We start from the raw sequence: 57671 nt of genomic DNA, 5'->3' as shown, positions 1-57671 counted from the left end.
AGCTTTAAATTAAAGCGCAGGAGAGGACTTAAATGCTTTAAGCCCCTAACAGGCTCTGGCCACATACACGAATCACGTTGCCATTTAAACCAGAAGATGCCGTCGATGCAAACATGGCAATAGCTTCTGCCACGTCCACTGGATGGCCACCCTGACTCATGGAGTTCATACGGCGTCCTGCTTCACGAATCGCAAATGGAATTGCAGCAGTCATTTGCGTTTCAATGAAGCCTGGTGCCACGGCATTAATAGTTATACCATTTTTTAATGTCGGTGCTGTAAATTTTACCACCCCGATCACACCGGCTTTAGACGCTGCATAGTTGGTTTGACCCAGGTTACCTGCAATACCTGAAATAGAAGATACACAGATAATGCGGCCATTTGCATTCAGGCCATCATTGGAAAGCAGATAGTCATTCACACGTTCAATTGCAGACAAGTTGATATTAATCACCAGATCCCAAAGTTCAGGCTTCATATTGGCTAGTGTCTTGTCACGCGTAATGCCTGCATTATGCACAATAATATCCAGACCGCCCTGTTCTGTGGCAGCTGCCTTGATTTTCTCGCCTGCATCAGCTGCAGTAATGTCAAGTGCCAATGTAGAACCACCAATTTCCCCTGCAACACGATCCAGATCAGCTTGCTGCTGCGGAACGTCCAAACAAATGACATGTGCGCCATCACGTGCCAGTATGTGTGCAATGGCTTCACCGATACCACGGCTTGCACCTGTCACCACAGCAGTTTTCCCTGCCAGCGGCTTCGCCCAGTCCACATCGACCTTTTCAGCTTTGGATACCCGAATCACCTGACCTGATACATAAGCTGAGCGCGGAGAAATCGCAAAACGTACAGCTGATTCAAGATTATCTTCAGCACCGGTATCCACATAGATCAGGTTTGCCGCAATCCCTTTTTTAAACTCTTTACCGACTGATTTGACAAAACCTTCCAGTGCACGTTGAGCAATCGCCTGACTCACCGATGTTGCAGTTTCAGGGCTAGTGCCGATGACCAGCACTCGGCCAGAGCTTTGAATTTGACGGGCAATCGGATTAAAAAACTCATAAAGCGATTTTAATTGCTCGGAGTTTTCAATTCCTGAGGCATCAAAAATTACCACTTTAAATTTAGATTCTTTATCGCCTGAATTAAAAGCACTCAAATTCAAACCTGACTGTGCCGCTGCATGCTGAAGTTCAGAATTATTACCCGCATAACTGTTGGCATGAATATTGGCAAGGACTTGTGCAATTGAGCCGGTTAAAGGACTTTTAGGCGCCGCACCAAATAAAACCGCCCCTTTGACTACCGGGGTTGCAGATTCAAAACGCTCTAAAGAAGTTGGGGATGGCAGCCCCAAATTTTTAATGACAAATTTACCAATAGGAGATTTTGCGAAAGTTTGATACTGATCAGTCATGCTTATTATCTCTCATAAAAATTAGTTTTTTGATCGGTCTAAAGTTATCCTTTTAACATCAATATGATGCCAAACACATCTATTTCAATAGATCTACCAGATTTTGCCCAATAATACTTGAGATACCCAATAGATGACTTGACCTGAGCGCAGTCTGTAATGTCATTGCAGTCAATACAGCCTATGCTCATCTATGCTAATGTAAGCAGCATAAAGATGATCAATTTGCCTGGTAAAGCCTTATGAGCAAAACAACTCAAGAAAATCCAGCAGTCGAGAGTCCTGTAGAAAAAATTGTGTCAAAACCATCAACTCGTACTAAAGCGGCCAGCAAAAGTACGCACACAAATTCTGCTACAGAAAAAAATTCGACTAAAACCACGCGTACACGCCAGACGTCTACGCGTACTAAAAACTCGACTTCAACTAAAACCGCTTCCGTTTCAAAAACACAGCCTTCTGTTCAACAGGATAATAATATGAGCCAAAACACAGTTCGCCGCGTCGCTATTATTGGTGGTAACCGTATTCCATTTGCACGTTCTAATGGTGCTTACTTTACCGCGTCTAATACAGACATGTTTACTGCCGCACTGAATGGACTAGTTGAACGTTTTAATCTGCAAGGTCAACGTCTGGGTGAGGTCGTTGCAGGTGCAGTGCTGAAACATAGCCGTGATTTCAATATGACGCGTGAGTGTGTACTGAATACCGCACTTGCTCCTGAAACACCGGCGTATGATATACAGCAAGCTTGTGGTACCGGTTTACAGGCCGCTTTTCTGGTGGCAAACAAAATTGCTCTGGGTCAAATTGAAGTCGGTGTTGCCGGTGGTGTAGATACCACTTCTGATGCGCCAATTTCGTTTGGTGATGGCTTACGCAAAGCCCTACTTGAGCTGAACATTGCCAAAACAGCTAAAGACCGTTTAAAGGCTCTAACAAAAATTAATGTCAAAGACCTGATGGACGCACCTAAAAATGGTGAGCCACGTACCGGCCTATCTATGGGTGATCATCAGGCTATCACTACTCTGGAATGGGGCATTTCACGCGAAGCACAAGATGAACTGGCTGCCTCCTCACACCAGAAAATGGCAGCAGCTTATGGAGAAGGTTTCTTTGATGACCTGATCACGCCATTCCTAGGTCTGGAGCGTGACAATAACCTGCGTCCTGACTCATCTGTCGAAAAACTGGCAAAATTAAAGCCTGCTTTTGGTAAGGGTGATGCACGTACCATGACTGCAGGTAACTCGACTCCACTGACTGATGGTGCATCTTGTGTACTTTTAGCCTCTGAGGAATGGGCGAAAGCCAATGGTCATGAAGTCCTGGCTTACTTAACTTTCCAAGAAACAGCAGCAGTTGATTTTGTGGAGAAAAAAGAAGGCTTACTGATGGCACCTGCCTACGCAGTTCCACGTATGCTGGAACGTGCAGGCTTGAAACTTCAAGATTTCGACTATTATGAAATTCATGAAGCATTTGCATCACAAGTTCTGTCTACCCTAAAAGCTTGGGAAGATCCTACCTTCTGTAAAGAGCGCTTAGGTCTGGATGCGCCATTAGGTGCAATTGACCGTGCAAAACTGAATGTAAAAGGCTCTTCACTTGCTGCAGGCCATCCATTTGCTGCAACTGGTGGCCGTATTATTGCCACTGCTGCAAAACTGCTGAACCAAAAAGGTTCAGGTCGTGTCTTGGTGTCAATCTGTGCTGCCGGTGGTCAGGGTGTAACTGCGATTATTGAAAAATAATTCAGTACTGGCCTAATAAAAAACCGCTCAAAAGAGCGGTTTTTTTATTACAGATGAGTCAACTTAAAAACGATAACCTACCCCTAGATAGGTAATAATGGGATCTATATCAATCTTTGTGGTTGCGTGAATCAATTGCTCATCGCTGGTTTGATTAATCACGCTAATCTTGGTTTTGTTATTCAGTTTCGCATAAGAAACGGAAGCTGCTGTAAACCAGTTAGGGCTAAAGTCATAAGTAAAACCGGCGGTTACGATCGGTGCAATAGCATCGTCCGCATCAACATCCACACGCATCTCTCCAGAAGATACTTTGCCATCGAGTGCTGCACCCGCTTTATCATCCTTAATATTTTGAATCATATGACCCGCCGCCACCAGATCTGACTTAACGCCTTTATCTAATTCAATATCATTAAAATAAGCATACATCAAACCTGCTCCCACATAGGGTCTGAACTTATTCACCCCTGATTTTCCAAATTGGTACTGTACCTGTAATGCCGGGGTCCAAGCTCTTGCAGTAGCAGCTTTACTATATTTATCTAAGTCCGTAATCGGAACCGCATAATCCAAAGGCAATCCTTCTGGAAATAACAAGCCGGCTAAGCCTCCAGGTTGTGCATTACCTGTTAATGGAGCCGTAATCATGCCCTTTCCTTTAATATCAACTTTAGGGGGAATCCCTCCAATTACCTGTAAAGAAACATGATCATTAATATGATAGTTGACCATTAAACCCAAAGTGTCGACATCATCTGCTTCCAGCCCTGTTCCTTCTGCCGACCAGCTCTCCAACCCGTTTAAGGTCGCGTTACCGGCAATTGACTCTTTAATATTGCCCTGGCCATCCGTCATCATTCCATTAATCAAGCTATTTTCAAGTAAAGTCCCAAGATACTCTTGTAGATTTGCCGTATTAGCGCCATCTTGAATTGTTGCATTCGGATCAATGGCTTTTAAAAAGCCTTCTTCTGTAATTGTGCCTACTTTAGCAACCGTTCCATTTGCCACTGCAGTATTAATATTAAAAGGGTTAGCTTTTCCTTGTGGCATCACATGTAGCCAACCTGCAGAGACAGAAAAACGTTTAAAGTTTTGCTCAGCACTCGTTACTTGTGTCATCCCTAATAAAATTACAGGTGTAATTAATTTAATCAATTTCATCAACTAACTCCTTGTGTTGTTTGTTTTTTTCATCCTTAAGAAAAAATTATTATCGCTTTCATATTAAAACTTATGTAATAAGTATTGTTTTTTATACTTGTTTTATGTTTTAAAATTTTACTTTTTGTAAAAAAACCTTTTTAGACAGCAAAAAAGGCCTGTATTTATCATTACAGGCCTTTTTGAGCTTTCGCATTGAAGTTTAACGATATTCTGGCTGATAACCTAAACGGGCTTCTATCTGATCAAAGCACCATTGGAAAATAAAAGTATAGACCAAAATACACATCGTCATACTGAAATCCAGTAGAATCGCCTGCCAGAGTGACATATTCATGGCATACGCCACCATCGGAATAGTCACCAGCAGCAGACCTCCTTCAAAACCAATCGCATGTAAGATCCGTACACCGACTGTTCTTTTTAATTTTCTTTTGGCTTCAAATTTTTCAAAAAAATGATTGAAAATCATATTCCAAATCACAGAAGTCACCGCCATGGCTACACCCAAAGTACCTGTGACTTCCAGCGGAACTTCAAAAATAAAACTTAATGCTATCGCAATGATCACCAACAGGATGATTTCATAACTGAGCGCATGAACAATCCTTCTTTTGGAAATCAACATGTTTTCAATACTCTTCCAATTTACAATAGCAGGTATTCTATTTTCATAATATTGATTAATCGAGTTAGAATCTTTCAATATTATTGAAAGGTTGAAATCAATGAATATCAATCAAGAACAATTGATCATTTTTAAAACCGTCATTGAAACAGGGTCGTTTTCTGCTGCTGCAAGAAAACTGGGTAAAGTACCCTCGGCAGTGAGCATGTCTATTGCCAATTTAGAGATTGATCTCAATTTAACACTTTTTCTACGCAAAGGTCGCGAGCCTTTACCTACCGCCCAAGCACTTACACTCTATGAAAAAACCGAACAGCTGCTGATTGAAATAAATCAATGGAAACAGCAGGCGCACGCATTAAGCACAGGTTTGGAGTCAGCCTTAAATATTGTAGTAGTGTCCGAACTTCTCCATACCCGGTGGACCGATTATATTGCTTTACTTGAAGCTGAGTTTCCAAGCTTACAAATTAATGTATTCTCAGCCCCCCAAGAAGATGCCTTGAAAATGTTGATGAATCAAACTGCTCAACTCGCGCTGATGTTTGAACGTGAACAGCTCGAAAACCGTGAACAATTTGTGGAATTAAAACGAGAAACTTTAGTTCCGGTCGCCAACAAAGCCTTTGATTTAGCCCAATATCCACAGGTCAGTTTTGAACAAATCCTGCAAAGCCGCCAGATTGTTGTCGCCAGTCGGGATAAGAGCATTAAGCCGGAATTATTATATTCAAAACAATACTGGCGTACCGACAATCATCACTCGGCTTGCGCATTGATCATGCAAAATTTTGGCTGGGGTGTGCTGCCTTTAGAAATGCTCAATGAAAACCCAATCCTTAAAAAACATTTAAAAGTACTGGATCTGCTCGATTTCACGCCAAAATTTGAATATTTTGTAGATTTAGTCTGGAGCCGAGAAAATCAACTTGGCGCTGCTGCTCGTTTTTTGATTAATCACATCAGAAATCAGCGGAAAACATCAGTTTCATGACGTGTTCCGCTGTATTTTCACTTGGGTTAAAACGACTTTGTGATATAACTAATTGTACAAGTAATAACTTCAAGAATTAGATATCAATGACTCAATCTGCGTTAAACCAATTAAAAAACTTAACCACTATTGTTGCTGACAGCAGTGATTTAACTGCTATTGAAAAATTTCGTCCATTAGATGCAACAACAAATCCTTCCCTTATTACTGCTGCAGCCAATCAGGCGGAGAATAAAAGCTTAATCGAAGCTGCTTTTCAGCAGGCACAGCAGGAAGGCTATTCAGAAGATGCATTGATTGAACGAAGTATTGACATTTTAACGGTCAAGTTTGGTGTAGAAATTTTAAAGCTCATTGAAGGGCGTGTCTCGACTGAAGTCGATGCTGCCCTGTCTTATGATACTGAAGCGACCATTGCAAAAGCCAAAGAATTGCTCGAACTGTATGCGCAATATGGTATTTCTTCGGATCGCCTGCTGATTAAGATTGCTTCGACCTGGGAAGGAATCCAGGCCGCCAAGGTACTGGAACGAGAAGGTATTCACACCAACCTGACCTTGCTATTCGGCCAGCATCAGGCCCATGCCTGTGCAGATGCTAAAGTCACTCTCATTTCTCCTTTCGTGGGGCGTATTCTGGACTGGTACAAAAAGGCTGAAGCGGTGGATGCCTATCCGATTGAAAAAGATCCGGGCGTATTATCGGTTAAAAATATTTATACATTTTATAAAGCCCATAGAATTCAAACTGAAATCATGGGAGCCAGTTTCCGCAGTATTGATCAGGTGTTGGGACTCAGTGGCTGCGATTTACTGACAGTTGCACCTAATTTGCTGGCTGAGCTGGAAAATGACTTCCGTGAAGTACAGCCACAGCTTTCAGCCGCCGCAATTACTGTACAGGCTGATCTTCAGCCGATCAGCTATGCCGAATTCCAGGAGCAGCTAGAACAAGATCAAATGGCCAGTGAATTGCTGCAAGGCGGAATTCAGGGCTTTATTAAAGCACGTGAACAACTGGCTGCCTTATTACGTGAAACCTTTCTAAGCCCGACTGAAATCTAAGGAATTTTATAAATCTCTTTAAGTCGATGGGGTTATAATACTGCATCGGCTTTTTCTTTTGCGAGCTCTTCGTGTTTGGTATCACAGATCTGACAACCTATATTATCGGAACAATTTTAATTGTGATACTTCCCGGCCCGAACTCCCTGTATGTCATGTCAATTGCTTCCCGTTTTGGTATTAAAACCGGTTATATGGGAGCACTCGGTGTCTATACCGGCGATACAATCCTGATTCTGTGTACAGCCTTGGGAGCTGCCTCACTTTTACATGCCTTTCCCCTTTTGTTTATCGGCTTAAAGGTTGTTGGCGCACTGTATTTAAGCTATTTAGGTATAAAACTGATTATTTCGGCTTATAAGACCTTTTTTCCACGAAAATCGGTTCAACTCCATTCAATAGATTCAACAGCCTATAAAAGCCCGGAGGCAATTCGGCCTTTTAGAACAGCTTTGACCATCAGTATTTTAAACCCCAAAGCGATTTTGTTTTATCTGTCATTTTTTGTGCAATTCGTAGATCCGGCCTATTCTTATCCTGCACTCACCTTTATCTTGCTGGCCCTCATTTTGCAAATTATCAGCATGAGCTATTTGTCTATCCTGATTTTTTCCGGGATTAAACTGGCTACTTATTTCAATGAAAACTATAAATTGACGGCTACTGCAGTCGCGCTGGTAGGATTATTATTCTGCGGCTTTGGTTTTAAACTGGCAACTTCAACCCTCTAAAATTGTCTATATGCAATCATTTTCAAGTTTGAAATGAGATAAAAAACTCCCTCATAGATTGTGTTTATAGATGAAAAGCGTATGATTTAGGCGCATTAAAAAATTGTATTATGGACGATGTCAAAACTATTACAAGATTTCTCCCTGCCGGCCGTCATGGCGGGTTTTATGACCTGCATGATTGGCATCAGTGTCTCTGCAGTACTGGTGATTGAAGCCGCTCAAAGTCTGGGAGCAAGTCCGGCACAAATCAGCTCCTGGTTATGGGCACTTGGGATTGGGATAGGCCTTTCAGGATTTTTACTGTCCTGGAAGTATAAATACCCCATTTCAACAGCCTGGTCGACGGCAGGACTGGCCCTGATTATTGCCTCTAATGGACATTATAGTCTGGCCGAAGCGATAGGCGCCTTTTTGGTCTGCGGGCTATTGGTGGCGTGTCTCGGATTTTTTGGAGTTTTTGAGCGAATTTTCCAGTTTATTCCACAAAGCTTGACGTCTGCCATGCTAGCGGGTGTCTTGCTTAAATTCGGAATTTCAGTTTTTGGCAGCCTGCAACAATCCTGGACATTTGTACTGAGTGTACTGGCCATTTATCTTATCTCTAAAAAGCTCAGCACACGCTATAGTATTGTTATCACAGTATTTGCAGCGATCTTTCTATGTCCTTTTTTTATTGAATTTCACCCGCCCGATTTAAGCTGGGCTATCGCCCAACCGGTCTGGACCACGCCTGAGTTTAGCCTGTCTGCTATTTTGGGCTTGGCTTTACCTTTGCTGGTTATTAATCTGGCATCCCAATACCTGCCTGGCCTGGCCGTGATTAAAAGCTATGGTTATCCGCCTAAAGTGAATCCGATTCTCGGCTGGACCGGTATGACCCAGGCAATTCTGGCACCTTTTGGCTGCTTTAGTATCAATCTGGCCGCTATTAGTGCTGCCGTTAGTTTGGATGTCCAAGCACATCCAGATCCACAAAAACGCTATATTGCCGGTATGAGCGGCGGGCTTTGTTATATGCTGATGGGTCTTTTTGCAGCCACCCTGAGTAATTTGTTGATGGCTTTTCCCAGTATTCTGATCACTGTATTAGCCGGCATTGCCCTGTTTGGTACAATCGGTCATAACATTGCGCTGGCTTTTCAGGACAGTCATGAGCGTGAGGCTGCCCTAATGACTTTTTTATTCAGTGCCTCAAATATCCAGTTTTTAGGTATTGGTTCAGCATTCTGGGGACTGTTACTGGGTATCCTGGTGTATCTGTTATTCAAATCCAAACCGAAAACAGCCTGAATATTGGCTTAAGCACATTCGGCTTAAGCCAATATTCAGGTAAATTTCCTGAATCAAAAAGAGGCTAAAATCAAATAAAAATGAATCAAAACTCACAAGGAATGCTGATGTAAAAACTCAATGGTCTTGAAAAAAGTCTGCTGGCTTTCTTTCTTGGCCATAAAAAACTGATATTCATGAATCAGCCAAGCCTTGGATTCTGGATAAAAGACGGGCATCACAGGAATATTTTTGGCTTCGAGTGCGCGTACAAAGGGAATGGACTGGGTATCGGTCAAAAAGTCCTTATTTTCCCCACTAATAAAAACAGGTGGATACGTAGTCGAAAGCTGATGAATGGGGGAAATCTGTTGAAGAAATTGTGTATTCTGTTTTTGATCCCCAATATAGGCTTGTAACAGATTATCTACACCCCACTCCATGATTTTGAGTTCAGGTGCCTGATGAATAAAGCTTTCCAGATCATAAATCCCGCAATGCAGAATCAGTCCTCTAAGCTGCTCCGGCTGAATACTCGGACGAAAACCAGACTGCCGTGCAAATTCAGGATTAGTTAACAGTGCAGCATAATGGCTCGCCAAATTGGCACCCGCAGAATCTCCAGCCAGATAGAGCTGCCTTGCATCAATCTGATAGCGCTCTGCATGTGTTTTAATAAATTCGAGCGCCTGATTAATCTGATGTAATTGCGCAGGATAAACCACTTGGGGTGCAAACTGATACTGTACAGCGACCACATTATACCCTTGCGCTGCTAGCAGTTTGAAATAACCACGCGCATGCTCTTTAGAGCCAGAAATCCAGCCGCCTCCATGTATCCAGATAACGGTTGGTCGAGGGCCAAGCTCCTGAACATTTTGTGGTTGATACAAATCCAGATTTAAATTCTGCTCAGTCGCATAGACAATATTGGAGTGTACCCGCACCGTTTCAGGCGCATAACGGTCCATCAACTTTTGCTGCATGCCGGTAGTTAAATTAAAGGCGCTTGCAATAATCCGGTTATTTTGTACCGTGCTTTGACAGCCTGCCAGGCTCAATCCTTCAAGCAATGCCAGACAGATTCCTGAATACCTCAAAATAGCCCCCATAATATTTCAATCCTGACCAACAGCAGTCCCAGCAGAAGCATATAAAAATTAAATGATGAAGGCGATAGGCCTGGGCCATAAAAACTAAAATCCGAGTATTTTCCTCAATTTTATTCGCTTAAATTTCATACTGCTTATGTGAAATATATTTGTAATTAAATGAGTTTTTATGCCCTTTCAGCTTTTTGCAATTGCACCTGTTACAGCACTGTGTTATCAATAAATCAAAGCCTAAAAAACACATGACATCCGGAGAAAAACGATGGCCTATCAAAATATTTTAGTTCCAGTAGATGGCTCAGAAATTTCTTTTTCTGCTGTTCAGCATGCTGCAAAAATTGCCAAAGCTTTTGGCAGCCGACTTTACTTGATCAGCCTGATTGCAGAAGATCCTTTTACTGAGGCAGATTTTTATTATAGCTCTACAATTATGAAAGAATATTTTGCCCAGGCGCATGCCAATGCTAAAAACTCTTTAAAACAGGCGGCTGCTCTTGCAGAAGCAGAAGGTGTTGAGGCCGATACGCGCATTGTGACGGGCCTGGTGAATGCTGAACATATTGTAAATACAGCCCAAGAAGTTCAAGCTGATTTAATTGTCATGGGTTCACATGGCCGTAAAGGATTCCAGAAAATGATTCTGGGCAGTTTCGCACAGGATGTACTCGGCGCAACACAAGTACCTGTCATGGTTGTAAAAAAATAATCTGAACAATCTTCTGGTTTTTTGCGCACCTGAACAATGCGCAAAAAACTTTAAAGACTGCCCTTAAAAACTAAGTTTCTATTCCTTCAAATAAAATTTGGATCTGTCCCTCTTGTACTGCCCATAACCGTTATAACAATGATGAGGAAACACCATGCAAAATTACGATAATCTTCTGGTCGCACTCGATGAATCCTCGATTTCCTATGCCGCGGCAGAGCATGCCTTGGAAATGGCAAAGGTTTTTCATAGCAAAGTTACCTTATTAAGTGTTATTGCTGTCGATCCATTTAAAGGTGTCGATTTTTATAAAGTCGCGCCGGCAGTAACTGATTATTTTCTACAGGCAGAGCAACATGCCTTAGATCGTCTAACTGAACTAAAGGAAAGTTTTATTCGTGACGGCGTTCCAGTGATTACTAAAATTATTCATGGCATGGCGCCCTCGGAAGGTATCTTGCAGGCTTCTTTAGATTCACCGACTGACCTGATTATTATGGGTTCGCATGGTCGCAAAGGTTTGCAGAAGCTGATGCTCGGCAGTGTCGCACAAAATGTGCTAGCACAATCTGAAATTCCGGTCCTGATTGTAAAGCAGTAAATTTCTCCTATTAAAATAAAAAGCCTGTACTCGACAGGCTTTTCTTTTAACGCATTTTTTGGTTCAATTCATTCAGAAATTTTTCTGCATCCTGTTGACTGGCAAACACCTTTTTATGTTCAGCCGCCTGATGAACAGAATAAGGCGTATATTGGATAGAAATTTCAAATAGATTATTGACCGGTTTTTTACTAACCTGCAGCGCAATAATATGTTGAGTGTTTAGATAAAAACCATCTTCGATTTTCACTAACATCTTGAATCCCCCCTCATCATTTAATTGAAAGACATTTTCATAATTTCGATGCTTAGCAGAACAAGCAAGCGACGCTCTGCTGCAAACCATCTGTACACCTGTATGTGATAAATTAGGCAAAATCTGCTTTCAAATACGCCTTCCCTCCTTTTAGCAGAAATGACAAAGCCGGATCATCTGATCCGGCTTTTTTAATCATACTTTTTACACGTTCAGCATACTATTCAACGTTTCTGAAACGTTTTTAGATTTCACCACCGGCTTTAAAGCTTCGAGTTGGGCTTTGACTTCGCTACGCTGTGGTTCAATCAGCGTATACCAGCGAGATAATGCCTGCAGTAAACGTGAACCCACAATCGGGTTTTTCTCATCCAGATATTTCGCCAGACCAATATAATGCTCTACACCAAAACTCCAGCTATTGACCGGGTTGGCATTCAAGCCACCACTCACCGCACGGATACGGTTTGGTGTCTTCAGGTCATAATCCGGATGTGCAGTTAGCGCCTGAATCTCTTCTGCTGTTACTTGCGGATGAGCTGCTTGCAGCATAAACCATTGGTCGAGTGCCAGCGCCTCATTTTTAAAGCGGGTATAGAAGTCATCGAGCAGTGCTTTTGCTTGCGGTGCATCATTCCAGACCAGTACACGCAATGCCCCTAAGCGCTCAGACATATTGCGGGTATTTTGATATTGCTGCTCTGCCAGTTCAAACGCTGATTCATCTCCCTGACGTGCCATCATCATCAGTAGAATATTTTTCAGCGCACGTGTACCCATCGCCTGTGAGAAATCAGCTTGCAGATCAGGGTCAAGGCTCAGATAGATATCTTTGGCTGTCGCACCAAACGCACGTGCCAAAGTATGCAATAAGGCATCACGCTGTTCCTGAATCGTGGCCGGGCTATAATCCTGATCAATACGGCTGCCTAAATAGCCTTCAGATGGCACATCAAACAGGCGTGATGCCAGTAATGGATCTTTCTGGATAACCTCAGGCAGTGTCTTCAGCATGGTTTCGATATAAGTATCTGAAGGATGATTGTCCAGTAAAATACGTTCTAACAGGGTTTGTGCCGCCTGCCACTGGTTAAAACCATTGGTTTCATATTGCAGCAAGAACGCCAGCTCCTCATCTGAATAGTTAAATTCCAGATCCACCGGTGCAGAGAAATTACGCAGTAAAGACACCACGGGTTTACTGCTTACACCGTTAAATTCGATCGTTGCCTCATTCTGATCAAACAGGTATACCCCGTCTTTGACCGAATTTTCAAACAAGGCTTCAGAATTCAGGACCAGTTGTTCGCCGCTTGCTGCATCAAACAGGGCCAGAGCCACTGGAATTGGCACGGCTTTCAGATTCGGATATTTCGGATGCACTTTCAGGCTTTGTTTTAAGCTCAGGCGATAGGTTTGCGATGCCGCATCATAGTGTCCTTCTACGACCAGTTTTGGTGTACCTGGCTGGTTATACCAAGTCAGGAAGTTAGAAAGATCAACACCAGAACCTGCCGTTAAAGCCGCAATCCAATCCTCTACGGTAACGGCCTGACCATCATGACGGCGGAAATACTCATCTGTGCCCTGACGGAATTTTTCCTTACCCAGCAGGGTTGCCATCATGCGGTTAATTTCCGCGCCTTTTTCATACACAGTTGCGGTATAGAAGTTATTGATTTCGACAAAATGATCCGGGCGCGGCGGATGTGATAAAGGGCCTGAATCTTCCGGGAACTGATGGGCTTTAAGAACGGCCACATCATCAATCCGCTGCACAGCAGCAGACTGCAAATCTTCCGAGAAAGACTGGTCACGAAACACCGTTAAACCTTCTTTTAAACACAGCTGGAACCAGTCACGACAGGTAATCCGGTTGCCGGTCCAGTTATGGAAATATTCATGGGCAATGACAGATTGTACCCGCATGATCGCGGCATCAGTCGTATATTCCTCATCGGCCAGTACACATGAGGTATTAAAGATATTCAGACCTTTGTTTTCCATAGCGCCCATATTAAAGGCACTGGTCGCCACAATCATATAATTATCGAGGTCATATGGCAGGCCATAATGCTCTTCATCCCAACGCATAGAATGTTTAAGCGCTTCCATGGCAATCTTGCATTTTGGAATATCTTTTTCTTCAGCATAAATTTCCAGCGCCACATTTCGGCCTTCCGAAGTGACATAGGAGTCTTTCATGACGGCCAGATCACCAATCACGCAGGCAAATAAATAGCTCGGCTTCTTGGTGGGGTCTTCCCAAATGGCATAATGCCGGCCCTCGCCGGCTTCACCGGTTTCCAGCAGGTTACCATTCGCCAATAGCACAGGATATTTTTTATCTGCTTCGACACGCGTCGTAAATACTGACAATACATCCGGACGGTCAGGATAGAAACTGATCTTGCGAAAACCTTCTGGTTCATTTTGGGTAACAAACAGATCCGAACTGGCCTGATACAGACCTTCCAGCATGGTATTGGTTTCAGGATGAATTTTCACAACTGTTTCAATCACGGCCTGATCAGGCGCCTGAGTAATTACCAGTTGTTCACTGTCGAGCTGATAATCCTTTTCAGTCAACTGCTGACCATTTAACCTGATCGATTGTAGCTCCAGGTCACGGCCCAGCAAAACCAGAGGACCCTCAGTCCGACGTTGCATAACCAGTTTGCTACTCACCAGAGTATGATCCTCATAAACCTGAATATTCAGATCAATCGAATCAACCACGAAAACAGGTTTTTGATAGTCTTTTAAATAAATGGTTTGATCAGCTTCGATCACCGGATTCGCCGCAATATTCATATCCTGTCCTAATCTTTTATCGTTCTGACATATTCGATGTCAAAAGCATCTGTCAAATGATAAACACTGTGGGTGCTTTTCTTTTCCTAACTCTAATATGGGCGCTTAGGGCAGCACTTTCAATGCATTTTGTATAATCAGAGAGCAATTGTATCCCACGAAAAAGTCTCCCTGCCAAATGAGGAGAAGATTTGATATTTTTATAAGCCGATGCTTTGAAAATCAAGATAAGTGAATGCTGAGCTGAAATCTGAATCAGGGTGACATTGAAGCTCATCAAAGCTTAGCGCTTTATCTTTTCCCATTGAGCTCTTTTGTCCCAGCGCTTCCTGTTGTGTTCAGACTGCACTGATCGGCCCTGTCATCCTCTTGCCAGCTGTGTATAATCATCTTTCCTTTTTGAGTTTATATATGCCTTATGGTCTTTAATGTTCTGCAAAAACAGCTTGATGAAAGTACACAATGCCCGCTTTGCAGGGCGTCCATGTATTGGATTGAAGCGGAACAATATGATCAGGATATTAACTTTCATGAATGCAGTCATTGCCAGCATCAGCTTTATCCTGAGCAAAAGCACAACTGTTATTGTGAGCATTGTCTAGCACAGCGTAAACGGCTGCTCAAAGAAACCCGACTACAGGAAAATCATCAGCATCACAAGAAACAGGATCAACGTGAATATGAACTGACTCAGCTCAGTTTCCTGCATAAGCTGTTCTTGCTGGCTATTTTGGATGATCAGGTTCAGGAACATATTCATCATCACGAGTATATTGACTGGCAACAGATCAAATATCACATGATTAGCCCTAACTATTTGTTCCAGCAAGGGCTGATCAAAAATCTGCTGAGAGACCAGATTTTAATTCCTAAAGATATTGCTTCGGAAAACCAGCACTATTATATCAATGTCCGTCTGGACGGTTATTCTGAACCCAGCCTGTTTAGTATTGCCCAGCAACTGCGCGCCTGGTTTTATGAAAACCTGAGCAAAGGCGTACCTTTTAAAAGTTCAGATGAAGTCAAAGATGCCCTGTATACTTTACTGTATCAGGAAATTATTCAGTTTGCCCAGTTCTATTGTCGGACTTGGGGTATCCAGATTGCAGGAAACAAAAGCTTTCAAGCCTTCTGTTATCGCTTGCTGGATGTACTGGCCGTTGGGCAGATTTATTATCTGGTTCAGAATGCGCTGGAATATCTCTATAAGCAAAAAGCCCTACAACCACGTAATGAAAATTTCATCAATACCAATCTGTTAAAGAAAACCTTGCAGCAATACCGCGAACGCGCTCTCAATGAGAAATGGGAAACCTTTACCTTGCCACGTCCCACTCAGCTTCCTTTAAGCAAGATGAGCGGCATCCTGTTTTATCGTCTGCTGGGTTATGATGAAAATATCTTTTTTCAGCCGATCTGGCGCTCATGGCATAAAATCGAACCGCGGCTAAAATTTTACTCGCAAAAACGCTGTATGCACTGTGGCTCACAAGAACTGTCTGTTGACTATGATGCCAGTGACTATGTCAGCTTGTTCTGCCGTAATTGCAAGCATCAGGATCACTATTTTACGCGCTGACCGGCTTCCTCCACAGTTTTCTATTTTTAGAATTGATCATTATGAATACGTCTTCATCCCACTTAGAGCACATGCTTCTTGAGCAGATCTGTGAAGCCTGGCATCAACTTCAGCAAGAGCAGCCTCTGGTTCATATTATGACCAATGCGGTGGCCAGCAATTATGTGGCTAACGTCCTGCTCGCAGCAAATGCTTCACCGGCCATGATTGACAATCCCTATGAGGCTGAAAGTTTTATCAACATTGCAGCTGCACTTAGTCTGAATCTGGGGACACCGACCACCGAACAGGTCGAGGCCATGCAAATCGCTGCGCGTACAGCCCATAGCTTAGGCAAACCCTGGGTACTGGACCCGGTCGGTTATGGATCAGTATTACACTGGCGTTCAGCAGTCGTGGATCAGCTTATCAACGATCAGCCGACGATTCTACGCGGCAATGCTTCAGAAATTGGCAGCATGGCTGGCAAGAAGACTGAATCCAAAGGCGTAGGCAGCACCGTAGATAGTGCCGAGGTTTATTTACAAGCCGAATGTCTGCTTGAACAAACCCCATGTATCGCGATTTCAGGTGAGTCAGATTACATCATTTCCAGAGACTATCCGGTGCTTCAGGTACTTGGTGGCTCATACTTGCAACCCCGCGTGACGGCGACAGGATGTGCGCTGGGTGCCTTGATTGCCGCATATAGCGCCGTGGCGGCGCCGGTGATTGCTGCCTTGGCTGCCCATGTACATTTTTCGATTGCAGGTCAACGGGCTTTTCAAACATCCCGGCAGCTCGGGCACTTCAATGTCGCTTTTCTGGATGAAATTCATCAGCTTAATATCGATAGCATCAGCCAGCAGGCCAATTTTAAAATTTTGCACCCTTAAACCAGATTAGCCAAGAGGTTACCTGCTCTCAGGCAAGTTCATGCTGTATAGCAAGTCACTTCCTATCAAGCAATCCCTAAAACTTAATGGCCAATTCAGGCCAAATAGTTCTAAGTGGATTCTGTAAAATACTGAAATAAGGATTATCTATCTTTTAAACCCATACTCCAGTTTATCTTTCCTGATAGGACAGTCTTCTTTAAATACCTGGATATAAAAAAACCAGCTGTCATGACGACAACTGGCTGGTTTGACTTATTGATAATAGTAGCTATTTAGCAGCCTATCCAACCGGGTAATGAATACTCACCGTCTTAATCCGGTTATTTTCAACGTCAGTCACCTTGAACTGAATACCCTGATAGTTCAATTCCGTCCCTACTTCAACCGCAGTATGGGTCTTGTCCAGAATCAGACCTGCAACACTGATATAGCCTGAATCCTCCTCAATCAGATCCATCAGGCCCAGCTCAAGTTCAAGCTGATAAAGATCCAGCATGCCTGAAGCTTTCCAGTGATTCTCATCAATTTTGACCAGATCCAGCTGCTCATCAGCATCCGGAAATTCACCAGCAATTGCCTCAAAGACATCCAGCGGTGAAATCAACCCCTGTACATGTCCAAATTCATCACTGACCAGTACCAGAGAGCCTTTCGAGGCACGTAAGGTATTGATTGCATCAATCACTTTCATGCGTTCAAAAATATAGATCGGACGATGACGCTTGATTAAGGCTTTGAACTCCTCCGGCTCATCCAGAACATCTAACAGCTCTTTGGCGCGTACTACGCTCAGGACTTTATCCAGCCCACCACGGCATACAGGAAAGAGACTATGTGGCACCGACAGAATTTTTTCCCGGATTTCTTCAGGACTGTCATCCAGGTTGACCCAGGAAATCTGGTTGCGCGGTGTCATAATTGAGGCCACAGAACGCTCGGCAAGTGTTAAAACACCTCCAATCATATAGCGTTCTTCATCTGCAAAGGCTTCTTGTGCCTCATTTTTTTCAGTTCCCGCAGTCTCAATACGCCCGCCCATCAACTTGAGAATAGAGTCTGCAGTACGGTGACGTAAGGGAATTTTAGCTTCATGTTTAGCAACATTACGCTGGCTAAACTGATTGAATGCTTCAATAGCAATTGCCACGCCAATACCAGAATAGATATAACCTTTCGGAATATGGAAACCAAAACCTTCGGCAATCAAGCTGATTCCAATTAATAGCAGGAAGCTGAGACACAGAATAACCACAGTCGGATGCTGGTTCACGAAAGTAGTTAATGGCTTAGATGCAAATAGCATGACGCCCATCGCAATCACCATCGCGGCCATCATGATGTAGATGTTATCAACCATGCCGATGGCAGTAATCACCGAGTCCAGAGAGAATACAGCATCAAGAATCACAATCTGAACCACAACAGCACTAAAACTTGCGTAGGCTACATTTGTTGTAACTTTAAGCTCAGGCTTTCCTTCAACTTTTTCATGCAGTTCCCCCACAGCTTTATAGACCAGGAATAAACCACCGAAAAGTAAAATCAGATCACGTCCAGAAAATGTTAAATCAGATATTTGAATTAATGGCCGGGTCAGGGTGACCAGCCATGAAATTGCAAATAACAGCCCCAAACGCATAAACAAGGCCAGAGACAGGCCTATCACACGTGCCTTGTCTCGCTGCTCAGGAGGTAATTTTTCCGCCAGAATCGCAACAAAGACCAGGTTATCAATACCTAAAACTATTTCAAGAATAACAAGTGTTATTAAACCTACCCAAATTCCGGGATCTAATAAAAACTCCATTAGACACCCACCCCATTTGAGTCATTCAGAGAACAAGATGGAAGATGAGCACACGGCGAAGGATCCATTCAATTTTAACCTTTTTAACTTAGATTCCCACATTATGCATAAAATCAGAATTCTATGACCAATTAATTTACACAAAATTTACACGAGATTTACCAGAAATTTTCTCCTCCAGCCCCCTTTAAGCTGTTTTTTAACCGACAAATTTATTTTCTAAATAACTTATTACAAATTCTTTTAAAAGCTTTTATCTATTGAATAAAGTACCAAACTGATCGGGTGTGTTCGATAAAAGATCTTGTTAAGAACGGATTTTTCTATGCCCGTAAAAAATTATTGACTCATCAGTTCAATCTATTCAGCAAAGAAAAAAATCCGACAAAGTCATACTTCCATTCCTATTTACATGAATAACATTATTTTTTTTAAAGAATAGAGGCTTTATATACAGGCTAGAATGCTGATTTAATATATTTTTCTTATATCAAAAAGCTTGAAATTTGCACATATTATTGATTAAGATAACGTCTAATTTTTTGGGGGCTAATCAGTGAAAAATCTGATGTCGTTTGGTCTGTGATTACACTTTTAATTGATTAACCATCAGAACCGCCCTGAATTCTTGGGATTAAAGCAATTTATAAATAGTTTGGTTTTTATATTAAGAAGCTCTTAAAAAATGCCAAACAATTAACATTTTCTAAATAAAGGTTGAAACACATATAAACTTTTTCATAAAATGTTAATGCTTTAAAACAATAAATAAAAGGAACACTTTATGACTAAAAAATATGCAAAATTTCTACCTTGTGCCGACGACTTTAACCTGGAAAATTTTCCTTATTACTGGGTGACTCAAGTGCATGCGCAATATGTATTAAATGTAGACCACGCGCTGAAAAAATATGGGGTAGATAACTCGCGTCGCCGTATTCTTCTGGCTCTAAAGTCCAAACCCCATGCCAGCGTGTCCGATCTCTCTGAAATGGTGGTATCGAAAATGTCGACCACCACCAAGATCGTTTATCGACTCAAAGATGAAGGTTTAGTAGAAACTTATTCTTGTGAAGATGATGCGCGTATCACACGTGTCGTACTCACAGAAAAAGGGATGCAAATGACTCACAAGATTAACGACCTGACCAATGTGGTACTTGAACAGTCTTTTGATGGGCTTACTCCACTGCAAATTGAAAAGACCATAGAAAGCTTACGTCATATTTTTAAAAATTTGGCTCGTTAAAGTGTTGTTCTTTCTTGTCTAGTGGGCGAAATCAATAACTATAATAATGCACGATCCGTCATGAGTTGCTAGAATTTCAAGAATCAAAAAAGTTCAGTTGCAAACTGTCTTTCTTGATTCTTTCTTTTGGCACATGTGAGCATTCAAATTCTTCGACTGGAAAGCCTTCTACAAAGCTGCGTATATCAGCATGCTTCAAGCTTAACCACTCCTCCAAACGCTCATGTGGAATCACAATCACGGAGCGTTTAATATTGCCCGGCTCATGAAAGTCTTTCATCATGGGATGGTCGATTGCATCCATGGTAAGCATGGTGGCAGAGCGCACCACTTCATTCTGTATGCGTGCAATTTCATACAGCGCTGCAATAAAGGTCGCTTTGCCATCTTTACGCCTTACTCCCCAACGCTGCGGTTTATGATCAAAGTATTTTGACTCATAAAACTCTGATACTGGAATCACCCCAAATTTGCACTTTGCTGTTGCCTCGGCAAAAGTCGGTTTTTGTAATAAGGTTTCATTTCTTGCATTGTAGGTTTTCAGCCCAATTGTTTTATCTTCTGCCCATTTGGGAATTAAACCAAAATTTACTGAACGCCATTCTAAAGCCTGGCCAGAATTAAATAATAAAGGCACAGCATAATTTGGATACACTTCCTCAACATATTCAAAAGGAATTTCCGGCAATCCCAAATCATGTAATTGTTCTACAGTTAACGGCTTAAAATTGGCGCACATGGCTCACTGAACGTAATTTCTCTCTTGCTAATTATAAGCCATGTTCTGCCTAAACACCTGTAGTGATTTTATACAGCTTCGTATCATGCATTAGGTAGTGTAACCCACTGGGTACGGGTAAATTCCTCAAAAATCCAGCGTCCATTAAACCGCCCCAAGCCAGAGTTTTTCTCACCACCGAAAGGAGCATTTGGCTGGTCAGCCACCGTTATTCCATTGATATGGCTCATACCAATATCCAACTGTGCCACAAAGTCCAGACCGCGTTCCATATTCGAGGTACATACCGCACTAGACAGGCCAAAACGGGTATCATTCGCCAGTTCTAAAGCATGAGCTTCATTACGGGCTTTCAGGATCGGTAAAATAGGTCCAAAACTTTCCTCTTGTGCCAGTTCCGTTTCAGGTGCGACTTGAGTAAAAACATGTGGATAAACCAGATTCCCCTCAATTCCCCCTTCATAAACCAGCTGGGCGCCCTGTTCTTTGCCTCTTTGAATCAAGTGCTGATGTTTCTTGACTTGACTCTGGTTAATAATCGGCCCGATCAGAGTTTCAGGCAGATTAGGATCCCCGACAGGAATAGTTTTGATCCGCTCAAGCAGTTTTTCTACATATACATCATGAAGCGAAGCATCTACAATGACACGATTGGTGCTCATGCAGATTTGCCCTTGATGAATAAAGCGTCCCATTACGGTTAACTCAACCGCCAGATCCACGTCAGCATCGTCCAGAATCACCAAAGGAGCATTTCCGCCCAATTCAAGCGCTATCCGTTTTATTCTGCTACTGGCTAAAGCCTTGGCGCCTACATTTTGTCCGACTTCGGTAGAGCCAGTAAAAGAAATCATTTTAGGCACCGAATGCTCAACAAAATAATCACCAATTTCGCTGCCTGCACCCGCAATAATATTCAGTACTCCTGCAGGAACACCCGCTTCTTCAAATAATTTTCCGAGTAATGTTCCACCTGTCACTGGCGTATCACTTGCCGGTTTGAGCACCACAGTATTACCACAGGCAATTGCTGTTGCGACAGAACGCATAGATAAATGAAATGGAAAATTCCAGGGACTAATTACCCCAATGACCCCCAAAGGCTTGCGCAATACCCAGCTTTTACGTTGCGGATCCTGGCTTTGCAACTCTTCAGTCTGCAACTGATCTGGAAAACTTTGGCTTTCTTTAATAATGCCCAAAGCCGCTTCGACTTCAAGACCCGCTTTTAGACGGGTACTCCCGGATTCAACAATCAGCCAGTCAATGATTTCTTCACGGCGTAACTGAATAATTTGGTGCAATTTATGCAAAACATCCTGACGCAATTGCACTGATTTCAGCGCAGCTTCCTGAAAAGCCTTAATTGCAGCAGCATAGGCAGCCTCCACATCTGCCGTACTGGCTGCCTGTAAATTAAAAATAAGATCCTGAGTATAAGGATTAAGGTTTTGAATAATTTTTTGTGAGCGGCCTGGCTGCCATTTTCCTGCAATAAACTGCTGATCCAGAGCTGTATAATGTACCATTCTGTTACCTATTGTTTTTGATCTCTCTACTTACTTTATCAGAACAGTTTGGCTTTGCCAGTTCATTTCCTTTTGGCTAGGTTAGCGTTCTCCCATTCCGCTCAGGCATAAAAAAAGCCCCCGAAGAGGCTTTTTTAAATTAACAGGAATTAATCACCTGTATAACCTTTAAGTTTCAAACGTGCTGCGTGTAATAGCGGCTCTGTATAACCTGAAGGCTGTTCGCCTCCTTTAAAGATCAAGTCAGAAGCTGCCTGGAACGCAATATTGTTTGCAAAGTCGGCTGACATTGGCGTATACAATGGATCATTGGCATTTTGCTCATCCACAATTTTTGCCATGCGCTGCATCACATCTTCAACCTGCTCACGCGTTACGATACCGTGACGTAACCAGTTCGCTACGTGCTGGGAAGAAATACGTAAAGTTGCACGGTCTTCCATCAAGCCCACATTATTAATGTCTGGCACTTTAGAACAGCCCACACCCAGATCAACCCAACGAACCACATAACCCAAGATACCCTGACAGTTATTTTCCAGTTCTTTTAGCTTCTCTTCTTCAGACCAGTTAGTGTCAGTCGCAAGAGGTGGGGTTAACAAGTCATCGAGTGGCAATGCTTCAGTTGACAGTAATTCCTGCTGGCGGTCTGCCACATTGATTTGATGATAGTGAATTGCGTGAATTACTGCACCAGTAGGAGACGGAACCCATGCACAGCTTGCACCTGCTTCTGGATGCTCACTCTTGGTTTTGTACATGTCTAGCAGCATGTCCGGTTTTGGCCACATGCCTTTACCAATTTGTGCTTTACCACGTAAACCGGTTTGCAGACCCACCATCACGTTACGATTTTCGTACGCTGGGAACCAGATTTGACCTTTCACTTCACCCTTACGAACGAATGGACCCGCTTCCATAAAGGTATGAATTTCATCACCGGTACGGTCCATGAAACCTGTATTAATGAAGATCGTGCGATCTTTAGCTTGCGCAATACAGTTTTTCAGGTTGACAGATGTACGACGCTCTTCATCCATAATACCGATTTTCAGGGTTTTTGCAGGAAGACCGAGTGCCTGTTCAGCGCGCTCAAACAGCTCAACCGCAAATGCAACCTCTTCAGGACCATGCATTTTTGGCTTCACAATGTACATAGAACCTTTACGTGAGTTCTTGATCGTGTTTTCACCTTTGATGTCTGCAAAAGACAGCAATGGCGTAATTAACGCATCCATGATGCCTTCGTAAATTTCAGCGCCATCGACCAGGATCGCCGGGTTAGTCATTAGATGACCTACGTTACGAAGTAACATTAATGAACGGCCATGAAGCTTGGTCTCGCCGCCTTCCAGGTTTTTGAATGTACGGTCAGCATTCAGTTTACGAGTAATGGTCTTGCCATTTTTCTCGATAGACTCTTCCAGCGTACCTTTCATCAGGCCTAACCAGTTACGGTAGCCTTCAACTTTCTCTTCTGCATCTACGGCCGCGATAGAATCTTCTAAATCCTGAATAGTCGTTACCGCAGCTTCAAGAACGATGTCTTTTACGCCGGCTGCATCTGCCTGACCAATCTGGCTATCTGCATCAATCTGGATAATTGCGTGCAGGCCATTATTTTTTAATACGATTTCAGATGGTGACGCTGCTTCGCCATTAAAGCCAACAAATTGTGCTGCATTTGCAAGAGTGGTCGTTGAACCATCTTTTAAACTAACAACCAGCTTGTCGCCCTCAACCGCATATTGCGTAGCCTCTGCATGTGAGCCTTGCGCCAGCGGGAAAGTTTCATTCAGGAAGTTTTTCGCGAATGTAATAACCTTCTCACCACGTTTAGGGTTATAGCCTTTACCTTTTTCAGCTCCATCTTCTTCAGAGATGACGTCGAAGCCATAGAGTGCATCATATAATGAACCCCAGCGCGCATTGGCTGCGTTCAGGCAGTAACGTGCATTACGTACTGGAACCACCAGCTGCGGGCCTGCCAGTACTGCAATCTCTTCGTCTACGTTCTCAGTGCTGATGCGGAAATCTTCTACTTCTGGTAGCAAGTAGCCAATTTCAGTCAAGAAAGCTTTGTAAGCTTGTAATTCAAATGTGTTATTGCGATGCCATTCATCAATTTTAGCCTGAATCTCATCACGCTTAGCCAAAAGTGCTTTGTTTTTAGGGCTAAGATCAACAACGACTTGTTCAAAGTTTTTCCAGTAGGTTTCACTGTCCAAACCAGAACCTGGTAGTGCTTCATTTTCGATAAAATCGTAAAGTTCTTTAGCAATCGCTAACTTGCCTTTTTGAATACGTGCAGTCATTGTCTTTCCTGATATTGCTACTTTTTATACAAGAGATTCTAGTATACCGATTAAAATCTAGCTGAATAGTATTATCACATTGCTAAATACCGAGCATTTTTCCAATATGAATACCCTCATCATATTCATATAAGATCGTATTTAATTCGTGGATCTATCATTCTGCTAAATACCCTAATGACAGTGTATAAAGTTTTTGAAATGGAGACATTAGACTTAAGTTCAGATTTTTGAATAAAAGTTGTCCGTTCTTTTTATACAAGGTCATATTTAGATCAAGATTAAGCCATGTTTAATCGCGGTTGTCGACTCTTTCAGATTTTATGCTGATAAAAAAAGTGCCGGTTGAAGACCAGCACTTTTGACTTTTATTCAGGCTCACTTGAGGCAATTTTTTCAATCTGGCGATGCTCTGAGCACAGATATTCATCCGACTGCATCTCTAGCAGACGTGAACGGGTCCGTTCAATTTCAAAGGCCAGCTTCTCACCTTGGTAAATATCAATGATATTATCCTCCGAGGTGAGCAGCAATTTGACTCCACGGTCATAAAATTCATCGACCAGATAAATAAAACGGCGGGTTCCGTCGTTCAGGAAATCGGTTAAATGCGGCACATTACTGACCAGCACAGTATTATAAATATTGGAGATTTCAATAAAGTCAGCAGGACTGCGCGGTTTTAGACACAACTCTGAAAATTCACACCATAATACGTCTTCAGTATGTGCCACTGTTTCTACGATACGATTATTGATAATAATCGGTTCCTGAGATTGAACCTGGGTCTGGGTCAAGGCCTTAAAGCGTTGAGCCATCCAGTTTTTATTTTCATGCGTTAATGGATATTTAAACAGCTGTGCCTGCTTTAGCACACGCAGACGGTAATCCACGCCTGCATCGACATTTAGAATCACACAATTTTTCTTGACCAATTCAATCGTAGGCAAAAAGCGATCACGGTGAATACCGTTTTTATATAGACCATCCGGTGCAATATTGGAAGTTGCCACCAAGGTAATCCCACGCTCAAAGAGTTTCTGAAACAAATCGCTCAGAATCATGGCATCCGTAACGTTGGATACAAAAAACTCATCAAAACAGATAATGACCGCTTCTTTATAAATTTGATCGGCCACGGAATCTAATGGATTACGCTGGCCCGATAATTTGTTTAATTCACGATGTACATATTGCATGAAATGATGAAAGTGCATGCGGGTTTTGCGGCGAAATGGAATCGACTCATAAAACTGATCCATCAACCAGGTTTTTCCACGTCCGACACCGCCCCACATATATACCCCTTTGGGCGCAGTTTGGCGACGAAAACGGCGGAAGGCTTTTTTAGACGCCTTAAAACGCTGTATCAATTCCAGCCAGACACGGTTCAATTCATGTACTGCCATGGCCTGTGCATCATCCGGCATAAACTGCCCTGAAGATAAAGCCTGCGCATAACGTTCTGCAGGAGAAATCGGATTAAAAGCGGTACTGTGCTGAGAATTAAAATCGGACATAAAATTTCGTACTATTTAGGATCAATTTAATTATAGCGAAGTTCAATGATCACGCTATAACACTTTGGCATAAACAAACTTAGGCTATTTTACATATTGTCGCGGACTTTGCCCAAACCAACGCTTAAACGCATGATTAAAAGCCGCCGGCTCAGAATAGCCCAAGAGCTCTGCAATCATTTCAATGGAATACTGTTTATACTCAATCAACCGCAAAGCTTTGTATTTAATAATCTCTTCTCGAATCTGCTTATAACTGGTCCCCACTTGCTGTAACTGATGGCGCAAGGTGCGCTCCGGAATACTCAGGGCTTGTGCAGTTTCTGCCATTGTCGGCATCATCCCGTTTTGCAACTCCAGATAATCTTGTACCCGCTGTACCACAGTCGGTGTATTTTCATCTTCATGCAAACGCTGCACTTCGGCCAGACATTTAGCTTCATAGAGTGCAAAAGTCACTGCATCCTCTGAAGGAATCCTGATATCCAATACCGCTTCATCAAACCAGAATGCAGCACTTGTACTCGAATACTGAAGCTGCGGACCATAATAGTCACGGTACATTTTCTGGATATCAGGATCTTCCGGCTGGGCAAATGGCAGCTCGACCTTTAGATCAGGCCTGGCCAATCCCATCATTCTGTAAATATCCTGAATAAACTTATAAGTTCCTGAAATTTCACATTGGGCACGAAGTTGACCCAGGGGGGTCAGTAAATCTTCAGGCTGATAACACAACGCCACCGCATGCGCTGAACGCTTCAGGCTTAAATGTCCTGTCAGATGTGTCAAACCCTGATATTCAATGCCTTTTTTAAGCACCGTAGCGATATTATCACTGGTCACCAGCAACATCAGCAAAGGTCCATAGCCAGCAAGTGCATAATGTTGTCCAATTTCCAGGCCTGCCTCTGCTGCAACAGATTCACCAATCACCCTGAACACATCTTTTTCAAGCTCAGGATGAATCACAGCTGCAGGATCAAGAGCATCTGCATGTATACCAATACCCTGCAAACGCTCATCCACATCTACGCCTGCCTTGCGCATTCCCTGAATTATATACAGTAAACCCAGAATTGATCTTTTCATAAGTTTTTCAAATTCAGAACGTCTTTTATTTTTTACTATATTAAGGCACAGTTGCAAATTGCCGAATATATCAATATTAATGTCATCGGCATCATGTTATCGCGCTAGAAACTCTATTATGCTGGGTTAAAAAATGTATATCAGGAATATAAAAATATGCGAGATGCATCATCTACACAGAATATTCAAAAAACCACAATAGCAATTATAGGGGCTGGATTTGGTGGCCTTGGCATGGCCATACGCCTGCTCCAGTCAGGAATCAGAGACTTTATCATTCTTGAAAAAGCAGATGATGTCGGTGGAACATGGCGTGAAAACCAGTATCCCGGTGCAGCATGTGATGTACAGTCGCATCTGTATTCCCTGTCCTTTGCCCCGAAGACCGATTGGAGCAAACGTTATGCCGAAGCTCCTGAAATTTTTGCCTATATTCAGGATCTGGCTCAAAACTATAACCTGAAAAACTACTGTCAGCTTAACAGTGAGGTAAAATCGGCAAGCTATCAGGAAAATGACTGCGAATGGCATCTAGAACTAAACAATAATCGTAAAGTGATTGCTCAGTTCATGGTCTTGGCTTCGGGTCCCTTGCATGTACCTCAAATTCCTCATATCAAAGGCATTGAAAAATTTAAGGGTAAAGTATTCCACTCCTCCCACTGGGATCACGAATACAATCTGACTGACAAAAATGTTGCCTCAATTGGCACCGGTGGCAGTGCTATTCAGTACATTCCAAAAATTGCAGTTGAAGTCAAAAACCTGTATGTATTCCAGCGTACCGCAGCCTGGGTAATTCCACGTGATGAGCGGGTCTATCCTGCTCTGGATAAAAAACTGTTCAGCCGCTTTGACTGGTTCCGAAAAATTCACCGTGCGCGGCTTTACTGGTCGAATGAATCGCGGGTTGTACCTATTGTTCAACCACAGATCATGAAATATGGACAGAAACTGGCTGAAGCGTTTATCCGTTATCAGGTCAAGAATAAGGCCACTGCAAAAAAGCTGACCCCTGACTATATTATGGGATGTAAGCGCATCTTGATTTCCAACACCTACTTCCCGACCTTCAACCGTCCAAATGTTGAACTGATTACTGAAGGCATTCAGGAGGTTAGGGAAAATAGTATTATTACCCAAGATGGGAAAGAACGTCCTATCGACTGCCTGATTTATGGAACCGGCTTTATTACTGATCCCAGAATCTATCTAAACTCCTTTGCATGTTATGGTCAAAATGGTCTTGAACTGAAAGATGTCTGGAAAACGGGAGCGGAAAGTTATTACGGCATCTGCACCAAAGGTTTCCCGAACCTGTTCCAATTGCTGGGTCCCAATACCATACTTGCGCACAACTCGGTTATTTTTATGATCGAATCCCAGATAAATTATATTCTACAGCTGATTCAGCTGGTAAAACGGACACAATGCGAAGCCATCGTAGTAAAAGACGATACTCAGGAACAGTTTAACCACGATATTCAGGAACAGCTAAAAGGTACAGTATGGCAATCGGGCTGCGTCAGCTGGTATCAGCAGGATGGTGGTAAAAACTTTGCCCTCTGGCCAACCTATACCTGGAAATACTGGTTACAGACCCGCAAACCAAATCCGGCAGCTTACAGATTGCTGAATAAATCTTCAGGAAACCGTGCAGCTTAAACATGATTTGGTCATAATAGGCAGGTATTCCATTACCTGCCTATTTGTATGCAATCTTTGTGGCTTATTTTTCAGTTACTGTTTTGTCTGTTTTTCGGCTTTGTTCTGGCAAAAAGAATTCCGGAGTGGCTGGAAAAATTCGCTTTTAAAATATTGCCTTATTTTACCTATATTCTATTGATTGCGATTGCAATTGAGTTTTCTCAGACGCTGCACAGCATTACCAGCCCATCGCTAATTCTCTCTAGTTCCCTCAGTATTGCGCTTGCAACTTCTTTAGGCGCTTTTATCTGCTGCTATGCGCTCTATAAAGCTATAGGTGTTACGCCCTTGCAGGGAAAGGTGTCTGCTGAATTATTGCTAAGCTCCCTGATCAATATCAGCTATGCCTTCATTGCACTTGGTTTGGGTTATGCAATTGCTGAATTTTCCAGCCACCATGATTACAGCTTGCATATCAGTACCTGGCATTTATTACTGGTCTATATGCTGCTAATCGGGCTTGACTTAGCCTATTCTCCCCTGGATAAATCCTGGCTGAACTGGCGCATCATGCTGGTTCCTGTGGGCTGTATTGTAGGCTCATTATTGGGGGTGGTCTTATATTCGTTCTGGAACTCGCACATCGCCTTAAAAGACCTGATCATGCTCTCACAAGGATATGGTTTCTATTCAATGTCCGGTGTGGTCGTAACCGAACTCAAAAATGCAGAGCTTGGCAGTATCGCACTGATGAATGACCTGTTCCGGGAGATTTTTGCCATTCTGTTTATGTACATGATCGGATGGCGCTATCCACGTTCTGCAATTTCATCTGCCGGCGCAACCGCGATGGATGTCACTTTACCCATGGTGAAACAGGCATGTGGCAATGACTTTATTCCTCATGCGATGGTTAGCGGTTTTGTGTTATCGGTATTGGCACCGATTTTAGTCAGTGTATTGGCGGCAATCTAAACCGGGTTTTAAACTCTGACTCATCACCATTTGCGAAAATCTCGCCTTGTTTTAAAGAAAGACTAGAAAATTGCAAACCTAATCATTATTTCTTAGCGTCTATTTTCTTTATCCATAAAAAAAGCCTTCCAGTTGAAAGGCTTTTTTATGCTGCAAGACTTACAAAGTCAGCAAAATATCTTTTAACATCTGACGAGGATTTTCCGATTTCGTAATCGGACGGCCAATCACTAAATGCGTAGCACCATCTAGCATCGCCTGCTTTGGTGTCAAAATACGCTTTTGGTCATCGGCACTTGAGCCTTCTGGACGAATACCCGGGGTGACCAACGCAAACTCTGCACCTAAATTTTCACGCAGCATTTTTGCTTCTTGAGCTGAACATACCACCCCATCCAGACCGCTCTCTTTAGTCAATTTCGCAAGACGCTTAACCTGCTCAAAAGGCTCAATATCAAGCCCCAAATCCGCCAGATCTTCACGCCCCATTGAGGTTAATACTGTTACTGCAATCAGCTGGGTATTATAATTCCCGGCTTTTAAACGCTCGACACAGGTTTCCATCATTTTACGTCCACCCGAAGCGTGAACATTCACCATCCATACACCCATATCCGCAGCAGCACATACCGCTTGTGCAGTTGTGTTTGGAATATCGTGAAATTTTAAATCTAAAAATACTTCAAAACCTTCACCATGTAAGGCTTTAACAATAGAGGAGCCCTCATGGGTAAATAGTTCTTTACCGACTTTTACACGGCATAATTGAGGGTCTAATTGTCCGGCAATGGTCATTGCGTCATAATGACTTTTCGCATCTAAGGCAACAATAATACTCATGAGGAGACCCTTCAAACTGACAAAATTAAGGCATTATACGGATTAAGCCAAAAACGACCAAGAATATTTTTAAAATCAATTTAAAATTCAAACCAAGCTTTTTATTTTTATAGTCTTTAATAGTGTAAAGCCTAATAAAAAACGCCTTTGAGCTGAGCTTAAAGGCGCTGAAATTAATATATTTGCATATTCAGTCAAGACCTCTGACTGCATACACTAATTTAAAGGGGTGTAGATGGTCGATCATTAGGGTTAATATCTAATACTGTTTTTTCATGGCGGCTCTGGGCAGCAGCCTCAGCAGCCATCATTTTCGCAGTATTTAACTGTTCTTTACGCAGATGATCAATATCTTTATGGAGTCGTTTAATTTCCCAACTGGTTTGAAATACACGGAATACTTGCACGCCCAATAATAAGCCAACAACGATCCCTAAAGATAAAGTAAGTAACAGTAATAGCCCCAGACGCATGGCTGGAACCTGAGTGAAAAGCAGGTCTACTGATAACTCGGTGCCATTTTGTAAAACAAGAGCCAATGAATAACCAAAAAGTACCAGTAAAAGAACAACCAGAATGTAACGCATAGCTACCCCGTAAATATTATGGCTTCATTGCCGATTCGTTTACTGCGTCACGTAAGGCTTTACCAGGCTTGAAATGTGGAACAGCTTTTGCTGCCACTTCTACTGACTTACCTGTTTTTGGGTTACGACCCACACGAGGCTCACGATGATGCAGTGCGAAGCTACCAAATCCGCGGATTTCAATACGGTTGTCGGCTGATAAAGCCTCAATCATTTGATCAATCATGATTTTAACCGCTTCTTCCACCAATGGCTCAGCCAAATGTGGATTTTTCAATGCAATACGCTCTATTAAGTCAGACTTATTAAGTGCTTCAGTAGTCATCTGCGACCTCTTTAATTATCAAGCTACTTGGGATCTATTCCCAGATAATAACCTGTTTAAATACAAAACGGTAGCGCAATAATTAAATACTACGCTACCGTTTACAGTATTTGTATAGAAAGTATCAGTTAACTTACATTAACAATACATTCCATCATCTACTATTAATTGTTCATTTGCGCCTTAATCAAGTCACCAATAGTCTTAGGACCATTGTCTTGAGCTACAGCAGTAGTTTTCAGGTTAGCAACTGCTTCTTTCTCTTCAGCTTCATCTTTCGCTTTGATAGACAAGTTGATAGAGCGAGATTTACGATCTACGTTGATAATCTTAGCTTCAACTTCTTGACCAACTTCTAAGAATTTAGTCGCATCTTCAACGCGGTCGCGATTGATTTCAGATGCTTTAAGAGTTGCTTCAACTTCGTCAGCTAACTTAACAGTAGCGCCTTTAGCGTCAACTACAGTTACAGTACCTTTAACCAGCGCACCGCGTTCGTTAGCCGCCAAGAAATCGTTGAATGGATCGCTGTTCAACTGCTTGATACCAAGGCTGATACGGTTGCCTTCAGCATCTACAGACAGGATAACCGCTTCAACAGTGTCACCTTTCTTGTAGCGACGGATAGCTTCTTCGCCTTGCTCGTTCCAAGAGATGTCAGACAAGTGAACCAGGCCATCGATACCGCCTGGTAAACCGATGAAGATACCGAAGTCAGTGATTGACTTGATCGTACCTGAAACTTTTTCACCTTTATCGTGGTTCTTAGCAAACTCTTCCCATGGGTTAGCACGAGTTTGTTTGATACCAAGAGAGATACGACGACGCTCTTCATCAACTTCAAGAACCATAACATCAACTTCGTCACCGATCTGAACAACTTTAGATGGGTGGATGTTTTTGTTTGTGTGGTCCATTTCTGAAACGTGTACTAAGCCTTCAACGCCTTCAGCGATTTCGGCGAAGCAACCATAGTCAGTTAAGTTAGTTACACGAGCTTTAACGATAGAACCTTTAGGGTAACGGCTCATGATCGCTAACCATGGATCTTCGCCTAATTGTTTAAGGCCTAAAGATACGCGGTTACGCTCACGGTCGAACTTAAGTACTTTAACAGTAACTTCTTGACCTACTTCAACAACTTCTGATGGGTGCTTGATACGTTTCCAAGCCATGTCAGTGATGTGAAGAAGACCGTCAATACCGCCAAGGTCAACGAACGCACCATAGTCAGTAAGGTTCTTGATTGTACCAGTAACTGTTTGACCTTCTTCAAGCTGAGCAAGAAGTGCTTCACGGTCAGCTGAAGATTCAGCTTCCATAACCGCACGACGTGAAACAACAACGTTGTTACGTTTAGCATCAAGCTTGATAACCTTGAACTCTAACTCTTTACCTTCAAGGTGAGTCGTGTCACGGATAGGACGAGTGTCTACAAGTGAACCTGGTAAGAACGCACGTACTGGACCGATGTCAACAGTGAAACCACCTTTAACTTTACCAGAGATAACACCAGTAACGATTTCGCCGTCTTCAAAGATTTTTTCAAGTTTAGTCCAAGTTTCAGCGCGTTTAGCTTTTTCGCGTGAAAGAACTGTTTGACCCATACCGTTGTCAAGTGCTTCAACAACTACGTCAACTGTGTCGCCTACTTGAACTTCAAGTTCGCGTTGTTCATTTAAGAACTCCGCACGGTCAACAACACCTTCAGATTTAAGACCAGTGTCAACAGTTACCCAGTCAGAGTCGATGCTTACTACAACGCCCTGGATGACAGCGCCCTTTTCAACGTTGAGGTTTAATTCACTTTCTTCAAAGAGGGCTGCAAAAGATTCGGTCATGATATTTCCGATAAAGTCAGCGGTCTTGGATCAGACAAGGCCGGTTTAATTAAGCATCTACATAGTCCTTATAAAACTGATCAAGCTATGCATTTGCTGAAAAAATAGGTTATTTGGCTAAGCGCTGATTGACATAAGTGGTCATCAGCCGGAATACTTCATCGATATTCAGATCAGAACTATCGATAATGTACGCATCATCAGCAGGCTTGAGCGGAGCAACTGTACGCTCCATATCTCGTTTATCCCGCGCCTGAATATTAGCTAAAATGTCGTTTATTTTAACATCCAGCCCCATTCCCTGCAACTGCTTTAGGCGCCTTTGCGCACGTGATTCGGCCGATGCCGTCAAATAAATTTTGGCTTGTGCCTGAGGAAAAATCGCAGTCGCCATATCTCGACCATCGGCCACCAGGCCGGGCGCCTGTGCAAAAGCATGTTGACGCGCCACCAACGCTGCTCTAAGTTCAGGAATTGCGGCTACTTTTGAGGCAAACTCCCCCACCCGTTCAGTACGGATCGTTTGAGAAACATCTTCGCCCTCTAAAAGTACCTGAGTCCCGGCAATACTGCTGACAAACTGTATATCTAAATTTGTTGCAGATTGTATGCACTCTGCGAGCCGCTTATCCATTTCCTCCAGCAAGCCATGTTGATGCAATGACAGCCCTAAAAGACGATATAAGGCACCTGAATCCAATAGATGAAACTGATAATGGTCTGCCAGTTTCGCAGCCAAGGTGCCTTTACCAGATCCACTTGGACCATCAATAGTAATAATTTGAACTGTCATTACGTTTCCGTTGTTGTTTAAACAGATTTTGCAAGTTTTGCGAGTCCTAGTTTAATCCCAGTTTTTAACTGTGCAAGGATCAATTTACTGGTCAAAGGAACACGCGTCTGCAATTCGATAGTATAAGTCACCAAGGTTTTATCCGCCTCTTTTTCCTCAAACTCAATAATACCCAAATGATGCTTGATCAGAGGATTTTTAACAATTTTATATTCAATTCGCTGATTTTCTTCGAGTAAAGTAATCTGTTCCTTTAACGGTTTGACTGGACCGATTCCCATGCTCCGCACTGAACCCACTCCATCGGGACGTTCAGCATCAGCAGAATCCTTAATACGCTCGACCTGTAATGGCGCAAAGGCAATATTATAAGTTGCATGTTTGGACAGCAGATCAAAAATCTGAGCAACAGATGCGGGAAATTCTTTTTTGACTTGAATAGAGTTCATTATTTTTCCTGTGTATGACTTGTTTTAAGGTGAGAAAATTCTAGCGGATAATATTCATTTATTTTTGGGTATTGCGTAACTTTTCTTGTCGCTTGAGCTCACGCTTCTGTTCGCGGCGCTGCTTAAAAAAAATGCTCAGCTGTTCGGAGCATTGCTGCTGCATACAGCCTGCTTCAAAGGAAAAGACATGGTTATAATACCCAGTTTCAAAAAGCTTGCGGGCGCTAACCAAAGAACCAGCTTTCGGCTCGGTCGTTCCGAACACCACCCGAGATACGCGTGCATGTACCAATGCTCCTACACACATGGTGCAAGGCTCCAAGGTTACATAGAGTACAGCATCATCGGGCAGGCGATAATTTTGCAGATTATGGCAGGCTTCACGTAACGCCACGATTTCGGCATGGGCTGTAGGGTCGTTCAGGGAGATAGGCGCATTGAATCCACGTCCAATTACCTGCTGTTGACTTACAATCACTGCACCCACAGGAATTTCCCCCTGTTCGGCAGCCAATGCAGCCTGCTCATAGGCAAGCTGCATCCAGTCTTCATCTTTATAGTGTGTTTCAGACATTCAGCTTCAGATCACACCATAATGCTTGAGCAATTCATTCCAGCTTTCAATCGTCGTGACAGGAGGGTTGGCTGAAAGAATTCCTTTCAGACTTAAATCGCTTCCTTGGCTCCATTCTGGTGACAGATCTTTATCGACCAGGCGGGCACGCACCCCCTCGACAAAGTCCGCATGACGAATTTTCCAGTCGGAAATCTGGGTTTCCAGTTCAAATACTTCATTCCAGGAATGAACCTGCTTCCCCCATTGCCACAATAACCAGGTCAATGCGGCCGTAGTCGGTGAACCTTTTTGCAGATTTTCACTGGCCTGACGCAACCAGTCACTACGCGCATCACTTAAACCGATAATCGACTCATAGTCATGCTCAAAGTTCAGCCCACGGCAAACACTTTGAATGACATCGAGTGAGTTTTGTAATGGTCCTGGGCCTACCGGACGATGCATGCTGTTCAGCGTATCATCAATTGCTCGAAAATCGCCTGCCGGATAATGATCCCAGTCAATATTCACCACCCTGTTCAGAACAGTGTCACGTGCAGCATCACAGATATGCGTTGCCCAGCCAATTCCATAAGCACCTGCAGCTGTCATAATCGAGCCGGTCAAACCAGTAAACAGGCCAATCGCGCCACGATCCGCCAGGAAGCGTGTTGCACCAACATCCGGATACAGACCAATATTAATTTCTGGCATCGCCAGACGGGAGTACGGTGTTACCAAGCGGAATGGCGCGGCCATAAACAGGCCCAGGCCACCGCCCATAACATAGCCTTCACCCCATACCAATATGGGTTTTGCATAGTTATGCAATAGCAGATCCAGCGCATATTCTTGTTCAAAAAATTTATTGGCTGTCGCCACTTCATCATTGATGACCAATTGACGTAGCTTGCGCACATCTCCACCCGCACAAAATGCTTTGGGCGTAGTAGAATCCAGCCAGATTGCTTTTACATTTTCATCCGTATAAAAATCCTGAAAAACTTCAAGCAATGCCGTCACAATCGATTCATCGAGAGCATGTAAGGATTTCGGACGATTCAAGCGAACAATGCGCCACCCGTTGTGCGCTTCTTCAACAATCAAATCCGGATGATAAGATTTATTTACAGGAGAGTAAGTCATGCGTCCAGCTGCCAATCTATAGGCTCAATGCCATGTTGTTTAAGATAATTATTTGTTTTTGAAAACACTTTGCAACCAAAGAAACCACCCCGGTTTGCAGCTAAAGGCGAAGGATGAGCAGCCTTTAATACGAGATGTTTATTCTGGTCAATGCGCTGTCCTTTACGCTGTGCGTATGCGCCCCAAAGGATAAAGACAATATGTTCGCGCTGTTCATTTAAGATGTCAATCACGTGATCGGTAAACTCTTCCCACCCACGTTTTTGATGCGAAGTCGGCTGACTGGCTTCTACCGTCAGGACAGCATTGAGCAATAGCACCCCTTGCTCTGCCCAGTGGGTTAAATCGCCATGCTTAGGACTTTCCACCCCCAGATCATTGTGCAATTCATGAAAGATATTACGTAAAGAAGGCGGTACTGGCACGCCCTTCTGCACCGAAAAACTTAAGCCATGTGCCTGATTCGGACCATGATAAGGGTCCTGCCCTAAAATCACTACTTTAACCCGATCCAGCGGAGTGGTATTTAAGGCATTAAAAATCAGATGATTCGGTGGATAAATAATTTTATCTGCTTTTTTCTCTTCAATTAAAAACGCTTTTAACGCATCCATTTTGGAACCGAGCAAAAAATCACTCAAAGCGTATTTCCAGCTTTCATCTAACTGAACTTTACTCAGTTTAGCCATTTGCTGTTCATTTAAAGACATTCTTCAATCCTAAATCTATGTCAGTATGCGTCAGTCCTGCGCTTTTAGCGTTTGACCTGTAAATCCACAGTCGGGTTGTGAAAGGCGATCCCCTGTTTCAGTTTATTATACATCTGCGGCTCAGTCCATTCGGACTGTACCTGCTCTGAAAACTCAATCTGATCTAGAGTCAATAACCCCATCTGCTCATTTTCAATATCTTCCAGGAAGCTTTGTGCATAGCCAGTATCCGTTTCATGTACGATTACTGAATATACTTCGACATCCCCTTCACCATTCTGGGTGACGGTCGAGGCCAGCACTTGCTGTGCCAGAAAGAAGAAAATACGGGAAAACTGTTCCGCAGAGGGCGATACAGGCAAAGAGATCCAACGTGCACTAAACTTCTTGCAAGCCTGAATATACTCCGGATCATCCTGCTGCCAGAAACAAATGGCATGATCAAAAGAATCATAAAGGTCTTTAATTACACCTTTGAGCAAACCAAAATCATAGACCATCTGACCATGATCCAATTTCGACGCTTTTAGCAGTAACTCGACTTTATAACTATGACCATGAATCGAACGCTTGCAGCGGTCCGATGTGCAGTTACGCACAATATGAGCATTTTCAAATTTAAATAACTTACGAATTAACATATGCCCTAATATCGTCAAAAAATAGGTGAATATCTTTGGATTATAGACCAAAAGTGGATAAAGAAGGATTAATTTTGCTGTTCAGGCTGATGGGAAAAAAGGATCATGTAGATGAACAATGACTTGGGCACTTTTAACCTGTCAAATTAAAACGGCGCCATGCTGCGATATGCGATATGAACCTGCTGTTCCTGACGCACTAAATCGCTGCTGAACTGGCGCTTGCGTTCACTCAGCATCACTTCAATCCGGGCCTTGAAATAATGAGATTGTATGCCTAATAAATTACTGACCAGATTACGCTTATCTGCACTGACCTGACTAAAAGGTTCAATGGCCCAAAGCTCCGACACACTGGAAAAATGCTCCAGATTTGCCTGACGTTTTTCCAAAACTTGCTGTATGCCATGAATATCCAGCTTTTCATCTATACTGGCCAGAAGAAAAGCTGATGCGGTATTAATATTCACCGGACTATCCGATAATGGAGCAGCGGTTACATACGGGGCAATCAGCTGATATTTATTTTCCTCAAAGCCGCGTACCAATTTTAGCTGTTCCACATTATGAAATTTGGTGTTGGGAGGCAGGGCCGCATCTAGCAGGCCCTGGTAATAATTGGACTCTGCCCCCATAGGCCCCACAGGTACATCATCAGCATCCTGCCAATCAATTACCGCTTCACTGAGCTGCTCAGGCAATCCGGCACGCTTTAAAATTTGCTCAAACCATATCTTGGCATGTTCATTAACATTACCTTCCTGGGTAAGCAGACTGTTTAGGTTGAACTTGCCCGATTCATCTTGCAATACCCCCGAGACATACCCGTCTTCCACCGGGAAAGCAGGCATGGGCTGAGCCCAGGTTTCATTTAAATGGTCTACATCTGGCGCATTTTTAGCATCATCGGCCAACAACTCAGCAAAAAAAGCTTCTGCACTTTTGGCATACATTAAAGACTGATTTTGGCGCATTAAATAAGCCGTACTTTCCGCAGTGGCCGTCTGGCGCTTTGCAATAGTGGCCGCGAGAATTGTAGCCAATGCTACCATGACCAAAATGGTGATCAGTGCTATACCCTGCTGCTGTTGAATCGCGATCGTTTTCTTCATCTGTATTTCTTATTATGGTTGGCCTTGGGGAGCAAGCAGAAAATCTGTATTTAGCAGGCTGAATATCCATTCATAATTCACCCCATTGACGGTTAATTTGATTTTAATGCCTTTCGGCAGGCGCTGTTTTTGCGCCACCTGGTTGAGATCAGCTGAAGAATCTGGCCACTGAGTCAGCTCATTCGGATTGAGCACTAAAATTTCAAATTGTTCGACATGATTGAGCAAGACGCTGGATTCTGGCTGATCACGTCCGGTCTGGTTCAGATTACGGTATTTTAAACGGTAAAGCTTTTGCTCCTCTGAACGGTACTGGTATTCCACGCGCTCATCAGGCGAAATACCTTCCTGCAAAGGATCAGTTACGCCTGTTTTACTAAAATTAAAACGTCCATTTTGTAAAACCAGTGCAGGTTGAATCTGGCCATTTATATTGGCTGTCAGTGGTACCGCCTGCACCGTATCACGTAAAATCTGCTGATAAGTATCCTGTAACTGGTTTAAACGGTATTCATGCATCGCATTCTGGTCTTTGCTTTTATTAATATAATCAAAAACCTGCCAACCTAGTGCAGAAAGCACCGCAAAAATGGTAATGGCGACCAATAATTCAACTAAGGTAAATCCTTGAGGCTTCATGGTACAGGATTCTTACGGTGATTAAAAAATGTCAGGGTGCTAATACCAGATTCCACTTGCCCACTTTCAGCATTAATGAGACTAACTTGTAACTCAATCCGCTGCACATTGGGGCTAATAGTCGGCTCGCTCCGTTTATCAATCTGCCAGGTTTCGTTCTGCTGGGTGAGTTGCCTTGAAGATGTTCCACTCAGCCACTCCTGATTGATTTCCATTTGTGCCGCTTCATTCAATGCAACAAATTGGGCTTTAGTTCTAAGTACTGCATGGGCAGTAGACTGGGTATATTGCATCGCCACTTTGGTCAGGGTCATGGCCGCTGTAGCAAAGATGGCCAAAGCCACCATAACTTCTAGCAAGGTAAAACCTGAAACAGCCTGAAATCGGCTCTTCTTGGAGCGAAGCGCACCTGTTTTGCAAGTCATTTTGGAAACGGTGCTTGTGAAGTGAGCCTCCGCAAGGTCTTGTTTCGGCACTCGGTTCAATACAGCCCCATGCATGAAATCTTTAGCCGGCATTGATTTTACCCAGATGATCAATTTCTATTGGATGGCCTACTTCACGGTTTTCCAGAAAAAACTGGATACGTACCGGTTTCACTTCACCATTGCCCAGCCAGATCAGCTTGGGCGTATCTGCCTGAGTCAGGTCAGGGTTCTGAGCATTTGTATAACGCTGTTCCAGAGACTGTACCTGAAAAGACACCTGCTCCGGTAAATTACGCAGCTTAAATTCTGCATAATTCTGCCATTTTTGTTCATTGATCGCGGACTGGGTCTGTGGTCGATATTCTGTGACCGCATAACGAAACGGCGTCACATCTGTCGCAGGCTGAATAGTCAATGCCAATATACGTGACTGATCATTGGCTTCTCTTAAAATACGCTGTAGGTCCAGCAGCAGAACTTCCCTCGCCTGCATGGCTTTACGCTGCTCGACCCCGCCTGTATTTATCAAAACCAGTGAGGCCATAATTCCCATAATCACAATGACGACCATTAGTTCTACTAAGGTAAATCCACGGATGTGATAAGGAGAACTGGTCATATCCAAACCTTAGACCAATTGCCCGACTGAATGCAGGTGTTTGGGCAAAGCCAGAGCCTGATCAATATAAGCAACCCGCAAAGTATCTCGTGAACCCAGATAACGCTGATAGAAGCTAGAATTCAGAATCGCTGCCGCACCATAAGTCAGTGACCAGATTGAGGCCAGATAATCACGTACCGACATACTGCTATTGATGGAAGCCAGATAAGTTTCAGTCATACGGATAATCAGACGTAAACGTTGTTTACGCACCTGATAAAGTTCGCTAAACAGATGCTGAATTCCCACACCCGTTGTTGAAAGTCGTTCTTCAATCTGGTGAAACAGGACCGTACGTTCAGGATGATGTAAATGGTGCAGCATAAAGAAAGCCAGATGTTCAGGAAAAGCCTTGTCACTGTCCTGGATCATTTCCAGCAACATGCGCTCATTACGGATAATCAGCAGCATGTACAGTTCATCTTTACTTTGAAAGTGTTTATAGAGTGTCCCTTTGGCCAGATCAAGCTCGGCAGCAAGTGCATCCAGAGTCATGCCTGCTTCACCATTTTCCAGCAGAAGCTGCTCTGCCACTTGAAAAATTAAGGTTTCTCTTGCTCGAAACTGAGCCTGACGATCCATCTTCACCCTATAACTCTCTTGTCTCTTATCTAACTTTATTTACTTTAAATTAAGCAGGTTCTCAAAGTTTTGCTTTGTGATTTCAGCCATTTCTTCTAGCGACTTATCATATACATCGCAAAGCGCTTTGGCTACATAAGGAACGTATTTAGGCTCATTAGATTTACCGCGATACGGCATCGGAGCCAGATAAGGACTATCGGTTTCAATCAGCACTCGGTCCAGCGGAACCTGCCTAGCAACATCACGCAGATCCTGGGCATTTTTAAAAGAAATAATGCCTGAAAAGGAAACATAGTAGCCGCAGTCTAAAACTGCTTTGGCGGTTGCCCAATCTTCGGTAAAACAGTGCAAAATCCCATGCGTAGATTTTTCTGCACGAATGATGTCAACTGTATCGTGCTTGGCCGCGCGGGTATGTACCACCACCGGTTTTTTCACGATTTGTGAAGCATGAATATGACGGGCAAAACAGTCTTTCTGTTCAGAAATGAAGTCGGTACTATGATAATAATCCAGGCCAGTCTCGCCAATTGCCCAGACTTTTTCAGGCTGCGCCAGCTCCACCAGATATTCTGTGGTGGCACGCGCCATAGTAGCAGCTTCTTCACAAGGATGAACGCCGACGGTATAACCGACATCTGCATGACGCGCCGCAATCTTGGCCAGCTCGATATGATCATCCAGATCGACCGAGATACTCATGAACTTTGATACACCTGCTTCACGAGCCTGCGCAAGGGCCTGATCCAGATCACCATCATAAGGTGTTAAATCAAGCATCGTTAAATGACAATGAGTATCTACAAACACAATGAGTTTCCTACCAAAGGTAAATTAACTACATAGTGTAACTTTTACGTCCTACAGATTTAAGACCTGCAACCAGACGTTCTGCTTCATTTTTGAAAAAAACGCCTTTTTCACCTGTCAACTGGATCCCGAAGCCTTGTGGTTTGAGGCCATTTTGCTTTTGGGACACCCAGATCACCTTACCGGTTAACGGAATTTTCTGGCTTTGTTCAGGCAAAGTGGTTAATACAAAAACCTCCTCACCGAGTTTAACGGGCTGCTTGGAAGGAATAAAAAGTCCACCACCAACCACATAAGGCATGTAACTGGCAAAGAGCGTTTCCAGATCCGCTATATTGGCATGAATAATCCCGCCCATACGTGGTTGCATATCGTTTCCCCTTAATTAAAGATTCATCAGCTTGATACACAATTCATCGAGTACCAGATTACTTTGTACGTTCTGCTCGAGATATCGCTTGGCTTGCTGAAAATCTTCATAAATTTTAAAAAGTGTTTCTAATGAATATTGTTCGGCCAGCACATCGAAGTTCAAATCAATGTTTTTTACCGCCTGATTTAGCTTGACACAAATCAAATCGGACAACAAGTATTCAAACATTTGACCAAATTCACTAAAACTCAAGCGTTTATTCCACTTGGTCGCAATTGCCATCGGCATATTTTTTTGGGTGACCAGTTTGCTCCAGTCTGCCAGAAATTCCTGACGTAAAGGCAGCCAGCTACTTTGAGCCACTTCAACTGCCTGTAAAGGCATCTGATTTGACAGGCTCATCAGCAGCTGTTGCTGGCTTGAACCTGCGTCAGGCAATTGTTGCTGTACATGCGCACTAAACTGCTCAGCTGAAATCCGGTCCAAAGCAAAGTGTTGCAGGCGACTCCGGATTGTGGCCGGTAATTTCAGATAATGATCGGCGAGCAGGATAATGACAATATTTTCACCCGGCTCTTCCAGGGTTTTTAACAAAGCATTCGAAGAGGCAATATTCAGGGCTTCTGCCGGTTCAATCACAATGACCCGCCAGCCATCTACGGTCTGTTGCACAAAAGGCAAAAGATCGCGAATTTTTTCAATCCTGATTTTGGCGTTCTGTTTTTTATTGTCTTCATCCGTGCTGATGTGCACATAATTCGGATGGGTATCGGCTTTGAGCCACTGACAGCTGCCGCATTCACCACAGGCGCCGGCAGGCTGACGATTCAGGCACAATATCCAAGCCAAAAACTGCTGGCTAAAAGCCTCTTTACCGCAACCTTTTTTTCCATAAAATAATAACCCATGCCCCAGTTTGGGAAAACGGCCAGTCAACGTTTCCCAAACCTGTTGCTGCCATGGATAAATCTGTGCTTTGACATCAAAAGGCATGTATTTGACTCTTCTTAGGCGAAATGGGAAAGATCCATCTGATTCAATCGATCCAGATCTTCCTGGGTATCCACCCCTGGCGGCAAATTGGCTTCAGCCACCGCAATGGCAATACGGTGTCCATTTTCCAGTACCCGTAATTGTTCTAGAGATTCCAGTTTCTCTAGCACACCCATTTCCCAGGTCACATATTCTTGTAACAGTTTGACCCGATAGGCATATAAGCCTAAATGACGATAGGCCTGATCATGCAGCTTTGGTTCAGCCAGCTTGGCTCCCTCACGGTCATAAGGAATGGTGGCACGGCTAAAATACAGCGCTTGATTGTGTTTTGACATCACCACTTTAACAATGCTGTCACGCTTAAATTCTGCTAGCTGATAAATAGGCTCACAGAGAGTCGACATCGAGCAGGTTGGCTGATCTTCCAACAACTGCGCCACCTGCTTCACCAGTTGTGCCGGCAGTAAAGGTTCATCGCCCTGCACGTTTACAATGATGTCATCACTCGCCCAACCCTTGATTCGAGCCACTTCGCTTAAACGGTCCGTACCGGAAGGATGATCAGCTGAAGTCAGCACCACATCCACACCTTCGGCCTGGCAGACTTCTGCAATACGTTGATCATCGGTCGCCACACACAGATCGTCAAAACCCTGTACTTTTTTAGCCTGATCGACCACACGCAGAATCATGGGACGTCCATGAATATTCAGCAAAGGTTTACCAGGTAAACGTGAACTCGAAAATCGTGCAGGAATGACTATATGTTTCATCGAAAATAAACCTTAGGAAATGGAAATACCCTGTTGGAGCAATTGCTGTTGTAATACCGAATAACAGGCATCAGACAAGACCGCATTTACCGGTACCACCCAGATTTCACGCTGATAATCTGGGTATTTCTGGAGCAATGTCATCATTTTGACCGCATCTTTTTCAGTGGTAATGATGGGATGATTATCTTCAAATTGCAGATCTTCAATTGCATAATCATGATGATCTGGAAATTCATGGCACTGGAACTGCTGCAAACCAAGGCTTTCCAGTGTCTGATAAAAACGTTGTGGAAAACCAATACCGACTACGGCATAAAAATTAGTTTCAGGATCAAAGCTTTTACTACTGTCCTGATTCAATAGATAAGGCTGTGATGCAGCCAGATGCATATGTAAAGAAGAGGTCGGATTGGCGGCATGTTCAATGATGGTACCCGTCTCCAGCCGCGTCACCGGTTCACGCAGATAACCTTCTGGCAAGAGCTTCTGGTTGCCCAGACCGCGATTATTGTCCAGCACAATCCACTCAATCTGACGATTTAAAGCCCAGTGCTGTAAACCATCATCGCAGATCACCAGATCCAGCGCATGCTTTTCCAGTAAAAGCTCAATACTTTTCTGGCGATTAGGCCCTACGGCCATCGGCACACCGGTCGCCTGAACAATCAAGGCAGGTTCATCTCCCACCACCTCTGGTGCAGTATTTAAATCGACATAAGCAGGAAAAGCACCTTTCCCGCCATAACCCCGGCTAATCACCCCGACCCGCACACCTTTTTGCGTTAAATACTCTACCAAGTGAATCAGTAAGGGGGTTTTACCGCTCCCTCCTACTGTAATATTACCAATCACCATAACCGGGACAGGAGCCGTATAACTGGTCTTGATTCCTTTGCGGTAAAGCCACTGATTGCTCACAAAACCCAGACGATAGAGCCATGACAAGGGACGCAGCACCACCAGCCACTTTGCCTGTGCATTCCAAGCATCCTGAATGATCTGTGCCAAAGCCATGACTTAAGACTCCTCGAAGTTACGTTGATGCAGCTGATAATACGCTCCTTGACACGCGATCAGTTCGGCATGGCTGCCCTGCTCGACAATACGTCCCTGATCCATCACCACAATCCGGTCTGCATTTTCAATTGTGGAGAGGCGGTGAGCAATCACAATAGTCGTACGACCTTGCATGGCTTGATCAAAAGCACGCTGAATATAATATTCAGATTCATTATCCAGCGCACTCGTGGCTTCATCCAGAATCAGAATCGGTGCATCTTTCAAGATTGCCCGGGCAATCGCAATACGTTGACGCTGTCCGCCAGACAAGTTCAAGCCTTGAGCACCCAGAGGGGTATCATAGCCCTGCGGTAAAGCCATAATAAAATCATGCGCATAAGCCGCTTTAGCCGCTGCAATCACTTCTGCATCCGTGGCATTTTCCAGCTGACCATAGGCAATATTTTCACGTACAGTACGGTTAAACAGCACGACTTGCTGGTTCACCATCGCAATCTGGGTGCGTAAAGCGGTGAGCTCAAAATCAGTAATCGGTTTTTGATCCAGTAAAATCTGCCCCGAGCTCACTTCCTGATAACGGACCAACAGATTGACCAGCGAGGTTTTACCGGCACCAGAACGCCCGACCAGCGCTACGGTTTCACCTGCTTTAACTTTCAGACTGAAATCATGAATTGCATGATGACCATCCGCATAGATCAGATTGACCCTTTCAAACTGGATCTCGCCTTTTAATGAATCGGTCAGCGTTCCGCTATTCTGCTCTTCCGGCATATCTAGAAGGTCAAAGACTGAATGTGCTGCTGCCATACCGCGCTGAATTTTCTCATTTACATCGGTCAAGGCTTTGATTGGTCTGGCCAGCATGCCGGCAGCGGTAATATAAGCCACAAATTCACCCGCAGAAGTGTCGCGTAGGATCTCTGGGCGCAAGGCAATAAACATCACAATGCTGAGGGAAATAGACATGATCAGCTGTACAACCGGACTGTTCAGCTGCTGTACCGCAACCATTTTCAAACCACGGCGCAGGTTTTCCATCGAGTTATAGCGAAAACGTTCCTGCTCATAACTCTGACCACCGAAACCTTTTACAACCAGATTGGCATTGACCGTTTCCTGCACCACATGGTTGACATCGCCCATCGTGTCCTGCACCTGCTGAGAAAGCCGGCGCATGCGTTTGGCCGCCTGACGAATAATCAAGCCAATGACTGGTCCAAAAACCAGAATACATAAGGTCAAACGCCAGTTGCTATATAGGAGATAGCCCAACAAAGCAATGGTGATCAAACCTTGCTGTATGATGGTTCTGAGTGCTTCTGTTGAGGCTCCTGTGAGCTGCTCGACGTTATACATGATTTTAGCCGTAATATGGCCGCTGGTATTGTCGAGAAAATATTGTGCGGGTAAACGCAATAATTTCGCAAACACTTCCTGCCGGATATTAAACACCAGATTACGGGAAATGACCGCCGTATAATAACCACCCAGAAACAGCCCCAGACCACGGAAGAACATCAATATGACGACCAGGAAAGGGAAAAGTGAAGTAAAGCCCTGATCTCGATTTTCAATCGCCTCAATAATATGTTCCAGTAATTTGGCGACAGAAACCTCTGTTGCCGCATTAATGGTAAAACCCAGAAGAACAAGCAATGCTATTCCCCAGAAGGGCTTTAAATAACTTAGCAGGCGAAGATAGACCTTGAAATCGTGCTTCACTAATAACCTCGAGTTGGTACTTTCGTACTGATATTGACATTCACAAAGCCAAGCTGCCCTGCTACATCCATGACACGAATAACATCCTGATGACTTGCTTTTGCATCCGCTGCAATCACAAACATTAAATCACGGCGCTCATTCGAAATCTGTTTAATTGCGGTATTAAGATCAGCCGCTTCTTTACTCGCTATAGACTGACCGTTGACCGCATAGTGACCATTGGCATCTACAATCACTTCAATTTTCTGATCAAAATTTTTCGGTGGCACCCCCTGTGCATCAGGCAATGTCAGGTTCATCCGGCTCATCTGGTTAAACGTGGTAGACAGCAATAAAAACACCAGAATAAACAGCAGACAGTCAATCATCGGCGTGAGATTGATATGCACATCCTCGACCTGATTGCGTTTAAATTTCATCGCCTGCCCCTAACCTGCTTTCTTGATGTGTTCTTTGACATCCGAAGCATGGCGGTAGAACAAACTAGCATGAAACAAGGTCGCCTGCTGTTCAAGTTCTGCGACATATTCCTGTACCAGACGCTGAAAATAACGATGTGCAAACACCGCAGGAACTGCAATCAACATCCCAGCTGCTGTGGTGATCAGGGCTTTGGAAATTCCCGGCATCATCAGCACCGGATCACTGTTTGTGCCAATATCAATCATCAGAAAGGATTCAATAATTCCGATCACGGTTCCGAGCAAACCCAGCAACGGAGCTACTGCGCTTAAAGTCCCCAGAAAGTTGATATTTTTTTCTAAATAGGTGATTTCCTGAGATGCCATCGCTTCCATCTGCGCGCGGGCATACTGCTCGGACTCATCACGTGCCTCTGCACCGACACTAAAGATCCGCCCCAATGCGCTGCTTTTTAAGGTCGCACTCTGCTGCAGCTTTTCGATGGCCTCATCTGCCCCCTGTGTCGGACCTATCAGAAGTGAGCTTGGCAGTACCAGACTCTTTTTTAAGCGAATGAGCCGCTCGACCGAAATTGCGACCATAAAAATCGAACACAATACCAGCGGCAGCATAAGCCAACCGCCTGCTTTGACCAATTCCCACATCTGATTTATTCCCCAATAAAAACAAATTATAAATTATTTATTCATCACCCAAAATTGCAAGAATACCATCCAGCTCTTCCAGAGAGTGATAGCTGATCACCAATTTTCCTTTACCTTGGCGGTTATAGTCAATTTTAACGTCTGCACTGAAACGTTCAGATAAACGCTGGCTTAATTGCTGAATATCCGGTGCGATTGCCGCTTTCTGCTTTTCTGTTTTAGGCATATTGAAATCACGCACCAGCTGTTCAGTCTGACGTACCGACAAACTCTTTTCAATCACCATATCGGCAACTTTCAGCTGGTCTTTGGTTTTTAAGGTCAGGATGGCACGCGCGTGACCCATATCCAGCAAGCCCTGCTGCATAAAGTCCTTAACTTCTTCTGCCAAGGTCAACAGGCGCAACAGGTTACTGACAGTGGTACGTGCTTTACCGACCGTATCGGCAATTTCCTGATGACTCAGACCAAACTCATCATGGAAGCGCTGCAAGGCCATTGCCTGATCAATCGGATTCAGATCCTGACGCTGGATATTTTCAATCAGGGCCAGTGCAATCGCCACCTGATCATTCAGATTACGGACAATTGCCGGGATCTCTGTCAGGCCCGCCAGTTGCGCCGCACGCCAGCGACGTTCGCCCGCAATAATTTCATATGGATAACGCTCATCATCGACCGGACGAATCACGATAGGCTGCATGATGCCATGCTTTTCAATCGAGGCGGCCAGTTCCTGCAAATCCTGTTCTTTAATATGACGGCGAGGCTGGTATTCACCACGTTTGAGCAAATTTACATCAATCTGTTTCAACTGGCCATGATCGAGGCCTTGAGCTTCAAGTTGTAATTTTTCTTTTTGAATTGATCCCAGCAAGGCATCCAAACCACGACCTTTGGCGAGTCCACGTTTCTTGACGGTCATGCTTTACTTCCTTTTTTCACTCTGCTTTTCTTTAATACTTCAGCCGCCAGATTTAAATAAGCAACTGCACCCTTTGAACTTTTCTCAAAATAAATCACCGGCAAACCGTGTGCCGGAGCTTCTGCCAGACGGACATTACGCGGGATCACGGTGTCATACAGCTTTTGCCCAAAATACTGTTCGAGTTCTTCAGAAACATCACGAGTCAGGGCATTACGTGCATCATACATGGTACGCAATACACCCACGATTTGGAGTTCCGGATTCAGCGCCTGCTGGATCCGATCAATGGTCTGGGTCAGATCTGCCAACCCCTCCAGCGCATAGTACTCACACTGCATTGGAATAATCACGCCATCGACTGCAGCCAGAGCATTGACAGTAATCAGACTCAAACTTGGAGCACAGTCCACAATAATATAGTCGAATGCAGATTCGACTTCCTGCAATGCTTCGCGCAAAATGAATTCACGCCCTTTTTGCTCCGCAATCGCCAGCTCTACCCCAGCCAGGTCACGGTTGGCACCTAAAACCTTATAACCGACTTCCGCCTTGGTAATAGCGGTTTCAATCGGCACTTCACCCAGCAATACGTCCGTAATCGAATACAGCAGGTCATTCTTTTGAATGCCTGAGCCCATGGTCGCGTTTCCCTGTGAATCCATATCCACCAGTAAAACACGTTTTTTTAACACAGCTAAGGATGCCGCCAAATTTACTGCGGTTGTGGTTTTACCGACACCACCCTTTTGGTTTGCAATCGCAATAATTTGTGCCATGTTGACCCCAATCCTTTGAAAATATCAAATATGTTTTAATAAAAGTAAATGACGCTGTTCGTCTAAACGCGGAACTTTCAGCTCAATAATCTGACAGCAAAACTCATCTTTCAATGCATCCACTTCATCGGCAGGAATCAAGCCTTTCATAGAGGCAATAATACTTTGCTCATGCATATACGGCCGAGAGGCATTGACAAAGTCAGTCAATGAGGCAAATGCACGACTGGTAATCACATCAAACTGGCCCAGCTCATTGATACTGTCTTCATTTTCTACACGGGTTTGTACCGCGATGACATTTTTTAATTTTAAATCAGCAATAAACTGCTTCAGGAAACGGATTTTCTTACCGTTTGAATCGAGTAGCACACATTCACGCTCCGGCTGACAGAGCGCAATGATCATACCCGGCATACCGCCACCTGTGCCAATATCCAGCAGACGACCTGCTGGCAGATCTTTCAAGATGCTCAGACTATCAAGCAGATGCTTGACCAGCATCTCCTTAGGATCACGAATCGCGGTCAAATTGTATGCTTTATTCCAAAGCACCAAAGCATCCTGGTACTTAAGTAATAAATTTAAAGCTTCATCAGACAGCACTAAACCTAAAGCCTGGCTACCCTGCTTTAGTTCTTGAAAAAACGTGTGCATAAACAATCAACGCTCGAAAAAGTTAGGTGGAAGTATACCGATTTCTCTATATTGGGACAGTAGGGAGTGCTTAGTGAATATTCACTTAAGTAGACTTCCCTTCACGGATCGCCAAATCCAGTGCAATTAAACGTTCAGGTGTGCCCACATCCACCCAAAGACCGGATAGTTTAGAGGCAGCGACTTTTTTTTCCAGCATCGCCGCTTTTAATAAAGGTGCTAAAGGACGCTTTCCGGCCTCCAGTCCCTCGAACATTTTAGGATCAATCACCGATACACCGCTAAAGGTCAGGTTTTCACCTGTGACTGACTGCTCAAAGGTATATGCCTTTCCTTCAGCCAGCGTAAAGTCACCTTGCGGATGCTGTTCCGGATTTTGCACCAGAACCAGATGAGCCAGATTTTCAGCCAGCTCAATCTTTAATAGCGGCGCAAAATCCATCGTGGTCCAGACATCACCATTGACCAGAATAAATGGCTCATTTCCTAATAATGGTAAGGCATTGATAATACCCCCCGCCGTTTCCAAGCCTTCAGCCTCACGTGTCCAGCGAATATTGACACCAAACTGTGAACCATCACCCAGTGCACCAATCAGCACATCGGCCAGCCAGGCAGAGTTGATGACAATTTCAGTCACTCCAATCTGTTTAAGCTTTTCAATATGCCAAACAATTAAAGGCTTACCACCCACTTCCAGTAATGGCTTTGGTTTATAGAGGGTTAATGGACGCATGCGATTACCGAGGCCCGCAGCTAAAATCATGGCTTTCATTTAAGCAGCCACCTCGTATAAACCATATTTTGCTTCAAAGGCTGGCATGACTTTTTCATGCATGAATTGCATGAATGGCTGTAATTCTGCATACGGTTTGGTCTCTTGCAGCAGATACCACATCACCCGTGGCAGGTCTTTGAGATAAGCTGACTTACCATCGCGTTCAAACAAACGTACAAAAATACCCAAAATCTTGATATGACGCTGAATCGCCATCATATCGGCATCTTTTTTAAACTGCTCAAAATCACGTTCTTGCTTGGATGCTGCCGGTAACAGGTCGTAGAATATTTTAAACCACTGATAGACGCGGTCTGCATTCCACTGTACATAAGCATCACGAGTGATTGAAATCAGGTCATAGGTATCTGCACCGATCACCGCATCCTGAAAATCAATCACGCCCAGCTCAGTCTCATTCTCAATTTTCATCAGGTTACGGCTATGAAAATCACGATGTACAATCACTTGTGGCTGTGCCAGAGCCGCATTGGCCAGAATTGCAAAAGTACGTTTAATCAGGGCAGTATCAGCTTCTGTCGGCTGAATTTTTAGAGCTGGCAACATCCAGTCCGTCAGCAGCTCCATTTCTGAGATCAGCTTTTCATAAGAGTAGACAGGAAGCTGACCTTCTCCCGGAATCGATTGCAACTGGATTAACTGCTTAAAACTCTGCTCATAATAGGCATCCACCGTTTCATCATTCAGCAGATTGGACAGCAATACATCACCAAAATCTTCTAGCAGCAAAAAGCCTTGTTTCAAGTCTTTGGACACGATATGCGGAACGCGCACGCCATGTACATCAAAAAACTCATCAATCGTCACAAAAGGCACACAATCTTCTTTTTCTGGAGGTGCATCCATGAGCATAAATGTTTTATTATTCAGTTTGATTCGTGCATAACGACGGAAGCTAGCATCGCCTGCTAAAAAATGAGTTTCAAACTGATCTGAACCAAGTACAGAGGCAATCCAGGATTGTATTGATTGTTCGCGTGGTGTGTTCATTTGCAATATATTCTAATACAGGCTGAGTTTTTAAAGTGCTAAGTGTAGCTACTTATCAACTTTTTCTCTATGATGCGACAATAATTAATTGCGATAAAAGCATGATTGGTTAATGAGACAAATGAAGCATCACTTTAAAATCAACCCTCTAGCGACTGCGATCTTAACCCTTTTATGTGGCAGCTCAGCATCAAGCTATGCTGCATCAACTGTCTCATCCGATGTAAATGCAGAACAACTCAAACAGCGCATTAATGAGACCTATCCAGGTGAAGCATTTTTCTCCCAGTATTATATCGACAAGTCTGCTCCAGAAGCCCAGCAGCGCCAAGGCAAAGCGTTAAGTTCAGCTTATTGTGAGGGTGCCTGGATTACCCCGATTTCACCGGATACACCGGCGATTGATCCAGAACAGGCGACTTCGACTATTACGGCAGATTATGGACATTATAATCCGACAGGTGATTCTTATCTGGAAGGTAATGTACTTATAGACCAGCAAGGCCGCCAGATTCGTGCAGAAAGAGTTACCATTGATCAGACTCAAACCTATGCCCAGGCAGAAGGACATGTGCAGCTGGCACAGGGCGGCCTGATCTCGCAAAGTGATGATATCAATTATAATTTAAAAACCCAGCAAGGCGACCTGAACAACAGTTTTTATATTGCAGAACAGCAACATGCCCATGGCCGTGCAGAAAAGATTGCCAAGACCTCAGACAATACCCTTGAGCTGGAAAATGCCACTTATTCCACCTGTCCACCTGAGCAAAAACCGACCTGGAAAATTCAGGCAGACGAAATCAAGCTAAACCTGGAAACCGGGCGCGGGGAAACTCGCAATACCAAACTATACGTTAAAGACGTTCCTGTTTTGGCGGTGCCTTATTTCAACTTCCCGATTGATGACCGCCGCACGACAGGTATTCTCACCCCAACCTTTGGCTTTACCAATGATGGCGGCCTGGAACTTGGTGTACCCGTCTATTTGAATCTGGCGCCACAATATGATGCGACTGTGACGCCGCGGTATATCGGTGACCGTGGTGCGATGCTGGATGCGGAGTTCCGCTACTTAACTGAAAACTTTGGTGCAGGCCAGATCTGGGGGGGCTATCTGCCATCCGACGAAAGCTATGACAATGAAGACCGGAAAAACCTGCATTTCCTGCATAACTGGCAAATCAATGATCAGTTTTCTACCCATTTAGAGTATAACTATGCGTCGGACAAAGATTTTTTCTCTGATCTGGACAACAACCCGGATTCAAAAACTGACCTAAACCTGCGCCGTGCATGGGAACTGAACTATCAAAATGGTATTCCTGGACTGAAAGCGCTCTTCAAAGTTGAAGACTTCCAGACGCTTGATCCGAGTGTGTCCGATGAAGACCGCCCTTATGCCCGTTTGCCACAGCTTTTGGTGAATTATAAACGGGGCAATCCGCTTGGTTTCGAGGCTGAGTTTAATAACGATACGGCCTATTTCCAGAAAGATCTGAGAAATATTAAAGAGGCCAATCCAAATGGTACTGTTTATCAACCAAGTGGAACGCGAATCTATAATGACTTTTCAGTACGTTATAATCATCGTACGCCGTGGTCATTTGTCATTCCAGAAGTATCTGTCCGTAACATCAATACTTTTTATGATGAAGAAACTCAGAACCGCAGCTCATCCAGTGAGAACAACTCGGTGGTGGTACCAGAATTCACGCTGGATACGGGCCTGACTTTTGAAAAAGAAGGGCGTTATTTACAAACCTTAAGCCCTCGCCTGTTCTATGCTTATTCACCCTATGAAAATCAGCAAAACCAGCCGAATTTTGACTCGGTGGTGGCATCGATTAATTATGATCAACTATTCAGTCCACGCCGTTTTTATGGCCATGACCGTTTAGAAGACAATAACTTCGCATCTTTAGGGCTGAGCTATAGCCTATTTAATGAAGACGGTCTAGAGCGTTTACGTGCCAGTATCGGCCAAAGTTTCTTTTTTGAAGACCGTCGTGTAACCCTGGAACAAGACACGGATAAGTTTGATCGTGAAAGCCATACTGGCCCTGTGATTCAGCTGACCAGCCAACTCTCCAGCAATCTCCATGTCAATCTTAACTCCAGCTGGATGTCCAATGGCGATAATGCCCAGCGCGATTTGCAGGTTTATTATACGGGTGACCAGGGCAACCTGTATAACTTAGGCTATTTCTATCGCAAAGATATTCCAGAGCGCCAGGATCGTTATGATCAGGTGGTGGGCTCATTTATCCAGCCCATTGCCAACAACTGGCGTCTGGTTGGACATGCCCAGTTTGATCTGGACAATAGCGTGGCACGTGAATATTTACTTGGCGTAAACTATGAGTCATGCTGTTGGGGCATGTCGGTATATGGACGTTCATATTATAATGACCTGGACGATGTGAATGATTCGGGCGTCAAAGCCAAACGCGCAATTATGGCTGAAGTGACCTTGAAAGGCCTCGGTGGGTTAAGCAACAAACTCACTTCATTACTAGAAAATCGCATTCTAGGTTTTAACAATATCAATCAAACTTGGACAGAACGTTAATGAAGACAAAACAGTTAAAACATTTTTTTAAAGCGACCGCATTGGCACTGTGCCTTTCTTCAGCAATGACCACGTTTGCTATTGCTCAACCTAAAGATGAAGTCGTAGCTGTTGTCGACAATAGCGTTATTCTGCGTAGTGATCTGGCCCAAAGCGTAGCTGAAGTTACTCACCAGCTGCAAAAGCAGAACAAGCAGGTGCCACCCCAGCCCTATTTAGAGCAGCAGGCGCTGGAACAACTGATTTTACGTCAGGCACAACTGGAACAAGTGAAACGCTATAACATCCGTCCAGACGAAAAAGCGTTAAACGAAGCTGTATTGAAAGTTGCCCATGACTCTGGGTCATCGAGCCTCGAAGCCTTTCAGCAAAAACTGGATGCTATGGCACCAAATACCTATGCGTCTTTGCGTAACCGCATTGCGGAAGATTTGGCACTCAACCGCCTGCGCCAGCAAATTGTGACATCACGTATCCAGATTAGTGATCAGGACGTGAAAAACTTCCTGAATACACCACAAGGTCAAGCTTTGCTCGGCAGTCAGGTGCATGTCTTGCATTTACGCATTACAGGCAAGCATGCTGCACAAGTGGTCAACCAAGTAAAAAATGAGCTGAGCAAGACCAACGATATTCAGGCTATCAGCAAAAAATATACCAGCGCTGGTGTGCAGGTTGAAGCTGCTGATATGGGCATGCGCAACCTGGCAGAAGTTCCAGCCGAGCTTGCCGCACGTATTACGACGCTACAGCCTGGCCAGACCTCAGAACTGATTACGGCTGCTGACGGAGTACATGTACTCAAGCTTGTGGAACGTAAAGGTGGTGAGAAAAAGGCACTTGTTCCCCAGTACCTCACTCGGCATATTCTAATTCAGCCATCTGAAGTGGTAAGCCCTGAAAATGCCAAACAAATGATTGACAGCCTGTACAACCGCTTAAAACAGGGCGAAGACTTCACCGTGCTGGCTTCCACTTTCTCCAGTGATCCGGGTTCGGCCCGTGATGGCGGCAGCTTGGGCTGGGTAAGTCCGGGAGTGATGGTACCTGAGTTTGAAGAACGCATGAAAAATACACCTGTTGGCCAATTTAGCACACCATTCCAGTCTCAGTTTGGCTGGCATATTCTGCAAGTGACTGATACCCGTCAACAAGATATGACTCAGGAATATCAGGAACGTATGGCACGCCAGATTTTGGGTGAGCGCCAATTTGATGCCGAACTGGACAGCTGGTTACGCGAAATCCGCAACAATGCTTATGTTGAAATTAAAGATCCGCAGCTTGATCCTAAACGCAACCATAAAGATTAAGGCGAAATTAACACGCCAGCTCTAAAACCTAATGCCGGTCAGTTTCAAAATTGACTGGCATTTTTATTTCTTAATTTCTCGGGTGAAATGCAATAGAGCGTAACTTCTTAAAGCTCCAAGTTCATCTATAAATACTTCCACAAAATATTTAAAACCCACTCTTTCTTATTACTTCATTCAATCTCGATATAAAAAAACAGTAAAGAAAAATCCGGTATTTACAACATATTTATTTTAAAAAGATTTTATAAAACAAAGGCTTTCTATGAACCCTATTGCTAAATTATTTTGGACGATCTCTGCAAAAAAAATTAATAAATCTTTAGAAAAAGTTTTAATTTCTGATTAAAAATTCAGCCTTAAGCTTGACTGAAATAATGACTATGGTCATCTCATTCTATTCATACGAGTTTAGGTTCTTTAAATATTTTTATTGAAATGAATCAACTAATTATTGCGAGTGAGTCATATTTAGTGAGCTCAAAATTCTTGCTGAATATTTCACTAGAGCAGACTGAGACTATTGTTAAGTATGAGCTAGCATTGCCATTAATCGCCATTACCTTCTAACAATCCTCTACCGATCCTTACAATTCAACTATACATCTTCAATGCCGGTTGGCATAAGTTCAAAACATAAGATAATAAATATTCAGTGGAGGAAAGCATATGCAAAACCTGCTAACCGTGATCTCATGGACTTATAGCCCTTCCAGCCGCCACCTGAAAATTATTTATAGTAATGGCGATATTGAACTGTACCATCCAGTTCCAGAATTTGTGTATAACAATCTGTTAAGACGTCAGGATAAAACGGCCTTTATACAAAAATATCTTGAATATAATCTACACTTTAACCGGATCGGTATTTATTAGAAGCAAATCAGACTAGCTGAACTATAAATTACTACGGAATAACCTGCACAGACAGGAATATCTTGAGCATAAAATATAAATCCTGCTGAATCAGAGGAAAAATCAACTGCTTCAGCATGAGAAATGGGCTGATCAACCACCCATAAACCAACATTTGGCTTGAGTCATCGAGCCAAATGGCATCAACAAGAATAATAAGCCTTTCGTTCAATATCCAGTAAAATACCATTAAACATGCTTTATGCTGCTTCTTGATACAACGTGTGGAACCTTCTCCCTGCCATCTCTGAATGCTTAAAGTGCTTGCACCAGCTTAAACCGCTCTACCTCACGGTCATCCGGGCAAGTAATTGTTTCTGTAAACATCAATAGTGGCCGAACCCAAATCGAATAATCACCATATAAACACTGATAAACCACCAATTTTTCTTCAGTCTCACTATGGGTCGCGACATGCAGCACCTGATAAAGTTGCCCCTTATAATGCTGATAAATTCCACGTTGTAAGTCCATTGATCTGCTCCTTAAAACTCACGCTATATTAGCTGAAAAATAGTAGCTTGCTGGCTAAGTTTACTTGAAAAATTAATTATTCATGCCATCTATACGTCTGAAATTCTTCATGAATCCCTCTATTAATCAACAAATACGATTAAACCAACAAAAATAAACTGTTTTGCCTATTCATGCATTTCTATTATCATTTACTTATCAAATAAATTTTTACTCCCTTGGAGATGTTAGCAATGTTGGATCAAAATACTTCCGCCCAACTCAAAACCTTACTTGAACGCCTTGAAGCGCCTATTGAGC

At 43.6% G+C, this 57671-nt stretch carries 56 protein-coding genes; 15 read left to right on the top strand and 41 right to left on the bottom strand.

Going from position 1 to position 57671, the window contains the following annotated elements; all coding sequences use genetic code 11:
* Positions 1-37: 37 nt before the first annotated feature.
* Positions 38-1429: a 3-oxoacyl-ACP reductase gene (locus NI467_RS09245; protein WP_253152478.1), complete on the bottom strand. Its 1392-nt coding sequence runs from the start codon at positions 1427-1429 to the stop codon at positions 38-40.
* A gap of 242 nt (positions 1430-1671) precedes the next feature.
* Between NI467_RS09245 and NI467_RS09240 the strand changes: the two genes are divergently transcribed.
* Positions 1672-3189 (top strand): acetyl-CoA C-acetyltransferase, encoded by a 1518-nt coding sequence (locus tag NI467_RS09240; protein WP_253152476.1) that lies wholly within the window; start codon positions 1672-1674, stop codon positions 3187-3189.
* Between the two features lie 63 nt (positions 3190-3252).
* Here the strand turns inward: NI467_RS09240 and NI467_RS09235 are convergent, their stop codons facing one another.
* Complete coding sequence (locus NI467_RS09235) at positions 3253-4356, bottom strand: OmpW family outer membrane protein (protein WP_308729489.1); 1104 nt, start codon at positions 4354-4356, stop codon at positions 3253-3255.
* A 202-nt stretch (positions 4357-4558) separates the two neighbouring features.
* A complete protein-coding gene (aceI, locus tag NI467_RS09230) occupies positions 4559-4984 on the bottom strand; it encodes a chlorhexidine efflux PACE transporter AceI (RefSeq protein WP_151203268.1) in 426 nt (141 codons plus the stop codon).
* 100 nt (positions 4985-5084) lie between these two features.
* Between aceI and NI467_RS09225 the strand changes: the two genes are divergently transcribed.
* From NI467_RS09225 to NI467_RS09210, 4 genes are all read left to right on the top strand, one after another.
* Positions 5085-5978, top strand: a complete 894-nt coding sequence (locus NI467_RS09225; protein WP_151206826.1) for a LysR family transcriptional regulator — start codon at positions 5085-5087, stop codon at positions 5976-5978.
* A gap of 86 nt (positions 5979-6064) precedes the next feature.
* Positions 6065-7042: a transaldolase gene (gene tal / locus NI467_RS09220; protein WP_253152473.1), complete on the top strand. Its 978-nt coding sequence runs from the start codon at positions 6065-6067 to the stop codon at positions 7040-7042.
* 71 nt (positions 7043-7113) lie between these two features.
* Positions 7114-7773 carry a leucine efflux protein LeuE gene (gene leuE, locus NI467_RS09215; protein WP_253152471.1) on the top strand — a complete coding sequence of 220 codons (660 nt, stop codon included), beginning with the start codon at positions 7114-7116 and terminating at the stop codon, positions 7771-7773.
* Between the two features lie 117 nt (positions 7774-7890).
* Complete coding sequence (locus NI467_RS09210; RefSeq protein ID WP_253152469.1) at positions 7891-9066, top strand: benzoate/H(+) symporter BenE family transporter; 1176 nt, start codon at positions 7891-7893, stop codon at positions 9064-9066.
* A 92-nt stretch (positions 9067-9158) separates the two neighbouring features.
* Here NI467_RS09210 and NI467_RS09205 read toward each other — a convergent pair whose 3' ends face one another.
* The gene (locus NI467_RS09205; RefSeq protein ID WP_374982205.1) at positions 9159-10157 is read right to left on the bottom strand and encodes an alpha/beta hydrolase; all 999 of its coding nucleotides are present in this window, start codon (positions 10155-10157) and stop codon (positions 9159-9161) included.
* A 262-nt stretch (positions 10158-10419) separates the two neighbouring features.
* Here NI467_RS09205 and NI467_RS09200 point away from each other — a divergent pair, with 262 nt between their 5' ends.
* Together NI467_RS09200 and NI467_RS09195 are read left to right on the top strand one after the other, a co-directional pair.
* Complete coding sequence (locus NI467_RS09200; protein WP_151203262.1) at positions 10420-10863, top strand: universal stress protein; 444 nt, start codon at positions 10420-10422, stop codon at positions 10861-10863.
* 154 nt (positions 10864-11017) lie between these two features.
* Positions 11018-11464 (top strand): universal stress protein, encoded by a 447-nt coding sequence (locus NI467_RS09195; protein ID WP_151203263.1) that lies wholly within the window; start codon positions 11018-11020, stop codon positions 11462-11464.
* A 46-nt stretch (positions 11465-11510) separates the two neighbouring features.
* Here the strand turns inward: NI467_RS09195 and NI467_RS09190 are convergent, their stop codons facing one another.
* Both NI467_RS09190 and pepN read right to left on the bottom strand, forming a co-directional pair.
* Positions 11511-11720, bottom strand: a complete 210-nt coding sequence (locus NI467_RS09190) for a hypothetical protein (protein WP_253152458.1) — start codon at positions 11718-11720, stop codon at positions 11511-11513.
* Between the two features lie 204 nt (positions 11721-11924).
* Complete coding sequence (gene pepN / locus NI467_RS09185; protein ID WP_253152456.1) at positions 11925-14534, bottom strand: aminopeptidase N; 2610 nt, start codon at positions 14532-14534, stop codon at positions 11925-11927.
* Positions 14535-14952: 418 nt separating this feature from the next.
* On the opposite strand from pepN, the gene NI467_RS09180 reads away from it, so the two are divergent.
* On the top strand, positions 14953-16113 hold the full coding sequence (locus NI467_RS09180; protein ID WP_253152454.1) for a hypothetical protein: 1161 nt from the start codon (positions 14953-14955) through the stop codon (positions 16111-16113).
* Between the two features lie 41 nt (positions 16114-16154).
* Positions 16155-16988: a hydroxyethylthiazole kinase gene (thiM, locus tag NI467_RS09175; protein WP_253152452.1), complete on the top strand. Its 834-nt coding sequence runs from the start codon at positions 16155-16157 to the stop codon at positions 16986-16988.
* A 283-nt stretch (positions 16989-17271) separates the two neighbouring features.
* On the opposite strand, the gene NI467_RS09170 is transcribed toward thiM, so the two are convergent.
* Positions 17272-18798 (bottom strand): TerC family protein, encoded by a 1527-nt coding sequence (locus NI467_RS09170; RefSeq protein ID WP_151205120.1) that lies wholly within the window; start codon positions 18796-18798, stop codon positions 17272-17274.
* Between the two features lie 784 nt (positions 18799-19582).
* On the opposite strand from NI467_RS09170, the gene NI467_RS09165 reads away from it, so the two are divergent.
* Positions 19583-20047, top strand: coding sequence for a MarR family winged helix-turn-helix transcriptional regulator (locus tag NI467_RS09165; RefSeq protein ID WP_151205119.1), 465 nt, complete (start codon positions 19583-19585; stop codon positions 20045-20047).
* Between the two features lie 76 nt (positions 20048-20123).
* On the opposite strand, the gene NI467_RS09160 is transcribed toward NI467_RS09165, so the two are convergent.
* The 5 genes from NI467_RS09160 to NI467_RS09140 all read right to left on the bottom strand — a co-directional run bounded on the left by NI467_RS09160 (position 20124) and on the right by NI467_RS09140 (position 27242).
* Entirely contained in the window at positions 20124-20786 is a 663-nt protein-coding gene (locus NI467_RS09160) for an SOS response-associated peptidase family protein (RefSeq protein WP_253152450.1), read from the bottom strand.
* A gap of 83 nt (positions 20787-20869) precedes the next feature.
* Positions 20870-22315 (bottom strand): aldehyde dehydrogenase family protein, encoded by a 1446-nt coding sequence (locus tag NI467_RS09155; protein WP_253152448.1) that lies wholly within the window; start codon positions 22313-22315, stop codon positions 20870-20872.
* Positions 22316-22464: 149 nt separating this feature from the next.
* On the bottom strand, positions 22465-24630 hold the full coding sequence (locus NI467_RS09150; protein WP_253152443.1) for a malate synthase G: 2166 nt from the start codon (positions 24628-24630) through the stop codon (positions 22465-22467).
* 368 nt (positions 24631-24998) lie between these two features.
* Entirely contained in the window at positions 24999-26150 is a 1152-nt protein-coding gene (gene zapE, locus NI467_RS09145) for a cell division protein ZapE (protein ID WP_151205116.1), read from the bottom strand.
* A gap of 84 nt (positions 26151-26234) precedes the next feature.
* Entirely contained in the window at positions 26235-27242 is a 1008-nt protein-coding gene (locus NI467_RS09140; RefSeq protein ID WP_253152442.1) for an AraC family transcriptional regulator, read from the bottom strand.
* Between the two features lie 156 nt (positions 27243-27398).
* Here NI467_RS09140 and NI467_RS09135 point away from each other — a divergent pair, with 156 nt between their 5' ends.
* Positions 27399-28907 (top strand): NAD(P)/FAD-dependent oxidoreductase, encoded by a 1509-nt coding sequence (locus NI467_RS09135; protein ID WP_253152440.1) that lies wholly within the window; start codon positions 27399-27401, stop codon positions 28905-28907.
* A gap of 48 nt (positions 28908-28955) precedes the next feature.
* Positions 28956-29864, top strand: a complete 909-nt coding sequence (locus NI467_RS09130) for a lysine exporter LysO family protein (protein ID WP_151205113.1) — start codon at positions 28956-28958, stop codon at positions 29862-29864.
* A 159-nt stretch (positions 29865-30023) separates the two neighbouring features.
* Here NI467_RS09130 and pyrF read toward each other — a convergent pair whose 3' ends face one another.
* The 28 genes from pyrF to NI467_RS08990 form a co-directional block, all read right to left on the bottom strand.
* Positions 30024-30704, bottom strand: a complete 681-nt coding sequence (pyrF, locus tag NI467_RS09125; RefSeq protein ID WP_151206814.1) for an orotidine-5'-phosphate decarboxylase — start codon at positions 30702-30704, stop codon at positions 30024-30026.
* A 221-nt stretch (positions 30705-30925) separates the two neighbouring features.
* Positions 30926-31291, bottom strand: a complete 366-nt coding sequence (locus NI467_RS09120; RefSeq protein WP_151205610.1) for a lipopolysaccharide assembly protein LapA domain-containing protein — start codon at positions 31289-31291, stop codon at positions 30926-30928.
* A 16-nt stretch (positions 31292-31307) separates the two neighbouring features.
* Positions 31308-31616, bottom strand: a complete 309-nt coding sequence (locus NI467_RS09115; RefSeq protein WP_151205611.1) for an integration host factor subunit beta — start codon at positions 31614-31616, stop codon at positions 31308-31310.
* 164 nt (positions 31617-31780) lie between these two features.
* Complete coding sequence (rpsA, locus tag NI467_RS09110; RefSeq protein ID WP_253152439.1) at positions 31781-33457, bottom strand: 30S ribosomal protein S1; 1677 nt, start codon at positions 33455-33457, stop codon at positions 31781-31783.
* 109 nt (positions 33458-33566) lie between these two features.
* A complete protein-coding gene (gene cmk / locus NI467_RS09105; protein ID WP_151206811.1) occupies positions 33567-34250 on the bottom strand; it encodes a (d)CMP kinase in 684 nt (227 codons plus the stop codon).
* Between the two features lie 17 nt (positions 34251-34267).
* The gene (locus tag NI467_RS09100; protein ID WP_253152437.1) at positions 34268-34699 is read right to left on the bottom strand and encodes an SRPBCC family protein; all 432 of its coding nucleotides are present in this window, start codon (positions 34697-34699) and stop codon (positions 34268-34270) included.
* Between the two features lie 58 nt (positions 34700-34757).
* Positions 34758-35273: a tRNA adenosine(34) deaminase TadA gene (tadA, locus tag NI467_RS09095; protein ID WP_151206809.1), complete on the bottom strand. Its 516-nt coding sequence runs from the start codon at positions 35271-35273 to the stop codon at positions 34758-34760.
* Between the two features lie 6 nt (positions 35274-35279).
* Positions 35280-36401, bottom strand: coding sequence for an enoyl-CoA hydratase/isomerase family protein (locus NI467_RS09090; protein WP_151205049.1), 1122 nt, complete (start codon positions 36399-36401; stop codon positions 35280-35282).
* On the bottom strand, positions 36398-37111 hold the full coding sequence (ung, locus tag NI467_RS09085; RefSeq protein WP_253152435.1) for a uracil-DNA glycosylase: 714 nt from the start codon (positions 37109-37111) through the stop codon (positions 36398-36400). The genes NI467_RS09090 and ung overlap by 4 nt, the downstream gene beginning before the upstream one ends.
* A 44-nt stretch (positions 37112-37155) precedes the next feature.
* Positions 37156-37752 carry a 6-carboxytetrahydropterin synthase gene (locus NI467_RS09080; protein ID WP_253152425.1) on the bottom strand — a complete coding sequence of 199 codons (597 nt, stop codon included), beginning with the start codon at positions 37750-37752 and terminating at the stop codon, positions 37156-37158.
* A 146-nt stretch (positions 37753-37898) separates the two neighbouring features.
* On the bottom strand, positions 37899-38864 hold the full coding sequence (gene gspK / locus NI467_RS09075; protein WP_258170036.1) for a type II secretion system minor pseudopilin GspK: 966 nt from the start codon (positions 38862-38864) through the stop codon (positions 37899-37901).
* 12 nt (positions 38865-38876) lie between these two features.
* Positions 38877-39503, bottom strand: coding sequence for a type II secretion system minor pseudopilin GspJ (gene gspJ, locus NI467_RS09070; protein WP_151205052.1), 627 nt, complete (start codon positions 39501-39503; stop codon positions 38877-38879).
* Positions 39500-39928, bottom strand: a complete 429-nt coding sequence (gene gspI, locus NI467_RS09065; RefSeq protein WP_253152483.1) for a type II secretion system minor pseudopilin GspI — start codon at positions 39926-39928, stop codon at positions 39500-39502. Before gspI ends, gspJ begins: the two co-directional genes overlap by 4 nt.
* Positions 39929-40010: 82 nt before the next feature.
* Entirely contained in the window at positions 40011-40550 is a 540-nt protein-coding gene (locus tag NI467_RS09060; RefSeq protein WP_253152423.1) for a Tfp pilus assembly protein FimT/FimU, read from the bottom strand.
* A gap of 9 nt (positions 40551-40559) precedes the next feature.
* Positions 40560-41174: a TetR/AcrR family transcriptional regulator gene (locus NI467_RS09055; RefSeq protein ID WP_253152481.1), complete on the bottom strand. Its 615-nt coding sequence runs from the start codon at positions 41172-41174 to the stop codon at positions 40560-40562.
* Between the two features lie 39 nt (positions 41175-41213).
* Positions 41214-41987 carry a TatD family hydrolase gene (locus NI467_RS09050; protein ID WP_253152421.1) on the bottom strand — a complete coding sequence of 258 codons (774 nt, stop codon included), beginning with the start codon at positions 41985-41987 and terminating at the stop codon, positions 41214-41216.
* Positions 41988-42015: 28 nt separating this feature from the next.
* Positions 42016-42357: a PilZ domain-containing protein gene (locus NI467_RS09045; RefSeq protein WP_151205056.1), complete on the bottom strand. Its 342-nt coding sequence runs from the start codon at positions 42355-42357 to the stop codon at positions 42016-42018.
* 15 nt (positions 42358-42372) lie between these two features.
* Positions 42373-43353, bottom strand: coding sequence for a DNA polymerase III subunit delta' (locus NI467_RS09040; RefSeq protein WP_253152419.1), 981 nt, complete (start codon positions 43351-43353; stop codon positions 42373-42375).
* Between the two features lie 14 nt (positions 43354-43367).
* Positions 43368-44129 carry a 3-deoxy-manno-octulosonate cytidylyltransferase gene (gene kdsB / locus NI467_RS09035; RefSeq protein ID WP_253152417.1) on the bottom strand — a complete coding sequence of 254 codons (762 nt, stop codon included), beginning with the start codon at positions 44127-44129 and terminating at the stop codon, positions 43368-43370.
* 12 nt (positions 44130-44141) lie between these two features.
* Entirely contained in the window at positions 44142-45146 is a 1005-nt protein-coding gene (gene lpxK, locus NI467_RS09030; RefSeq protein ID WP_253152415.1) for a tetraacyldisaccharide 4'-kinase, read from the bottom strand.
* Positions 45147-45149: 3 nt separating this feature from the next.
* Positions 45150-46877, bottom strand: a complete 1728-nt coding sequence (gene msbA / locus NI467_RS09025) for a lipid A export permease/ATP-binding protein MsbA (protein ID WP_253152413.1) — start codon at positions 46875-46877, stop codon at positions 45150-45152.
* Positions 46877-47299, bottom strand: a complete 423-nt coding sequence (locus NI467_RS09020) for a biopolymer transporter ExbD (RefSeq protein WP_151205061.1) — start codon at positions 47297-47299, stop codon at positions 46877-46879. Before NI467_RS09020 ends, msbA begins: the two co-directional genes overlap by 1 nt.
* 9 nt (positions 47300-47308) lie before the next feature.
* A complete protein-coding gene (locus NI467_RS09015) occupies positions 47309-47947 on the bottom strand; it encodes a MotA/TolQ/ExbB proton channel family protein (protein WP_174659605.1) in 639 nt (212 codons plus the stop codon).
* A 37-nt stretch (positions 47948-47984) separates the two neighbouring features.
* Positions 47985-48872: a ParB/RepB/Spo0J family partition protein gene (locus NI467_RS09010; protein WP_151206802.1), complete on the bottom strand. Its 888-nt coding sequence runs from the start codon at positions 48870-48872 to the stop codon at positions 47985-47987.
* The gene (locus NI467_RS09005) at positions 48869-49651 is read right to left on the bottom strand and encodes a ParA family protein (protein WP_151204526.1); all 783 of its coding nucleotides are present in this window, start codon (positions 49649-49651) and stop codon (positions 48869-48871) included. The genes NI467_RS09010 and NI467_RS09005 overlap by 4 nt, the downstream gene beginning before the upstream one ends.
* A 24-nt stretch (positions 49652-49675) precedes the next feature.
* Positions 49676-50308, bottom strand: a complete 633-nt coding sequence (gene rsmG / locus NI467_RS09000; protein ID WP_253152411.1) for a 16S rRNA (guanine(527)-N(7))-methyltransferase RsmG — start codon at positions 50306-50308, stop codon at positions 49676-49678.
* Positions 50309-50393: 85 nt separating this feature from the next.
* Complete coding sequence (gene murU, locus NI467_RS08995; protein WP_253152409.1) at positions 50394-51083, bottom strand: N-acetylmuramate alpha-1-phosphate uridylyltransferase MurU; 690 nt, start codon at positions 51081-51083, stop codon at positions 50394-50396.
* Entirely contained in the window at positions 51084-52097 is a 1014-nt protein-coding gene (locus NI467_RS08990) for an aminoglycoside phosphotransferase family protein (protein WP_253152407.1), read from the bottom strand.
* Between the two features lie 121 nt (positions 52098-52218).
* Between NI467_RS08990 and NI467_RS08985 the strand changes: the two genes are divergently transcribed.
* The 3 genes from NI467_RS08985 (at position 52219) to NI467_RS08975 (ending at position 56858) form a co-directional block, all read left to right on the top strand.
* Positions 52219-54669: an LPS-assembly protein LptD gene (locus NI467_RS08985; RefSeq protein WP_253152405.1), complete on the top strand. Its 2451-nt coding sequence runs from the start codon at positions 52219-52221 to the stop codon at positions 54667-54669.
* The gene (locus tag NI467_RS08980) at positions 54669-55982 is read left to right on the top strand and encodes a peptidylprolyl isomerase (protein WP_253152403.1); all 1314 of its coding nucleotides are present in this window, start codon (positions 54669-54671) and stop codon (positions 55980-55982) included. Before NI467_RS08985 ends, NI467_RS08980 begins: the two co-directional genes overlap by 1 nt.
* A 669-nt stretch (positions 55983-56651) precedes the next feature.
* On the top strand, positions 56652-56858 hold the full coding sequence (locus tag NI467_RS08975) for a KTSC domain-containing protein (protein ID WP_151204532.1): 207 nt from the start codon (positions 56652-56654) through the stop codon (positions 56856-56858).
* 294 nt (positions 56859-57152) lie between these two features.
* On the opposite strand, the gene NI467_RS08970 is transcribed toward NI467_RS08975, so the two are convergent.
* Positions 57153-57371 carry a DUF1653 domain-containing protein gene (locus tag NI467_RS08970; protein WP_253152401.1) on the bottom strand — a complete coding sequence of 73 codons (219 nt, stop codon included), beginning with the start codon at positions 57369-57371 and terminating at the stop codon, positions 57153-57155.
* Between the last annotated feature and the right edge of the window lie 300 nt (positions 57372-57671).

This window comes from Acinetobacter sp. S4397-1, assembly GCF_024129285.1.
GTDB lineage: Bacteria > Pseudomonadota > Gammaproteobacteria > Pseudomonadales > Moraxellaceae > Acinetobacter > Acinetobacter lwoffii_C.
Note: the sequence above shows the minus strand (reverse complement) of the source record. Positions and strands in the feature narration are given on the sequence as shown.

What these genes read in the sequence shown, in the direction of transcription:
- rpsA (WP_253152439.1), bottom strand. Translation starts at nt 33,457, where the DNA reads ATGACCGAATCTTTTGCAGCCCTCTTTGAAGAAAGTGAATTAAACCTC.
- NI467_RS09100 (WP_253152437.1), bottom strand. Translation starts at nt 34,699, where the DNA reads ATGAACTCTATTCAAGTCAAAAAAGAATTTCCCGCATCTGTTGCTCAG.
- NI467_RS09190 (WP_253152458.1), bottom strand. Translation starts at nt 11,720, where the DNA reads ATGTTAGTGAAAATCGAAGATGGTTTTTATCTAAACACTCAACATATT.
- NI467_RS09130 (WP_151205113.1), top strand. Translation starts at nt 28,956, where the DNA reads ATGCAATCTTTGTGGCTTATTTTTCAGTTACTGTTTTGTCTGTTTTTC.
- NI467_RS09060 (WP_253152423.1), bottom strand. Translation starts at nt 40,550, where the DNA reads ATGACCAGTTCTCCTTATCACATCCGTGGATTTACCTTAGTAGAACTA.
- thiM (WP_253152452.1), top strand. Translation starts at nt 16,155, where the DNA reads ATGAATACGTCTTCATCCCACTTAGAGCACATGCTTCTTGAGCAGATC.
- tal (WP_253152473.1), top strand. Translation starts at nt 6,065, where the DNA reads ATGACTCAATCTGCGTTAAACCAATTAAAAAACTTAACCACTATTGTT.
- NI467_RS09040 (WP_253152419.1), bottom strand. Translation starts at nt 43,353, where the DNA reads ATGCCTTTTGATGTCAAAGCACAGATTTATCCATGGCAGCAACAGGTT.
- NI467_RS09235 (WP_308729489.1), bottom strand. Translation starts at nt 4,356, where the DNA reads ATGAAATTGATTAAATTAATTACACCTGTAATTTTATTAGGGATGACA.
- NI467_RS09020 (WP_151205061.1), bottom strand. Translation starts at nt 47,299, where the DNA reads ATGAAATTTAAACGCAATCAGGTCGAGGATGTGCATATCAATCTCACG.
- NI467_RS09160 (WP_253152450.1), bottom strand. Translation starts at nt 20,786, where the DNA reads ATGTGCGCCAATTTTAAGCCGTTAACTGTAGAACAATTACATGATTTG.
- NI467_RS08990 (WP_253152407.1), bottom strand. Translation starts at nt 52,097, where the DNA reads ATGAACACACCACGCGAACAATCAATACAATCCTGGATTGCCTCTGTA.
- NI467_RS09120 (WP_151205610.1), bottom strand. Translation starts at nt 31,291, where the DNA reads ATGCGTTACATTCTGGTTGTTCTTTTACTGGTACTTTTTGGTTATTCA.
- NI467_RS09225 (WP_151206826.1), top strand. Translation starts at nt 5,085, where the DNA reads ATGAATATCAATCAAGAACAATTGATCATTTTTAAAACCGTCATTGAA.
- lpxK (WP_253152415.1), bottom strand. Translation starts at nt 45,146, where the DNA reads ATGGCTTTGGCACAGATCATTCAGGATGCTTGGAATGCACAGGCAAAG.
- NI467_RS09240 (WP_253152476.1), top strand. Translation starts at nt 1,672, where the DNA reads ATGAGCAAAACAACTCAAGAAAATCCAGCAGTCGAGAGTCCTGTAGAA.
- NI467_RS08975 (WP_151204532.1), top strand. Translation starts at nt 56,652, where the DNA reads ATGCAAAACCTGCTAACCGTGATCTCATGGACTTATAGCCCTTCCAGC.
- NI467_RS09210 (WP_253152469.1), top strand. Translation starts at nt 7,891, where the DNA reads ATGTCAAAACTATTACAAGATTTCTCCCTGCCGGCCGTCATGGCGGGT.
- cmk (WP_151206811.1), bottom strand. Translation starts at nt 34,250, where the DNA reads ATGACAGTTCAAATTATTACTATTGATGGTCCAAGTGGATCTGGTAAA.
- gspJ (WP_151205052.1), bottom strand. Translation starts at nt 39,503, where the DNA reads ATGAAGCCTCAAGGATTTACCTTAGTTGAATTATTGGTCGCCATTACC.
- NI467_RS09115 (WP_151205611.1), bottom strand. Translation starts at nt 31,616, where the DNA reads ATGACTACTGAAGCACTTAATAAGTCTGACTTAATAGAGCGTATTGCA.
- NI467_RS09150 (WP_253152443.1), bottom strand. Translation starts at nt 24,630, where the DNA reads ATGACTGCACGTATTCAAAAAGGCAAGTTAGCGATTGCTAAAGAACTT.
- NI467_RS08970 (WP_253152401.1), bottom strand. Translation starts at nt 57,371, where the DNA reads ATGGACTTACAACGTGGAATTTATCAGCATTATAAGGGGCAACTTTAT.
- pepN (WP_253152456.1), bottom strand. Translation starts at nt 14,534, where the DNA reads ATGAATATTGCGGCGAATCCGGTGATCGAAGCTGATCAAACCATTTAT.
- NI467_RS09180 (WP_253152454.1), top strand. Translation starts at nt 14,953, where the DNA reads ATGGTCTTTAATGTTCTGCAAAAACAGCTTGATGAAAGTACACAATGC.
- rsmG (WP_253152411.1), bottom strand. Translation starts at nt 50,308, where the DNA reads ATGCACACGTTTTTTCAAGAACTAAAGCAGGGTAGCCAGGCTTTAGGT.
- NI467_RS09155 (WP_253152448.1), bottom strand. Translation starts at nt 22,315, where the DNA reads ATGGTACATTATACAGCTCTGGATCAGCAGTTTATTGCAGGAAAATGG.
- NI467_RS09195 (WP_151203263.1), top strand. Translation starts at nt 11,018, where the DNA reads ATGCAAAATTACGATAATCTTCTGGTCGCACTCGATGAATCCTCGATT.
- pyrF (WP_151206814.1), bottom strand. Translation starts at nt 30,704, where the DNA reads ATGAGTATTATTGTTGCCTTAGATGCGAAAAGTCATTATGACGCAATG.
- NI467_RS09015 (WP_174659605.1), bottom strand. Translation starts at nt 47,947, where the DNA reads ATGTGGGAATTGGTCAAAGCAGGCGGTTGGCTTATGCTGCCGCTGGTA.
- NI467_RS09205 (WP_374982205.1), bottom strand. Translation starts at nt 10,157, where the DNA reads ATGGGGGCTATTTTGAGGTATTCAGGAATCTGTCTGGCATTGCTTGAA.
- tadA (WP_151206809.1), bottom strand. Translation starts at nt 35,273, where the DNA reads ATGTCTGAAACACACTATAAAGATGAAGACTGGATGCAGCTTGCCTAT.
- NI467_RS09045 (WP_151205056.1), bottom strand. Translation starts at nt 42,357, where the DNA reads ATGCAACCACGTATGGGCGGGATTATTCATGCCAATATAGCGGATCTG.
- NI467_RS08985 (WP_253152405.1), top strand. Translation starts at nt 52,219, where the DNA reads ATGAAGCATCACTTTAAAATCAACCCTCTAGCGACTGCGATCTTAACC.
- kdsB (WP_253152417.1), bottom strand. Translation starts at nt 44,129, where the DNA reads ATGAAACATATAGTCATTCCTGCACGATTTTCGAGTTCACGTTTACCT.
- NI467_RS09055 (WP_253152481.1), bottom strand. Translation starts at nt 41,174, where the DNA reads ATGGATCGTCAGGCTCAGTTTCGAGCAAGAGAAACCTTAATTTTTCAA.
- aceI (WP_151203268.1), bottom strand. Translation starts at nt 4,984, where the DNA reads ATGTTGATTTCCAAAAGAAGGATTGTTCATGCGCTCAGTTATGAAATC.
- NI467_RS09135 (WP_253152440.1), top strand. Translation starts at nt 27,399, where the DNA reads ATGCGAGATGCATCATCTACACAGAATATTCAAAAAACCACAATAGCA.
- NI467_RS09245 (WP_253152478.1), bottom strand. Translation starts at nt 1,429, where the DNA reads ATGACTGATCAGTATCAAACTTTCGCAAAATCTCCTATTGGTAAATTT.
- NI467_RS09005 (WP_151204526.1), bottom strand. Translation starts at nt 49,651, where the DNA reads ATGGCACAAATTATTGCGATTGCAAACCAAAAGGGTGGTGTCGGTAAA.
- NI467_RS09170 (WP_151205120.1), bottom strand. Translation starts at nt 18,798, where the DNA reads ATGGAGTTTTTATTAGATCCCGGAATTTGGGTAGGTTTAATAACACTT.
- NI467_RS09165 (WP_151205119.1), top strand. Translation starts at nt 19,583, where the DNA reads ATGACTAAAAAATATGCAAAATTTCTACCTTGTGCCGACGACTTTAAC.
- NI467_RS09140 (WP_253152442.1), bottom strand. Translation starts at nt 27,242, where the DNA reads ATGAAAAGATCAATTCTGGGTTTACTGTATATAATTCAGGGAATGCGC.
- gspK (WP_258170036.1), bottom strand. Translation starts at nt 38,864, where the DNA reads ATGAAGAAAACGATCGCGATTCAACAGCAGCAGGGTATAGCACTGATC.
- NI467_RS09200 (WP_151203262.1), top strand. Translation starts at nt 10,420, where the DNA reads ATGGCCTATCAAAATATTTTAGTTCCAGTAGATGGCTCAGAAATTTCT.
- NI467_RS09090 (WP_151205049.1), bottom strand. Translation starts at nt 36,401, where the DNA reads ATGACTTACTCTCCTGTAAATAAATCTTATCATCCGGATTTGATTGTT.
- ung (WP_253152435.1), bottom strand. Translation starts at nt 37,111, where the DNA reads ATGTCTTTAAATGAACAGCAAATGGCTAAACTGAGTAAAGTTCAGTTA.
- NI467_RS09080 (WP_253152425.1), bottom strand. Translation starts at nt 37,752, where the DNA reads ATGTTAATTCGTAAGTTATTTAAATTTGAAAATGCTCATATTGTGCGT.
- gspI (WP_253152483.1), bottom strand. Translation starts at nt 39,928, where the DNA reads ATGACTTGCAAAACAGGTGCGCTTCGCTCCAAGAAGAGCCGATTTCAG.
- zapE (WP_151205116.1), bottom strand. Translation starts at nt 26,150, where the DNA reads ATGTCCGATTTTAATTCTCAGCACAGTACCGCTTTTAATCCGATTTCT.
- NI467_RS08980 (WP_253152403.1), top strand. Translation starts at nt 54,669, where the DNA reads ATGAAGACAAAACAGTTAAAACATTTTTTTAAAGCGACCGCATTGGCA.
- NI467_RS09010 (WP_151206802.1), bottom strand. Translation starts at nt 48,872, where the DNA reads ATGACCGTCAAGAAACGTGGACTCGCCAAAGGTCGTGGTTTGGATGCC.
- murU (WP_253152409.1), bottom strand. Translation starts at nt 51,083, where the DNA reads ATGAAAGCCATGATTTTAGCTGCGGGCCTCGGTAATCGCATGCGTCCA.